The organism is Bacillus sp. REN3 (assembly GCF_017912555.1).
Classification (GTDB): domain Bacteria; phylum Bacillota; class Bacilli; order Bacillales; family Cytobacillaceae; genus Mesobacillus.
Map to the genome: position 1 here is coordinate 202,162 of NZ_JAERSD010000001.1, position 57,671 is coordinate 259,832.

51 protein-coding genes (1 of these 51 running past the window's edge) are annotated in these 57,671 nt (G+C 45.8%); 50 read left to right on the top strand and 1 reads right to left on the bottom strand.

The features are described 5' to 3' along the window. Positions 1 to 496: 496 nt before the first annotated feature. From JJQ88_RS01015 to JJQ88_RS01190, 37 genes are all read left to right on the top strand, one after another. Positions 497 to 1,450, top strand: a complete 954-nt coding sequence (locus tag JJQ88_RS01015) for a polysaccharide deacetylase family protein (RefSeq protein ID WP_210363868.1) — start codon at positions 497 to 499, stop codon at positions 1,448 to 1,450. Between the two features lie 93 nt (positions 1,451 to 1,543). Then, on the top strand, positions 1,544 to 2,776 hold the full coding sequence (locus JJQ88_RS01020) for a M16 family metallopeptidase (protein WP_210363869.1): 1,233 nt from the start codon (positions 1,544 to 1,546) through the stop codon (positions 2,774 to 2,776). A 596-nt stretch (positions 2,777 to 3,372) separates the two neighbouring features. Continuing rightward, positions 3,373 to 3,618, top strand: coding sequence for a YlmC/YmxH family sporulation protein (locus tag JJQ88_RS01025; RefSeq protein ID WP_210363870.1), 246 nt, complete (start codon positions 3,373 to 3,375; stop codon positions 3,616 to 3,618). Between the two features lie 133 nt (positions 3,619 to 3,751). After that, positions 3,752 to 4,654 carry a dipicolinic acid synthetase subunit A gene (gene dpaA, locus JJQ88_RS01030; protein WP_210363969.1) on the top strand — a complete coding sequence of 301 codons (903 nt, stop codon included), beginning with the start codon at positions 3,752 to 3,754 and terminating at the stop codon, positions 4,652 to 4,654. Then, positions 4,651 to 5,247, top strand: coding sequence for a dipicolinate synthase subunit B (locus JJQ88_RS01035; RefSeq protein ID WP_210363871.1), 597 nt, complete (start codon positions 4,651 to 4,653; stop codon positions 5,245 to 5,247). The genes dpaA and JJQ88_RS01035 overlap by 4 nt, the downstream gene beginning before the upstream one ends. Before the next feature lie 180 nt (positions 5,248 to 5,427). Next, positions 5,428 to 6,477 carry an aspartate-semialdehyde dehydrogenase gene (asd, locus tag JJQ88_RS01040; protein WP_210363872.1) on the top strand — a complete coding sequence of 350 codons (1,050 nt, stop codon included), beginning with the start codon at positions 5,428 to 5,430 and terminating at the stop codon, positions 6,475 to 6,477. A 78-nt stretch (positions 6,478 to 6,555) separates the two neighbouring features. Beyond that, positions 6,556 to 7,800, top strand: coding sequence for an aspartate kinase (gene dapG / locus JJQ88_RS01045; protein WP_210363873.1), 1,245 nt, complete (start codon positions 6,556 to 6,558; stop codon positions 7,798 to 7,800). Between the two features lie 75 nt (positions 7,801 to 7,875). Then, positions 7,876 to 8,742, top strand: coding sequence for a 4-hydroxy-tetrahydrodipicolinate synthase (dapA, locus tag JJQ88_RS01050; protein WP_210363874.1), 867 nt, complete (start codon positions 7,876 to 7,878; stop codon positions 8,740 to 8,742). Positions 8,743 to 8,892: 150 nt separating this feature from the next. Next, positions 8,893 to 10,563: a ribonuclease J gene (locus JJQ88_RS01055; RefSeq protein ID WP_210363875.1), complete on the top strand. Its 1,671-nt coding sequence runs from the start codon at positions 8,893 to 8,895 to the stop codon at positions 10,561 to 10,563. 307 nt (positions 10,564 to 10,870) lie between these two features. Beyond that, positions 10,871 to 11,626, top strand: a complete 756-nt coding sequence (locus tag JJQ88_RS01060; RefSeq protein ID WP_481748265.1) for a ClpP family protease — start codon at positions 10,871 to 10,873, stop codon at positions 11,624 to 11,626. Further along, positions 11,623 to 11,844, top strand: a complete 222-nt coding sequence (locus tag JJQ88_RS01065) for a YlzJ-like family protein (RefSeq protein WP_210363876.1) — start codon at positions 11,623 to 11,625, stop codon at positions 11,842 to 11,844. The genes JJQ88_RS01060 and JJQ88_RS01065 overlap by 4 nt, the downstream gene beginning before the upstream one ends. A 146-nt stretch (positions 11,845 to 11,990) precedes the next feature. Further along, complete coding sequence (locus tag JJQ88_RS01070; protein WP_210363877.1) at positions 11,991 to 14,312, top strand: FtsK/SpoIIIE family DNA translocase; 2,322 nt, start codon at positions 11,991 to 11,993, stop codon at positions 14,310 to 14,312. 294 nt (positions 14,313 to 14,606) lie between these two features. Then, the gene (locus tag JJQ88_RS01075; RefSeq protein ID WP_210363878.1) at positions 14,607 to 15,332 is read left to right on the top strand and encodes a GntR family transcriptional regulator; all 726 of its coding nucleotides are present in this window, start codon (positions 14,607 to 14,609) and stop codon (positions 15,330 to 15,332) included. A 113-nt stretch (positions 15,333 to 15,445) separates the two neighbouring features. After that, a complete protein-coding gene (locus JJQ88_RS01080; protein ID WP_210363971.1) occupies positions 15,446 to 16,513 on the top strand; it encodes a BMP family ABC transporter substrate-binding protein in 1,068 nt (355 codons plus the stop codon). 178 nt (positions 16,514 to 16,691) lie between these two features. After that, complete coding sequence (locus JJQ88_RS01085; protein ID WP_210363879.1) at positions 16,692 to 18,215, top strand: ABC transporter ATP-binding protein; 1,524 nt, start codon at positions 16,692 to 16,694, stop codon at positions 18,213 to 18,215. Further along, complete coding sequence (locus JJQ88_RS01090; protein ID WP_210363880.1) at positions 18,212 to 19,300, top strand: ABC transporter permease; 1,089 nt, start codon at positions 18,212 to 18,214, stop codon at positions 19,298 to 19,300. The genes JJQ88_RS01085 and JJQ88_RS01090 overlap by 4 nt, the downstream gene beginning before the upstream one ends. A 1-nt stretch (position 19,301) precedes the next feature. Continuing rightward, a complete protein-coding gene (locus JJQ88_RS01095; RefSeq protein ID WP_210363881.1) occupies positions 19,302 to 20,255 on the top strand; it encodes an ABC transporter permease in 954 nt (317 codons plus the stop codon). Positions 20,256 to 20,769: 514 nt separating this feature from the next. Beyond that, entirely contained in the window at positions 20,770 to 21,858 is a 1,089-nt protein-coding gene (locus tag JJQ88_RS01100) for a GGDEF domain-containing protein (RefSeq protein WP_210363882.1), read from the top strand. Between the two features lie 219 nt (positions 21,859 to 22,077). Continuing rightward, positions 22,078 to 23,355: an EF-P 5-aminopentanol modification-associated protein YfmF gene (yfmF, locus tag JJQ88_RS01105; protein WP_210363883.1), complete on the top strand. Its 1,278-nt coding sequence runs from the start codon at positions 22,078 to 22,080 to the stop codon at positions 23,353 to 23,355. Further along, a complete protein-coding gene (gene yfmH, locus JJQ88_RS01110) occupies positions 23,355 to 24,647 on the top strand; it encodes an EF-P 5-aminopentanol modification-associated protein YfmH (protein WP_210363884.1) in 1,293 nt (430 codons plus the stop codon). Before yfmF ends, yfmH begins: the two co-directional genes overlap by 1 nt. 60 nt (positions 24,648 to 24,707) lie before the next feature. Beyond that, positions 24,708 to 25,430, top strand: coding sequence for an elongation factor P 5-aminopentanone reductase (gene ymfI / locus JJQ88_RS01115; RefSeq protein ID WP_210363885.1), 723 nt, complete (start codon positions 24,708 to 24,710; stop codon positions 25,428 to 25,430). A gap of 102 nt (positions 25,431 to 25,532) precedes the next feature. Beyond that, positions 25,533 to 25,790, top strand: a complete 258-nt coding sequence (locus tag JJQ88_RS01120) for a DUF3243 domain-containing protein (protein WP_210363886.1) — start codon at positions 25,533 to 25,535, stop codon at positions 25,788 to 25,790. 310 nt (positions 25,791 to 26,100) lie between these two features. Beyond that, positions 26,101 to 26,892 carry a DUF3388 domain-containing protein gene (locus tag JJQ88_RS01125; RefSeq protein ID WP_210363887.1) on the top strand — a complete coding sequence of 264 codons (792 nt, stop codon included), beginning with the start codon at positions 26,101 to 26,103 and terminating at the stop codon, positions 26,890 to 26,892. Between the two features lie 20 nt (positions 26,893 to 26,912). Further along, on the top strand, positions 26,913 to 27,797 hold the full coding sequence (locus JJQ88_RS01130; RefSeq protein ID WP_210363888.1) for a helix-turn-helix domain-containing protein: 885 nt from the start codon (positions 26,913 to 26,915) through the stop codon (positions 27,795 to 27,797). Positions 27,798 to 27,947: 150 nt separating this feature from the next. Further along, positions 27,948 to 28,526: a CDP-diacylglycerol--glycerol-3-phosphate 3-phosphatidyltransferase gene (gene pgsA / locus JJQ88_RS01135; protein ID WP_210363889.1), complete on the top strand. Its 579-nt coding sequence runs from the start codon at positions 27,948 to 27,950 to the stop codon at positions 28,524 to 28,526. Between the two features lie 24 nt (positions 28,527 to 28,550). Beyond that, positions 28,551 to 29,801, top strand: a complete 1,251-nt coding sequence (locus tag JJQ88_RS01140) for a competence/damage-inducible protein A (protein WP_210363890.1) — start codon at positions 28,551 to 28,553, stop codon at positions 29,799 to 29,801. 336 nt (positions 29,802 to 30,137) lie between these two features. Continuing rightward, the gene (gene recA, locus JJQ88_RS01145; RefSeq protein WP_210363891.1) at positions 30,138 to 31,175 is read left to right on the top strand and encodes a recombinase RecA; all 1,038 of its coding nucleotides are present in this window, start codon (positions 30,138 to 30,140) and stop codon (positions 31,173 to 31,175) included. A gap of 326 nt (positions 31,176 to 31,501) precedes the next feature. Next, complete coding sequence (gene rny / locus JJQ88_RS01150) at positions 31,502 to 33,064, top strand: ribonuclease Y (protein WP_210363892.1); 1,563 nt, start codon at positions 31,502 to 31,504, stop codon at positions 33,062 to 33,064. 88 nt (positions 33,065 to 33,152) lie between these two features. Next, positions 33,153 to 33,950: a TIGR00282 family metallophosphoesterase gene (locus tag JJQ88_RS01155; RefSeq protein ID WP_210363893.1), complete on the top strand. Its 798-nt coding sequence runs from the start codon at positions 33,153 to 33,155 to the stop codon at positions 33,948 to 33,950. A 143-nt stretch (positions 33,951 to 34,093) separates the two neighbouring features. After that, a complete protein-coding gene (gene spoVS / locus JJQ88_RS01160; RefSeq protein ID WP_010193268.1) occupies positions 34,094 to 34,354 on the top strand; it encodes a stage V sporulation protein SpoVS in 261 nt (86 codons plus the stop codon). A gap of 132 nt (positions 34,355 to 34,486) precedes the next feature. Further along, positions 34,487 to 35,413: a dipeptidase gene (locus JJQ88_RS01165; protein WP_210363894.1), complete on the top strand. Its 927-nt coding sequence runs from the start codon at positions 34,487 to 34,489 to the stop codon at positions 35,411 to 35,413. Positions 35,414 to 35,714: 301 nt separating this feature from the next. Continuing rightward, a complete protein-coding gene (locus JJQ88_RS01170) occupies positions 35,715 to 37,448 on the top strand; it encodes a 2-oxoacid:acceptor oxidoreductase subunit alpha (protein WP_210363895.1) in 1,734 nt (577 codons plus the stop codon). 1 nt (position 37,449) lies between these two features. Beyond that, positions 37,450 to 38,316: a 2-oxoacid:ferredoxin oxidoreductase subunit beta gene (locus JJQ88_RS01175; RefSeq protein ID WP_210363896.1), complete on the top strand. Its 867-nt coding sequence runs from the start codon at positions 37,450 to 37,452 to the stop codon at positions 38,314 to 38,316. Positions 38,317 to 38,361: 45 nt separating this feature from the next. Continuing rightward, on the top strand, positions 38,362 to 38,487 hold the full coding sequence (locus tag JJQ88_RS21395) for a hypothetical protein (RefSeq protein ID WP_282597643.1): 126 nt from the start codon (positions 38,362 to 38,364) through the stop codon (positions 38,485 to 38,487). A 141-nt stretch (positions 38,488 to 38,628) separates the two neighbouring features. Continuing rightward, positions 38,629 to 40,173: a tRNA (N6-isopentenyl adenosine(37)-C2)-methylthiotransferase MiaB gene (gene miaB / locus JJQ88_RS01180; RefSeq protein ID WP_210363897.1), complete on the top strand. Its 1,545-nt coding sequence runs from the start codon at positions 38,629 to 38,631 to the stop codon at positions 40,171 to 40,173. 1 nt (position 40,174) lies between these two features. Continuing rightward, positions 40,175 to 40,612, top strand: a complete 438-nt coding sequence (locus JJQ88_RS01185; protein ID WP_210363898.1) for a YlbF/YmcA family competence regulator — start codon at positions 40,175 to 40,177, stop codon at positions 40,610 to 40,612. A 212-nt stretch (positions 40,613 to 40,824) separates the two neighbouring features. Continuing rightward, positions 40,825 to 41,370 carry an outer spore coat protein CotE gene (locus JJQ88_RS01190; protein WP_210363899.1) on the top strand — a complete coding sequence of 182 codons (546 nt, stop codon included), beginning with the start codon at positions 40,825 to 40,827 and terminating at the stop codon, positions 41,368 to 41,370. Between the two features lie 92 nt (positions 41,371 to 41,462). Here JJQ88_RS01190 and JJQ88_RS01195 read toward each other — a convergent pair whose 3' ends face one another. Then, positions 41,463 to 42,374 carry a 4Fe-4S dicluster domain-containing protein gene (locus tag JJQ88_RS01195; RefSeq protein WP_210363900.1) on the bottom strand — a complete coding sequence of 304 codons (912 nt, stop codon included), beginning with the start codon at positions 42,372 to 42,374 and terminating at the stop codon, positions 41,463 to 41,465. Positions 42,375 to 42,686: 312 nt separating this feature from the next. Here JJQ88_RS01195 and JJQ88_RS01200 point away from each other — a divergent pair, with 312 nt between their 5' ends. The 13 genes from JJQ88_RS01200 to mutL form a co-directional block, all read left to right on the top strand. Continuing rightward, the gene (locus tag JJQ88_RS01200) at positions 42,687 to 43,307 is read left to right on the top strand and encodes a TorD/DmsD family molecular chaperone (RefSeq protein ID WP_210363901.1); all 621 of its coding nucleotides are present in this window, start codon (positions 42,687 to 42,689) and stop codon (positions 43,305 to 43,307) included. Between the two features lie 107 nt (positions 43,308 to 43,414). Further along, positions 43,415 to 45,610, top strand: coding sequence for a molybdopterin-containing oxidoreductase family protein (locus JJQ88_RS01205; protein ID WP_210363902.1), 2,196 nt, complete (start codon positions 43,415 to 43,417; stop codon positions 45,608 to 45,610). Further along, a complete protein-coding gene (locus tag JJQ88_RS01210; protein ID WP_210363903.1) occupies positions 45,610 to 46,146 on the top strand; it encodes a 4Fe-4S dicluster domain-containing protein in 537 nt (178 codons plus the stop codon). Before JJQ88_RS01205 ends, JJQ88_RS01210 begins: the two co-directional genes overlap by 1 nt. A 5-nt stretch (positions 46,147 to 46,151) precedes the next feature. Next, positions 46,152 to 47,048, top strand: coding sequence for an NrfD/PsrC family molybdoenzyme membrane anchor subunit (gene nrfD / locus JJQ88_RS01215; RefSeq protein ID WP_210363904.1), 897 nt, complete (start codon positions 46,152 to 46,154; stop codon positions 47,046 to 47,048). 523 nt (positions 47,049 to 47,571) lie between these two features. Further along, a complete protein-coding gene (locus tag JJQ88_RS01220) occupies positions 47,572 to 47,715 on the top strand; it encodes a hypothetical protein (protein ID WP_210363905.1) in 144 nt (47 codons plus the stop codon). 19 nt (positions 47,716 to 47,734) lie between these two features. Then, positions 47,735 to 48,067 carry a hypothetical protein gene (locus tag JJQ88_RS01225; protein WP_210363906.1) on the top strand — a complete coding sequence of 111 codons (333 nt, stop codon included), beginning with the start codon at positions 47,735 to 47,737 and terminating at the stop codon, positions 48,065 to 48,067. A gap of 549 nt (positions 48,068 to 48,616) precedes the next feature. Continuing rightward, the gene (locus JJQ88_RS01230; RefSeq protein ID WP_210363907.1) at positions 48,617 to 49,660 is read left to right on the top strand and encodes a sensor histidine kinase; all 1,044 of its coding nucleotides are present in this window, start codon (positions 48,617 to 48,619) and stop codon (positions 49,658 to 49,660) included. Continuing rightward, complete coding sequence (locus JJQ88_RS01235) at positions 49,638 to 50,264, top strand: response regulator transcription factor (protein WP_210363908.1); 627 nt, start codon at positions 49,638 to 49,640, stop codon at positions 50,262 to 50,264. Before JJQ88_RS01230 ends, JJQ88_RS01235 begins: the two co-directional genes overlap by 23 nt. Before the next feature lie 320 nt (positions 50,265 to 50,584). Next, on the top strand, positions 50,585 to 51,526 hold the full coding sequence (locus JJQ88_RS01240) for an ABC transporter ATP-binding protein (RefSeq protein WP_210363909.1): 942 nt from the start codon (positions 50,585 to 50,587) through the stop codon (positions 51,524 to 51,526). Positions 51,527 to 51,540: 14 nt separating this feature from the next. Then, positions 51,541 to 52,740, top strand: coding sequence for an ABC transporter permease (locus JJQ88_RS01245; RefSeq protein WP_210363910.1), 1,200 nt, complete (start codon positions 51,541 to 51,543; stop codon positions 52,738 to 52,740). After that, entirely contained in the window at positions 52,733 to 53,863 is a 1,131-nt protein-coding gene (locus JJQ88_RS01250; protein WP_210363911.1) for an ABC transporter permease, read from the top strand. Before JJQ88_RS01245 ends, JJQ88_RS01250 begins: the two co-directional genes overlap by 8 nt. Before the next feature lie 124 nt (positions 53,864 to 53,987). Further along, entirely contained in the window at positions 53,988 to 56,657 is a 2,670-nt protein-coding gene (gene mutS / locus JJQ88_RS01255; protein ID WP_210363912.1) for a DNA mismatch repair protein MutS, read from the top strand. An 18-nt stretch (positions 56,658 to 56,675) separates the two neighbouring features. Next, on the top strand, positions 56,676 to 57,671 hold the 5' portion of the coding sequence (gene mutL / locus JJQ88_RS01260) for a DNA mismatch repair endonuclease MutL (RefSeq protein ID WP_210363913.1). 960 nt of this gene lie beyond the right edge of the window; 996 of the gene's 1,956 nt are visible here — the first part of the coding sequence; its start codon is at positions 56,676 to 56,678; its stop codon lies off the right edge, out of view.

Sequence of the window (57,671 nt, forward strand, 5' to 3'; positions counted from 1 at the left end):
TGGGACGCAAGAGAGAGATGCGACCCAAATGGGGCATCAGGTTGAGCTAAAATGGGACGCAAGAGAGAGATGCGACCCAAATGGAGCATCAAGTTGAACTGAAATGGGACGCAAGAGAGGGATGCGACCCAAATGGGGCATCAGGTTGAGCTAAAATGGGACGCAAGAGAGAGATGCGACCCATTTGGAGGATCAAGTTGAGTTGAAATGGGATGCAAGAGAGGGATGCGCCCCATTTTGAGCATGGCGGAAGCGCTTTGGTGAGCCCCGACTAGCGCTGGGCGACTAAGACCGCCGAGTCCTGCGGCAACGTCGGCACTAGGACTTCCTATCCGTCGAAGTGCCTGGAGCGCAAATCAACGGGTTGTTTTACAAGCAAAAGAAAAGGGGCGGCCCCAAAATTTATATTTTTGGGACAGCCTCTTTTTAATGTCTCCACGCTCGTTCTACCTTGTCCCTCCCCTTCATATCTATTAATAAAGGGGAGGCATGTGAAATGAAAAAAACGGTGTTGATTGCTGCATTGCTTTTTGGTGCTTGGGTATCGCTCAATAATCCATATTCCAACATATATATTTCATCTCTAAAAAACGGGATTATTCCCGCAGCGGGGCATGAAAGTGCATTATTGAGGGAAATAGAAACAAAAGCGGCGGAATATGAGTCCGAGCCGACGGATGCCCGTATGGATCCTGTATGGAAAGCCATACCGGGGTACAATGGTCTTAAGGTAGATATCGGCCAGTCATATAAAAAAATGAGGAAATCAGGTGAATTCAATCCAGATAAACTGGTCTATAAACAAGTCCAGCCTAAAGTCCATCTAAAGGATCTCCCGCCTTCTGCTGTCTATAAAGGAAATCCGCAAAAGCCGATGGTCAGCTTCATCATCAATGTCGCCTGGGGGAATGAATATCTTTCCGGCATGCTGGCAACCTTGAAAGAACACAATGTTTCCGCGAGTTTCTTCCTGGAGGGCAGATGGGCAAAAAACAATCCAGACCTAGCGAAGATGATAGCCGAAGCTGGTCATGAAATCGGAAATCATTCTTTTAGCCATCCGAATATGAAACTGCTTTCGCCGCCAAAAATCAATGAAGAAATCAAAAAGACGAATGAAGTCATTGAGGCTGTGACTGGGAAGCGTGCCAGCTGGTTTGCCCCGCCAAGCGGCTCCTATAAAGATGAAGTCGTCAAGATTGCAGCCGCCCATGATCTAGGAACGGTCATGTGGAGTGTCGATACAATTGACTGGCAGAAGCCGACTCCGGCAATTTTGCTCAACAGGGTGATGGGGAAAGTCCATAACGGCGCCCTGATCCTGATGCATCCAACAAAATCTACAGCTGATTCACTAAACCAGCTGATCATTCAGCTTAAAGAAAAAGATTTGCAGATTGGTACGGTGTCCGAGATGCTGAGTGAAAATCGTGTAATGGCAAAACAGTGAAACCCTTGCTTTGTATTTGGTAAAAGTAATATAAATGGACTATACTTATAAAATGCAGGATTTTTAGCAGCGGTTTTTAGAGGAGGAATATCATTGATAAAGAAATATACCTGCCAAAATGGAGTAAGAATCGTACTTGAACAAATTCCCACAGTCCGTTCTGTTGCGATCGGCGTATGGATCGGTACAGGTTCAAGAAATGAAACACCCGAAAACAACGGAATTTCACACTTCCTTGAACATATGTTTTTCAAAGGAACCAAGACGAGATCCGCAAGGGAAATCGCAGAGTCGTTTGATAGCATTGGCGGGCAGGTAAACGCCTTCACTTCAAAGGAGTATACTTGCTATTACGCCAAGGTACTGGACAATCATGCGCAATATGCACTTGAAGTGCTTGCAGATATGTTCTTCAACTCGACTTTCGATAAAGAAGAGCTGGATAAAGAGAGGAATGTCGTGAACGAAGAAATCAAAATGTATGAGGATACGCCAGATGATATTGTGCACGACTTGCTAAGCAAGGCCATTTACAACAACCACCCGCTTGGCTATCCGATCCTCGGGACAGAAGAAACATTGCAAACGTTCACTGGCGAAAAGCTGGAGCAATATATGTATGAGACATACACTCCGGAAAATGTCGTCATTTCCATCGCTGGAAATGTTCCTGAAACCTTTATCAGCAATGTCGAAGAATTTTTCGGTTCCTATGAAGCAAGCAAAGATCCGCTTGACCAGAAGATGCCTGGATTCCATTCGAGCAGGATTGCCCGCAAGAAGGAAACAGAGCAGGCGCACCTTTGCCTGGGTTACAAGGGACTTCAAATTGGGCACAAAGATGTTTACAGCCTGATTGTCCTGAACAATGTCCTGGGTGGCAGCATGAGCAGCCGGTTGTTCCAGGATGTACGTGAACAGCGCGGATTGGCTTATTCCGTGTTCTCCTACCATTCTGCTTATCTGGACAGCGGGACGGTGACTATCTATGGGGGAACGGGCTCCAAACAGCTTGATGTACTGTATGAGACCATCCAGGATACCCTTTCCAAATTGCGTGCGGAAGGAATTACTGAAAAGGAATTGAACAATAGCAAAGAACAATTGAAAGGCAGCCTGATGCTCAGCCTGGAAAGCACGAACAGCCGAATGAGCCGGAATGGGAAAAATGAGCTTCTTCTCAATAGGCATCGATCGCTGGATGAAATAGTCGAGCAAATCGACCGGGTTACAAAAGAAAGCGTCAATAACATGGCGAACGATATTTTTACCGACACTTTTTCTGTCGCCTTGATCAGCCCTGATGGCAATTTGCCAAAAATGTAACAATAGCGGCCACTCGGGGGTGGCCACTTGAAACCTGCAGAAGTTATTTCAGTAGCCCTGAAATTCAAATGCCGTTTTCATTCCATAGTATTTGGAATGAAAACGGCTTTTTTCTTGTTTCTGATTCTCTTTTCATCTTCTCCCATCAGCTTCACTATTCATTTTAGAATGGCGTTAAATATGGCATGGCGCCGTGTAATTTTAGACTCAAGGATTTGGCGATAGCATACCCGTGTCTGTGGCTCAAATCGCTTTTAGTTGCCTCAATCCCATAGCGCTCCCTACTTCTCCCTTTGCTAGGCTTGATGCTATTGATTAAGTAACACTGGGTTGATTGGAGCCGAAGGTGCGAGAATCCGGCGGAATCAGCATGGCAGCGGATACCCAGCGGGCGCTTTTGCGCTGAGGAGGCTCATCGCACGCCACGCGGAAAGCGAGCATCCTTGAGCGGTGATCAACCGGCACATTTAATAACTGTCCATTATGGCTTTTTTCAGCGCCATTTCAAGGTAACCCGCTTTTTTCTTGCGGCCATTCTATTTCCCTAGTCGTCATTATACATATAGTAGTAGGACAAAGATGCGAAGGAGGTCAACATGAAATTAAGCGAGCTTGGCGGAAAGGAAATTGTCGATGTCAACAGGGCTGAAAGATTAGGGATACTCGGCCAGACTGATTTGGAAATCAATGAACAGACAGGGCAAATCGAAGCTTTGATCATCCCCTCATTGAAATGGTTTGGCTTTCGCAAACAAGGAGGGGAAGTAAGGGTGCCATGGAAACATATTAAGAAAATCGGTGCAGATATGATTATTCTCGATTTTCCTGATGAAGAAGATTGAAGGCAGGCTGAAAAGCCTGCTTTTTGTTTTTTGGGAAAACTCACCTATCCTTGTGGGGACTCATATGATGTTGAAGTAGGTCTAGAACAAAAAATTATATTCCAGGTGAATGGAAAAGAAGGTGATTGTTCTCATGCTGACAGGGATGCAGATCGCAGTGATTGGCGGTGATGCAAGACAGCTGGAGATTATTCGCAAGCTGACAGAGCTTGATGCAAAACTTTCTTTAATTGGTTTTGAGCAGTTGGATCATGCTTTTACCGGCGCTTCAAAAGAAAAGATAGATGAAATGGATTTTACAATCCAGGACGCATTGATTCTCCCAGTCCCGGGAACCAGCTTGGAAGGACAAATCGAAACGATTTTTTCGAATGAAAAGGTAGTGCTCATTAAAGAAATGCTCGAAAAAACTCCTGAGCACTGTACAGTGTATTCAGGGATCAGCAATTCTTACTTGAATGGCATAACCAAACAGGCAAACCGCAGGCTCGTGCAGCTTTTTGAACGGGACGATGTTGCCATTTATAATTCAATCCCCACTGTAGAAGGCACGATCATGATGGCGATCCAGCATACAGACTTTACAATACATGGATCAAGGATTGCCGTTCTTGGACTGGGAAGAGTAGGGATGAGCGTGGCACGGATTTTCCATGCACTTGGCGCCAAGGTAAAGGTTGGGGCACGAAAAAGCGAGCATCTTGCAAGGATCACTGAAATGGCACTTGTCCCCTTCTATCTCAGCGATTTAGAAAAGGAAGTTGCTGATATCGATATATGCATCAACACCATTCCAAATCTGATTGTCAATGCTTCGGTGATTTCGAGAATGCCTCCCCATACTTTGATCATCGACCTTGCCTCCAAGCCAGGGGGAACGGATTTCCGCTATGCTGAAAAACGAGGCATCAAGGCGTTGCTCGCACCCGGGTTGCCGGGAATTGTGGCCCCGAAGACGGCAGGTAAAATACTGGCAAACGTTCTTTCCCAATTGCTGGCGGACGACTTCAATAACCGAAAGGAGAAAGAAGCATGAATTTGAAAGGAAAGAAAATCGGCTTCGGATTGACTGGCTCCCACTGCACATATGATGCGGTTTTTCCAGAAATCGAAAAATTGGTCAATGAGGGAGCTGAAGTACTCCCGGTCGTTACCTTTACTGTTAAGAATACAGAAACACGTTTTGGGAAGGGGGAAGATTGGGTACAGCGGATTGAAGAGCTGACAGGGAACAAAGTGATTGATTCGATTGTAAAAGCAGAACCGCTGGGACCAAAGATCCCGCTTGATTGCATGGTTATCGCTCCATTGACTGGTAATTCGATGAGCAAGTTTGCTAATGCGATGACGGACTCTCCGGTACTGATGGCTGCAAAAGCAACATTGCGAAACCAAAGACCAGTGGTTCTTGGCATATCGACGAATGATGCTTTAGGCCTGAATGGCGTAAACCTGATGAGATTGATGGTAACAAAGAATATTTATTTTGTTCCATTCGGTCAGGACGATCCTGAAAAGAAACCGAATTCAATGGTTGCAAGGATGGCGATGCTGCCAGATACAGTCATCTCTGCTATCAATGGGATCCAGATCCAGCCAGTTCTGGTGGAACGCTACCAAGACAGCTGAAAGCAATAACGCTTTTCTCCTGCAGAGAGGAAAAATGTTTCTTTCCTTAACGGATGATTGTGATAAAATATAGGATAATATACAAGGCGGTTATTAAAAGAACCGCCATTTTATACTTATATAACCGGACCGGCATAGCCGGATATGAAAATGATAATGTATCAGGAAGGGGAAACAGCAATGTCAGAGAGAAAAGGTTACCGAGTAGCAGTTGTAGGTGCAACAGGAGCAGTCGGGCAACAAATGCTCCAAACTTTGGAAAGCAGGGATTTTCCTGTTTCTGAACTAGTATTGCTTTCTTCATCAAGGTCAGCGGGTTCGAAGGTCGTTTTTAGAGGGAAGGAAGTAACGGTCCAGGAAGCGAAGCCCGAAAGCTTCGAAAAGGTGGATATCGCGCTTTTCAGCGCGGGCGGCAGTGTATCCAGGGAACTGGCTCCTGAAGCAGTTAAACGCGGTGCAATCGTCGTGGACAACACAAGTGCGTTCAGGATGGATGAGAACACCCCGCTTGTCGTGCCGGAAGTGAATGAAGCGGATTTGCACAAGCATAATGGCATCATTGCCAATCCGAATTGTTCGACCATCCAGATGGTCGTTGCCCTTGAGCCGCTCCGCCGGAAATATGGCCTTGGGAAGATCATTGTATCAACCTACCAGGCTGTATCAGGGGCTGGAGCGGCTGCTGTGCAGGAAATGGAGGAACAGACGCAGGCTATCCTGAAGGGGGAAACACATGAACCAAAGATCCTGCCAGTCAAATCAGCGTCAAAGCATTATCAGATTGCGTTCAATGCCATACCTCAGATTGATCAATTCTCTGACAATGGCTTCACTTTCGAAGAAATGAAGATGATAAACGAAACGAAGAAAATCATGCACATGCCAGATCTCCAGGTTGCTGCTACTTGCGTGCGGCTTCCTGTCGGAACAGGACACTCCGAATCCGTCTATTTCGAGATTGAGGAAGGAGGCGTCTCAGCTGCTGATGTGAAATCCCTGTTAGCTGAGTCTCCAGGAATTGTCCTTCAGGATGATCCCGATTCTCAGGTATACCCAATGCCTGCATTCTGTGTCGGAAAGAAAGATGTGTTTGTCGGCAGGATCAGGAAAGATCTTGATCATGACAAAGGCTTCCATATGTGGGTCGTTTCTGATAATCTGCTTAAAGGAGCAGCCTGGAATTCGGTGCAAATCGCAGAAAGCCTTGTGAAATTGGGTCTTGTAAAATAATATACTATGGAAAAGCTTTAAAAGTGCCAGGCTTAAATGCCTCGGTTCTCCTAATTGACGAAATTCTGGGGTGTTACAATGAAGATTATCGTTCAAAAATTCGGTGGTACTTCGGTGCGGGATGAAAATAGCCGGAGTTACGCTGTCAAACATATCAAAAAGGCGATTGAAGAAGGATACAAAGCTGTTGTGGTTGTATCCGCCATGGGAAGGAAAGGAGATCCGTACGCTACAGACACACTCCTTGGACTTGTAGGCGGTAATAGCAGTTTAATCAGCAGACGTGAACATGATTTGCTGCTTTCCTGCGGGGAAACCATTTCGAGTGTCGTATTTTCAAATTTGCTGCTCGGAAATGGAATAAAGGCTGCTGCACTTACAGGTGCCCAGGCCGGATTCAGGACGAACAGTGAGCACACAAGCGCAAGAATCCTTGATATGAAGTGTGAGAGATTGCTTCGTGAACTGGAGGAAGTAGACGTTGTCGTTGTCGCGGGTTTTCAGGGGGCAGCGAAAAATGGGGATGTCACAACAATCGGCAGGGGCGGCAGTGACACATCAGCTGCTGCTCTAGGGGCAGCCTTGAATGCTGAGTGGATTGATATTTTCACGGACGTGGAAGGAATCATGACCGCTGACCCAAGGATTGCAGAAAATGCGCGCCCGCTTTCAGTTGTTACGTACACAGAGGTTTGCAATTTGGCATACCAGGGGGCAAAGGTCATCCATCCACGTGCCGTAGAGATTGCCATGCAGGCAAAAGTCCCGATCAGAATCAGATCGACTTATACAGACAGCCCCGGTACGCTTGTAACATCGGTCAACCGCGAAAGCAAAGGCACAGATATAAAGGAACGTCCGGTAACAGGCATTGCCCATGTCTCGAATGTAAGCCAGATCAAGGTATTTGCAAAGAAAGACCAATACAATCTGCAGGCGGAAGTTTTCAAAGCGATGGCTAATGAAAATATCAGCGTCGATTTCATCAATATCTCGCCGAATGGTGTTGTCTATACGGTTTCCGATGAGATGACGAGCCGTGCCGAAAAGGTACTTGAAGGGCTTGGACATACACCGCAGATTGAGCGAAATTGCGCGAAGGTTTCAGTTGTCGGAGCTGGCATGGCAGGCGTGCCTGGCGTCACTTCAAAAATCGTGACAGCGTTATCCGAAAAAGGGATCAGGATCTTGCAGTCGGCTGACAGCCATACAACCATCTGGGTGCTTGTAAAGCAGGAAGACCTCGGCAAGGCAGTCAACGCCCTTCACGATGCTTTCCAGCTTGAAGAAATCAAAGCTGAATTCGAGCGCCGCGATATTTAATTGAAGCTCTTTTTACCCGGTTCGGGGTAGCCCGCCGGGCAATGGAGCCAGGAAGATAGAAAAGGAGTGAACGAAGTGGTTACGTTCGGAAGAATTTCTACAGCAATGGTAACGCCTTTCGACAAAAAAGGGCACATCGATTTTGCCAAGACGACGCAGATGGTGAACCATTTGATTGAAAATGGGACGGAATCCCTGGTCGTTGCGGGAACGACGGGCGAATCTCCTACTCTGACAAAAGAAGAAAAAATAGCTTTATTCCAGCATGTCGTAAAGGCTGCCGATAAGAGAGTCCCGGTTATTGCAGGGACTGGCAGCAATAACACATATGCTACGATTGAATTGACAAAAAAAGCAGAGCAGCTTGGGGTTGACGCAGTGATGGTTGTTGCCCCTTATTACAATAAACCTAGCCAGGAAGGGCTGTATCAGCATTTCAAAGCGGCTGCTGAAGCCACATCCCTTCCTGTGATGGTGTATAACATCCCGGGAAGGTCCGCTGTCAATATCCAACCGGAGACGGTCATCCGCCTTTCTGGAATCTCTAATATCGTTGCTGTCAAGGAAGCCAGCGGCGATTTGAATGCAATGACAAAGATTATTGCGAATACACCTGATGACTTTCTTCTATATAGCGGAGATGACAGTCTGACCCTTCCTGTGCTTTCCATAGGAGGGGCTGGCATTGTCTCAGTCGCCTCACATGTGATTGGAAATGAAATGCAGGCGATGGTCGAAGCTTTCCTGAATGGAAGGCAGGCAGAAGCCGCGAAGCTTCATCAGCGTCTGCTGCCGATCATGCAGGGCATGTTTGCAGCTCCAAGCCCTGCACCGGTAAAGACGGCATTGCAATTTAAAGGACTGGATGTCGGCTCTGTAAGGCTGCCGCTTGTCCCCTTGACCGAACAGGAGAGGAACGCAGTAGCTGATTTGTTCAAATAACGATTCAAACGGCCAGCCCCAGGGCGGCCGTTTTTTTGTGATATCCTGCGAACATCAACGACAATAAAGTTGGAATGATTTTCTAACATCAAGTATAATGATTACAACTGGTCAAGGACGGCCCATTTCAGCATAGGAGGAAGCAGGAACTTGAATACGAAAAAGAATGAGAATATTAAAGTCATTACACTTGGCGGTGTAGGTGAAATCGGCAAGAACATGTATATCACCGAAGTGGACGGCGACATTTTTGTAGTTGACGCGGGGTTGATGTTCCCGGAGGATGAAATGCTCGGAATCGATATAGTGATACCTGATATCACATATTTAACGGAGAACAGTGAGCGGGTAAAGGGGATTTTCCTGACCCACGGACATGAGGACCATATGGGAGCCTTGTCATATGTGCTCCGAAAAGTGAAGGTTCCCGTATATGGCACTAAATTGACGCTCGCACTGGCAAAAGAAAAGATGAAGGAGCAGGAGTTTTCCGGCACTGCCGATTTTAAAGAAATCCATTCTGATACGGTATTGGACTTCGACCACGCGAAGGTTTCTTTTTTCAAGACGAACCACAGCATACCGGACTCAGTCGGTGTTTGTATCCACACTTCTGAAGGAGCGATTGTCCATACCGGCGACTTTAAATTCGACCAGGCAGCCACTTCCCTATACAAACCCGAAATCGGGAAGATGGCCGCTATCGGCGAAAAAGGGGTTCTATGCCTGCTGTCAGACAGTTCTGAAGCGGAGAAGCCCGGCTATACAGCTTCAGAAGCGACAGTAGTACAGGAGCTGTCGAATTTATTCTACAATGCAAGGGGACGGATCGTTGCCGCCTGCTTCGCATCGGATATCAACCGTATCCAGCACATGATTGACAGTGCCGCGAGTAATGGCAGGAAAGTTGCCATTGTAGGCAAAAGCCTGAAAAGAGTCTACGATATCGCGCTTAGGCTCGGGTATTTGGATGTGGCCGATGACTTGATGATTCCGGTTGCCGAAATCAAGAATCATCCTGACGAGGAAGTTGTCATCTTGGTGACGGGGAACCAGGGAGAACCAATCGAAGCATTGCAAAAAATGGCTAAGCAATCCCATCCGCAGGTGAATATCCACGAAGGTGATACAGTCCTTATTGCTGCTTCTCCTTTAAGAGGAAGCGAGATTTTGATCTACAGGACGATTGATATGCTTTACCGTGCCGGGGCGACTGTGGTGGCAGGCAAGAAAAATGTCCAGGTGTCCAGCCATGGAAGCCAGGAAGAATTGAAATTCATGATCAATCTGATGAATCCAAAGTATTTCATCCCGGTACATGGGGAATTCAAAATGTTGAACGCACATAAGAAAGTGGCGCTGTCATGCGGCATACCTGAAGAAAACATCCATATTCCGGAACGGGGGGATGTGATTGAAATTGGCAAAGACAATATACGTACAACAGAACGTGTCCCTGCGGGCAATACCCTTATTGATGGAAGCGGTGTTGGCGATGTGGGCAATATTGTTCTCCGTGACCGCAGGCTCCTGTCACAGGATGGAGTTCTGATTGTTGTTGTCACTCTCAATAAACCAGAGAGGAAAATTGCCGCTGGTCCTGAAATCATTTCCAGAGGATTTGTCTACGTCAGGGAATCAGAAAAACTGATGGCTGATTCATCGACTCTTGTCAGGGAAATTGTCGAAAAAAGCATTTCAAAAGATTCGTTCGATTGGGCGAGCCTGAAACAGGAAATCAGGGATTCTTTGAACCATTATTTGTTTGAAAAAACCAAACGGAGACCAATGATCATGCCAATCATCATGGAAATTAAATAACGCCATAGATGCTTTGGTGTATTCCGGTGTCTTAGATTGTTGGCAAAAGGTGAGCGGAATGATTCATTCCGCTCCCTTTTTATATATTATTGATTTTTTCCGGAATACTGTATTCCTAAAAGGGCTTCCGAGTCGGAAACCATAGCTATACTTCGCTCGATCGATGTTGATGCCCGCGATCGATTTTGTGTACATACTGGGGCTGCGTGGCATTCCACAGTCTTTTCTGCAGTCCGCTTTTTCATTCCGAATGAAATGGTTGAGGATGCTTATACTAACATTATCATGCCGAAGGGAGAAAGAATGGATGGATGAAGAAATGATTCAATTCGATGAGGAAAACAACGAAGACCAGGAGAGCCAAAAAGAAGAAGATAAACCTTCCGGTCTGATTGAAAAAATCCAGCAGCTTGGCCAGACGAATATACCCCAGCTTTCACAGGATTCAAAAATCCATTGCCTGACGATTGTCGGGCAAATAGAGGGCCATATGCAGCTGCCGCCCCATAATAAAACAACAAAATATGAACATTTGATTCCGCAAATTGCAGCGATTGAACAAAATCCGAAAATTGAGGGGCTTCTTGTCATCCTGAACACTGTAGGGGGGGATGTGGAAGCAGGACTGGCGATTTCAGAAATGCTGGCATCCCTTTCGAAACCGACTGTTTCGCTTGTGCTTGGTGGTGGGCATTCGATTGGGGTTCCAATCGCTGTTTCTTGTGATTATTCGTTCATAGCCGAAACAGCGACGATGACGATCCATCCAATCAGGCTGACAGGGCTTGTCATTGGTGTTCCGCAGACATTTGAATATATGGATAAGATGCAGGAACGGGTTGTGAATTTTGTTACGAAGCATTCCAATATACCGGAAGATACTTTCAAGGAGTTAATGTTTGCGAAAGGGAACCTGACAAGGGATATCGGCACGAATGTTGTCGGGAAGGATGCAGTGGAAAAAGGGCTGATCCATGAAGTAGGCGGCATCGGCCAGGCGATGAAGAAGCTGAATGAATTGATCGATTTAAGGAAGGAAAAAGAAGAGGTGATTGTACAATGATCCTTTATACAATGATGCCCCAGGATTTGATTTTTCCTGTCAACGAGGAAGAGACAGCGAAGGAAGTCATGTTATCATATAAAGGGATTCCCATTATCGCAGAATGGGAGGGGAGCCATGATTATCGAGTGATCCGCGTACTTAGCTCCGACCTTAAGGATTATATGGAGCCATCATGCCAGCCGGGCTCGAAAATTTCCCTTCTATCGTCACATTGATTGTCCCAGTTGCGCTGGCAAATATGATATAATATGGATACACACAGCATTGGCAGCCTTTTAGGCTGCTTTCTTTCTTAATGGCGTTTCAAGATCATGATGGATGATTATGCTGTTAGTGAAGCTTTTATATACAAGGTGATAAAATGGCAAAAAAGAAAAGACGGCAATCAAGAAAGAAAAAAACGTTAAAGGCAACAGTCCAATATGAACTGGCTGGACTTGTATTAATGGCACTGGCGATCATCGCAATGGCGGGCCTGGGTGCTGCCGGACAAGCGATTGTGATGTTCTTCCGTTTTTTTACTGGTGAGTGGTATATGCTCAGCCTTGTGGCACTTGTGGCTTTCAGTATTTTTATCATGTGGAAGCGCAGGCTGCCGTTCTTCTTTCATACGAAATTGATCGGTACATATTTGATTTTCCTGGCGATCTTGCTGTTAAGCCACGTGACCTTATTTGAACTTTTATCAAACGGCGGAAAGTTCGAAAACCCTAGCGTCATAGAAAATACCTTTGAGCTCTATGTCATGGAAGCAAAAGGGGAAACCAGCACGGCGGACCTTGGGGGCGGGATGATCGGCGCTATCATGTTCGCGCTATTTTATTATTTGTTTGATGCAGCCGGCTCCCAGCTTGCCGCAACTGTGCTGATCATCTTCGGGATCGTTCTCATTACCGGGAAAACATTCGGAGAAGCTGCAGGCAAGATCCTGCCTCCAATCGGAAATTTTTTTAAAGAGCAATGGAATTCGTTTTTGGACGATTTAAAACAGTGGAAAGCCGATCGGCAGCAAAGGGCGGCCAAGAAAATAGAACAGCAGTCATCCCGACAAGGCAAAACGCCTGACCACCCCGAAGAAGAAGGGAAGGCAGCAGCACCTGACGCAGAGGCAACCCCTGAACCGATCATTTCCAGCTTCGCTGAACGTGCCTATGCAAATGGCAGCGAAGCGGCACAACCCGAAAAGCCGGAGCAGCAAGCAGAGGAAAATGGAGATCTTGGAGAGGACATGCAGCAGCCGATGACTTTTACCGAGGTCGAAAACACTTCATATGAACTGCCTCCAATCAGCCTCCTTAAGGTTCCGGACAAGGCGGACCAGAGTGGTGAATATCAACTGATCCATGCCAATGCAGCAAAGCTTGAACGGACTTTCCAAAGTTTCGGGGTGAAGGCAAGGGTGACCCAGGTGCACCTAGGCCCAGCTGTCACGAAATACGAAGTCCATCCGGATGTAGGGGTAAAGGTAAGCAGGATTGTCAGCCTAAGCGATGATCTTGCGCTTGCTTTGGCGGCAAAGGATATCCGCATCGAGGCACCGATTCCCGGGAAATCGGCAATTGGCATCGAGGTCCCAAATTCCGAAGTCGCAGTGGTTTCCTTGAGGGAGGTCATTGAATCCAAGCAGCATAACAAACCCGGGTCCAAGCTGCAAATCGGACTTGGCCGGGACATTACCGGGGAAGCAGTGCTGGCAGAATTGAACAAAATGCCGCACTTACTTGTAGCAGGGGCGACTGGCAGCGGAAAAAGTGTCTGCATCAATGGAATCATTACAAGTATCCTGATGCGGGCGAAGCCTCATGAAGTGAAAATGATGATGATTGATCCAAAGATGGTCGAGCTGAATGTCTACAATGGCGTCCCTCACCTGCTGGCACCAGTGGTGACAGATGCGAAGAAGGCTTCGCAGGCACTAAAGAAAGTCGTCAATGAAATGGAACGGCGTTATGAGCTCTTCAGCCATACTGGCACAAGGAATATAGAAGGCTACAATGAATATATCAAAAAGTGCAACATGGAGGAGGAGGCGAACCAGCCTTTGCTTCCTTTCATCGTCGTCATCGTGGATGAGCTGGCAGATCTGATGATGGTCGCTTCTTCCGATGTGGAGGATTCGATCACTCGCCTGGCACAAATGGCCCGCGCAGCCGGAATCCATTTGATCATCGCTACCCAGCGCCCGTCTGTCGACGTCATAACTGGCGTCATCAAAGCGAATATCCCTTCACGGATCGCCTTTGCGGTATCGTCAATGACTGATTCCAGGACAATCCTCGATATGGGCGGCGCAGAAAAGCTGCTGGGCAGAGGAGATATGCTCTTCCTTCCAGTTGGCGCATCAAAGCCTGTCCGGGTGCAGGGAGCATTTTTATCCGATGAGGAAGTCGAGGAAGTCGTCAATTATGTCATTGGCCAGCAAAAGGCGCAATATCAAGAGGAAATGATTCCAGAAGACGTCCCAGAAAATACATCCGAGGTTGAAGATGAATTATACAACGAGGCAGTCGACCTTGTTGTCGATATGCAGACAGCTTCAGTGTCGATGCTCCAGAGGCGGTTCAGGATTGGATACTCGAGAGCAGCCAGGCTCATCGATGAAATGGAACTCCGTGGTGTCGTGGGCCCTTATGAAGGCAGCAAGCCAAGAACTGTACTCGTTGCCAAATCAGAAGAAGCCTGAAGAATGGCAAACCTAAAAGCCGGACTGATTCAGTCCGGCTTTTTAGCATGGTTCCATCTACTTATATTTGTAATAATGCCACACTATTAAAAACGCTTTCAACTCCTTATTATACCAGAAATATAGTCGTATGGTATCAGCTAATATGACAAATTTAATATCACCAGCTTTTTTCGACAAAATGTTGAAACACTATTTATTTATCTAAAAAAAAGTGTTATAGTATTTTCGATTAGTAGGAATGCTATACATCAGATGTCTGATGTCTTGAGAAAAAAGGTTGGAGGAAGCCTCATGTCGATCAAATCAGATAACCGGCACCTGTATTTACAAGTAATTGATCACCTGAAGAAGGATATTCAAAAGGGTGTGTACAAAGAGAAAGAAAAGCTCCCTTCTGAATTCGACCTTGCAAAGCAGCTTGGCGTCAGCCGGGCTACTCTCCGTGAAGCGCTGCGTATTCTTGAAGAAGAAAACGTCATTATCCGCAGGCACGGGGTAGGGACCTTTGTAAATCCCAAGCCTTTGTTTTCTTCCGGGATCGAACAGCTCAACAGCGTGACGGCAATGATTGAACAGGCAGGGATGAGTCCTGGGACCATCTTTTTAAACTCAACGACAACCGGCCCGACTGAAGAGGACATCCGTCGCTTCTCATGTTCTGTCGATGATGAAATCACGCTGATTGAAAGGGTAAGGACTGCAAATGGGGAACCGGTTGTCTATTGTCTGGACAAGATTCCTGATAAAATTTTATCAGTTGATTTCTCCCATGAGGATGAGTCATTGCTCCATCTCCTTGAGGTGAAATCGAACCGTAGAATTACATATGCAGTTGCCCAGATCGAGCCTATCGGCTATCACGACAAGATTTCTCCGATTCTGGAATGTGAACCTGAAACTGCACTGCTTGTTCTCAAGCAGATGCATTTCGATGAAGCGGACGTTCCCGTCCTGTATTCGGTAAACTACTTCAAAGCAGATAAGTTCAGTTTTCATGTCCTTAGAAAAAGAGTTTGATTTTTTAAGGAAATGAAAACGCTAACTGAATGGCTTATCAGAACATTCCTGCAAATCGAACAAACAAAACCTAGGGGGTCAAAACCTTGAAGAAGCGCAAATTTGGTTTGGTAATGTCAATGCTTTTGGCAGCAGGCACGTTGTTGGCTGGTTGCGGCGGTGATAGTGAAGGGTCTGACAAGGAAAAGAAATCGGACCTTAAAGTTGGCATGGTAACCGACGCTGGTACAATTGATGACAAATCATTCAACCAAGGTACTTGGGAGGGAATCCTGAAAGCTGAAGAGGAGTTTGGCGTAAAGACAAAATACCTTAAGCCAGCTGGAACAACCGAAGCTGAATACCTGAAAGAAATCGGCAACTTATACGATGCGGAATATAAGTTTATCATTACACCTGGCTTCAAATTCGAAACAGCAGTGTACCAGGCACAGGACCGATATGAAGATGCGAAGTTCGTCATCCTTGACGGAAATCCTCATAAAGGAGACTTCAAACCGGTTGTTAAAGATAACACAGTCGCTGTTTTCTTCGCGGAGCATGAATCAGGCTTCCTTGCAGGCATTGCAGCGGCGCTTGAATTGAAAGAAGGCGAAGCTGGTTTCATCGGCGGAATGGAAATCCCTGCTGTACAGAAGTTCAACTGGGGCTTCCAGCAAGGACTAAAATACGCAAATGAAAACCTTGGCACAAATTTAACAATCAAAGGCGACAACGTTATTTACCAGGGCTCGTTCGACAATGCTGCAGCTGGTGGACAGATCGCTGCCCAAATGTATGACCGTGGAGTGGACGTAATCTTCACAGCAGCAGGCGGTGTTGGTGTTGGAGCAATCAACGAAGCGAAGACACGCGCGAAATCCGGTGAAAAAGTATGGATCGTCGGAGTTGACGTTGACCAATTTGAAGATGGAAAGTACGACGGTGACAAATCCGTCATCCTGACTTCCGCAATGAAGAAGCTTGATCAGGTTTCCTTGGATATGGTCAAAGCTGAATTGGATGGCAAGTTCCCTGGCGGAGAAACGTTGACTTTCGATGCAAAGAACGATGGTGTCGGCCTTCCTGACAAAAACCCTAACCTGAGTGATGAAACTGTGAACAAGGTTAAGGAAGTATACGAAAAGATCAAATCTGATGAAGTGAAGGTCTCTGCTGAACAAGGAGATTTGTTTAAGTAATCTGAGGGCAAAGGAGACGGTTTTTCCGTCTCTTTTGTCTATCAAACGTCAATGAGAAAATTCGGACTATATAGATAAGTAAGACCGTCGATACAGTCTTGTTCTTTCCTGCAGTGCTGTTCCATTTTAGGGGACTCCCTATGAGGGAATCGAGTCTAATACAAAGGTGAGTGCTACTATGAGTTATGTTGTAGAAATGTTGAATATCCGGAAAGAATTCCCGGGTATCGTAGCCAATGATAATATTTCCTTGTCATTAAAAAAGGGAGAGATACATGCGCTACTGGGGGAAAATGGTGCAGGGAAATCTACCTTGATGGGCGTATTGTTCGGCATGTATCAGCCGGAAAGAGGAACGATCAAAGTCAAAGGGGAGGAAGTGCGGATAACAAATCCGAATGTCGCGAACCGCCTTGGCATCGGGATGGTGCATCAGCACTTTAAGCTTGTTGAAAACTTCACTGTTACCGAGAATATCATATTGGGCAGCGAGCCGTTAAAAGGCATCGTGCTGGATACAGAAAAAGCTGCCAAACGGATTGAGGAACTATCAAAGCATTATGGCTTGAATGTTGACCCTTATGCGAAAATCGAAGATATTTCTGTAGGCATGCAGCAAAGGGTCGAAATTTTGAAGATGCTTTACCGTGAAGCGGATGTCCTTATTTTGGATGAACCAACAGCGGTACTGACTCCTATGGAAATCGATGAATTGATGAAGATCATGCGCAATTTGATCAAGGAAGGAAAATCCATCATAATCATTACCCATAAACTGAAGGAAATTAAAGCTGTCGCTGACCGCTGTACAGTCATACGCCGCGGGAAGTCGATTGGCACGGTCAATGTAGCGGACGCCAGCGAAGCCAGCTTGGCCGAAATGATGGTTGGCCGGCATGTTTCATTCAAAGTGAATAAGAAAGAAAGTACTCCTGGAGACGTAGTACTTAAAATAGATTCCTTGTCTGTCAAGAATAACAGGAAAGTATTGGGGCTCAAAGATTTTTCACTTGAGGTCAAAGCAGGAGAAATCGTAGGGATTGCCGGTGTCGACGGAAACGGGCAGACTGAGCTGGTGGAAGCGATCACAGGCTTGCGGAAAGCTGAATCCGGCAAGATCCTGATTAACGGAGAGGAAATCACAAACTCTCCAATTCGCCAGCGGATCGAGAGTGGTATTGGGCATATTCCGGAAGACAGGCAAAAACGCGGACTTGTTTTGGATTACACTTTGGAATCGAATATGGTCCTGGAGATATACAATAAGCAGCCATTCTCAAAATATGGGCTTCTCAACTTCCCGGCAATAAAGAAATACGCTAAAAATATCATTGAAAATTTTGATGTGCGTTCTGGTGAAGGCGCGGCCTCCATCGTCCGAACCATGTCCGGGGGCAACCAGCAGAAAGCCATCATCGGCCGGGAAATCGAACTGGATCCAAAGCTTCTGATTGCAGTTCAGCCTACCCGCGGCCTTGACGTAGGATCGATAGAGTATATCCATAAAAGACTGATAGAACACCGGGATAAAGGAAACGCAGTGTTGCTTGTTTCCCTTGAACTTGATGAAGTATTGCAGCTCTCTGACCGTATTGCCATCGTCAATAATGGGGAGTTGATAGGCGTTGTAAAAGCTTCTGAAACAGATGAAAACGAAGTAGGTCTAATGATGGCAGGCGTGGCTAAGGAGAGAAGCATATGAGAAACACCATCGTATCACTCATTTCTATTTTACTCGGTTTAATTGCCGGCGGAATCCTCATGTTGGCGATCGGCAGCAATCCAATTGAAGGTTATTCCTATCTCATTCAGGGAGCCCTGAAAAACCTTGAGAGAATCGGGAATACATTAGCGACAGCTACACCATTGATCTTTACCGGACTTTCAGTCGCATTCGCGTTCAGGACTGGATTATTCAATATCGGAGCATCCGGACAGATGCTGATTGGCGGACTTTGTGCCTCTGCCATCGGCTTGACTTATGATTTTTCCAGACCGGTGCTTCTTTTCGTCATGGTGATGGCCGGCCTGGTAGGCGGAGCTTTATGGGCATACATCCCTGGTATCCTGAAGGCAAAGTTCAATGTACATGAAGTCGTTTCAACAATCATGATGAACTGGATAGCCTATTGGACAGTGTATTATATCGTACCAGGTTATTTCAAGGGAGAGTTCCTTGAAACAGAATCCAGGAAGCTTGCTGAATCTGCAACGTTAAGGACTCCTTTCCTTACGGAGATGTTTGATGGTTCCTATATTAATCTAGGTATCTTCCTGGCAGTCATCGCGACGATCATTGTCGGTTTCATCATCAACAAAACAACATTGGGATTCGAACTGAAAGCAGTGGGCTTCAACAGGTATGCTGCTGAATACGCCGGAATGAAAGTGAACCGGAATATCATCCTGTCCATGCTGATTTCTGGCGCACTTGCCGGAGTCGGCGGTGTAGTCCTATACACAGGAAATGCTTCAAGCATCCAGATTGGTATCTTGCCTTTCCAAGGATATGACGGAATTGCCGTTGCGCTGCTTGGTGCAAACTCACCAATCGGAGTCTTTTTTGCTGCTGTCCTCTTCGGGATTCTCTACTCTGGTACAGGATTCATGAACGCGATGACAGAAATCCCTCCTGAACTGGCAAACACAATCATTGCGATTATCATTTATTTCGCAGCTACAAGTGTATTGATCGAGCGTTTGCTGAAAAAATTCGGAAAGAATGACTCGAATGGGAAAAATGCCAATGCCGATGTGCCAGTAGTCGAGAAGGGAGATTCGAAATAAGATGTGGACAATCATACAGCAAATATTTCCTTATGCGATTATTTTTACAATCCCTCTTCTCATTACAGCCTTAGGCGGTCTGTTCAGTGAAAGAAGCGGTATTGTCAATATTGGACTCGAAGGCTTAATGGTCATCGGGGCATTTTCAGGGGCATTGACCATCCATTACCTTGGTGATGTGATTGATAACAATACGGTTGTGCTGTGGCTGGGGATTTTGGCTGCGGTACTTGCGGGAATCCTGTTCTCCCTCCTGCATGCTTTCGCAAGCATCAATTTAAGCGCGAACCAGATTATCAGCGGTACAGCGATCAACTTGATTGCGACAGCGCTTACCGTGTTCCTGGCCAGGAATATCACTGGAAGCGGGAACATCAGGATAACAAGCGGTTTTTCGCCATCCAATGTGCCTGTCCTGTCTGATATTCCAATCATCGGAGACCTGTTTTTCACGAAAACCTATCCTACGACATGGTTTGTGTTGCTGATCCTTGTCGTAAGTTCCTTCATTCTTTATAAGACTCGCTTTGGCCTTCGCCTTAGGTCCTGTGGTGAGTTTCCGCAGGCTGCAGAAGCTGCAGGCGTCAATGTCACAAGAGTGCGCTATAGCGGTGTATTGATTTCCGGGGCATTCGCCGGCATGGGCGGTGCGTTGATCATTGTCACCTATGCGGGTGAGTTCACTGGAACAGTTTCCGGCCTTGGTTTCCTTGCGCTGGCATCATTGATATTCGGGCAATGGAAGCCATTCGGTGTATTGGCAGCAACCTTCTTCTTCGGATTTGCCAGTACGATTGCCAACGTCTCACAGGTCATTCCGGAATTGGCTGTATTCCCGCCAATCATCCTGAAGATTTTCCCATATGTTGTGACGCTGATGGCACTCGTCATTTTCTCGAAATCTTCCCAGGCGCCGAAGGCAGCAGGGGAAACCTTCGATTCTGGAAAACGATGATCATTTTGAGGTACCTACTTCCGGGTACCTCATTTTTTATGCAGCAAGAAGCTTCAACGCAGACGGCATTCGTTAAATGAAACGAGAGAAATTTTCTCCTCAACGAAAATTAATCGGGCCATTTCTATCCCCGCCTGGCGGGCTCCCGGATGACGAGCTTTTTGTTCATTTTATCGTAAATTCCCACAAATGAAATCTGGGTAATTGTCTGGGGATTTGCGCCTCAAAGGAAATAACGGCGTTCAATTCTGCGACTGTGCCCTGACACCAGCCAAAAGGCAAACCTGCATCTCATTTAACCGGACAGGCGATCAAGCAAGCAAAGCTATGTTTAGTGCCGTTTTAATTTTGATCAAAGGCATTGGTGGGGGGCTATGATAGTGGATTGAAATTAGCAGGAGAAACATTTCTGGCAGGAACGAATATTTTTGGAATATATTTAGTAAAAAAGTACTAAGTGTGATAAAATTAAGGAAAAGATGGTTAAAAATAACAGTTAAAAGAGGCTGTACACATGAAGTTATCTTTGTATTTGGATGATAGGGAAACAGAAAAAATCTTTTCATACCTGCGCTGGATTTTCCTGTTGATCGGTGTGGTTATCTTTTATTTTCCTCCTCTAGCGGACAGGCTGCAATTCACTAAAGAAAGCTTTCCTCTTCTGTTGACAATGGGGTTTCTTTATATGGCAGCAGCACAAGTTGCGCTGGCAAGACTATCGCCTGGAAACAAATATTTTGGCGTTATGACTAAAGCAGGCATTGTGTTTGATTATGTTGCGCTCATATGGTTTTTGGTACTTACAGAAGGAGTGTTGTCCCCTCTGTTCCCGATTTCCTATTTATTGGTCATGCATGCAACGATTTACTGGAGGACAAAAGGTGCGCTGCTTTCTTCAGCTTGCATGACAATCGGTTATGCACTCATTTATCTTTTACAAGGAAATTTTGATTTTTACACATCCTTTATTTTTACTATCAATTTGTTCTTCATTTGGGTTGTCGGTGTTTTTGGCTCCCTGATTGTCATTCGCGAAAGGAAGCATTTCAGGCAAAAGGAAATATTCCAGGAATTGATGTTCATTGATTATCTGACAGGCCTATATAACCACAGGCATTTTCAGGAACAATTGCGGCTGCTTGCTTCCTCTGGACAGGGCTTCAGCCTTGTGATGGGGGATATCGACCATTTCAAGCAGGTGAATGACCGATTTGGCCACATTACCGGAGATGCAATCCTCAAGAAAATCGGAGCAATTTTTCATGAACTGGCAAAAAAGTATGATGCACAGGCATTCCGGTATGGAGGAGAAGAATTCGCTTTTCTCCTGCCAACAACAGATGAACTGGAACAAATTCGCTTTTTCGACGATTTATACGCCAGCCTTGCTGCCGAAGAGTTCCACGAAGAATGTCGGAGCATAACGATGAGTTTTGGAATCGTGTCATCACATGGTGAAGGGTTTCCGGATAAACTCCTCGGGCAGGCCGACCAATTGCTGTATGGAGCTAAAGCCGCCGGCAAAGACCAGACACATTTTGATACAGGATTCATCTTTCGTTCTCCCTTAGCGCAGGGGGAAGTCGCATCTGCGAGGCAATAAAGCTTCCCATGAAGGGAAGCTTTTGCTGCATATCGACTTTTATGGAGCTCCCACTTGAAGGATGGCAAATCCCAAAGGTATAGTAAAGGTATATTTATTGGAATATTAAATAGAACAGGTACATTGTATACATAGAAGAATGTTTAGTTTGCATGATAACTGTAAATAGGATGGTGGCAATGTATTGCTGATTGCTTCGATAAATAAAGGAGGATTTCTATGGCTCTTATCTCAGAAACGATCAAGGAAATGAAAGGGTATAAGCTCCATATCGTTAAAACAGGAAAATTCAAGACAAATACAATCGTCTGGAGGATGAAGGCACCCCTTTTACAGGAAGATGTCACAAAGAGGGCTTTGCTTCCACATGTTCTTCAAAGCAGCTCGAAGGCTTACCCGACGACCTCCAGGCTCCGTTCCTATCTTGATGAACTCTACGGTGCCAACCTTTATGTGGATGTCGCGAAAAAAGGGGAATACCATATCATCAGCTTTTCACTGGAAATAGCGAATGAAAAGTTCTTGATCGATCCGGAGCCATTGCTTAAAAAAGCCATGGAACTGATGGCTGAGGTATTGATGCATCCCCTTGCAGAAAATGATGCATTCGATAAAGATACAGTGGAGAAAGAAAAGCGGACGCTGAAACAACGGATCCAGGCTGTATATGATGATAAGATGAGGTATTCGAATTTCAGGCTTGTGCAGGAAATGTGCAAAGGGGAACCTTATGCACTCCATGTTAATGGTGAAATAGAAGACATCCCGGCCATTACAGAACAGAGCCTTTTTTCATATTACAAACAGGCTTTTCACGAAGATGAACTTGATCTCTATGTCATTGGCGATGTCGAGGAAGGGGAAGTCGAGGAAATCGCAGGAAAGCTGTTCCAATTCGAACCGCGTATACCAAAGAAGGCTGAGCAAGCGTCGACTGTCGAGAATGCTGAAGAAATTGTCAAGGAACAAGACGATGTCAAACAAGGAAAGCTGAATATCGGATATCGGACAAATATACTCTATGGAGACAAGGAGTATTATGCGCTACAGCTATTCAATGGCATTTTCGGCGGTTTTTCCCATTCGAAACTGTTTCTGAATGTTAGGGAAAAAGCTAGTCTTGCCTATTATGTCGCCAGCAGGCTGGAAAGCCACAAAGGCTTGATGATGGTCATGTCGGGGATTGAATTCAAGAACTACGATTTAGCCGTAAAAATAATCGGGGAGCAACTTCAGGCAATGCAGTCCGGTGGATTCACCGATCAGGAAATAAGCCAGACGAAAGCTGTCATCGAAAATCAGATGCTCGAAACACTTGATACAGCGAGAGGAATGGTCGAAGTACTATATCACAATGTAGTCGCTGAACAGCCTGTGAACCTTGCTGACTGGCTTGAGGGTATGCGTCACACAACGAAAGAGGATATCGTGGAGGCAGCTAAGAAGGTGAAAATGGACACCATTTATTTCCTGACTGGATTGGAGGCGGATAAATAATGGAAAAAATCATTTTTGAACAGCTTCAAGAAGAGCTTTATTACGAAAAAATGGAGAACGGACTCGTTGTCTATATCCTGCCGAAAAAAGGCTTCAATAAAACATACGCAACATTCACAACAAAGTATGGTTCGATTGATAACCATTTTCTTCCGCCAGGAAGGGAAGAGTTCGTCAGGGTCCCTGATGGAATCGCTCATTTTCTTGAGCACAAATTATTTGAAAAGGAAGATGGAGATGTCTTCCAGCAATTCAGCAAACAGGGGGCATCGGCAAATGCCTTTACATCATTCACGAGGACGGCGTACCTTTTTTCAAGTACATCGAACGTTGAGAAGAATTTGGAAACCCTGATCGACTTTGTGCAGGACCCCTATTTTACGGAAAAAACCGTAGAAAAGGAAAAGGGAATCATCGGCCAGGAAATCACGATGTATGATGATAATCCCGATTGGAGACTCTATTTCGGATTGATCCAGAATATGTATAAGAACCACCCTGTCAGCATTGACATTGCCGGGACAATTGAGTCGATCTCGCATATCACGAAAGATATGCTTTATGAATGTTATAACACGTTCTACCATCCGAGCAATATGCTGCTTTTTGTTGTCGGACCAGTCCAGCCGGAACAAATCATGGCCCAGGTCAGGGAGAACCAGGCTCGGAAGCAGTATAAGAATAAGCCTGAAATCAAACGGCGTTTTGAGGACGAACCGGCAGCGGTTGCTGAAAAGAAACAAATCCTCAACATGAATGTACAGACGTCTAAATGCCTTGTAGGTTTAAAAGCTCCCAGGACTGATCAGGCTGGAAGTGAAATGCTTAAAAACGAGCTTGCTGTCAATGTCATGCTCGATATCCTGTTTGGCAAAAGCTCCGATAACTATACAAGTCTCTACAATGACGGACTTGTCGATGACACCTTTTCATACGATTATACACAGGAACAGGGCTTTGGCTTCGCGATGGTTGGCGGCGACACTTCGGACCCGGAGTTGCTTACAGATAAGCTTAAGGGGATGCTGCTCGAAGCAAAGAATGGTTCTGGCCTGACTAAAGCCAGCCTTGAACGGACGAAAAAGAAAAAAATCGGCGCATTCCTGCGGGCAGTGAACTCACCTGAATATATCGCTAACCAGTTCACTCGCTACGCTTTCAATGAAATGGATTTATTCGATGTCGTACCGACCCTCGAGGCCTTGACACTTGATGATATCAAAAATGTGGCTGGCAATCTCATTGACGAAGAACGGCTGACAGTTTGCCAGGTCATTCCGAAGAATAGATGATGTTTGATTGCGCCGGCCACTCCGGCGCATTTTGCATGGACAAGATGGAGAGGAGTAAAAATGAAGAAATTCGTACTTGTAACCGGCGCAAGCGGAGGCATCGGACAGGCGATTGCCTTGAAACTTGCCGAATCGGGTTATTCGCTGTATTTGCATTACAACAAGAACAAGAAGGGAATCAGCGAGCTTTTGGGGAAGTTGCAGCGATTCGAAGGTGAGTACCTTCCGATCAAAGCGGACTTATCTTCAAGGACGGGTTATTTGGAGCTCGCATCCAGTGTTTTTTCCCTTGACGCAATCATTCATAACGCTGGCAATTCCACCTATGGAATGCTGGAGGAACTTGAACAGACAGAAGCGGAAGAGCTGATCCAGCTTCATGTGACCTCTCCGCTCATGCTGACAAAAAAGCTGATGCCAAAACTGGTAGCCAAAAAAAACGGCTGTATCATAATGGTTTCATCCATCTGGGGCCAAACAGGCGCTGCATGCGAGGTGGCTTACTCGATGGTGAAGGGGGCGCAAATATCGTTTGCGAAAGCATTGAGCAAGGAGCTGGCTCCTTCAGGAATCAGGGTGAACGCGGTGGCGCCAGGAGCCATTCACACACCAATGATGGCAGGATTCCCCCCGGATGAACTGGCAGCCATATCAGAGCAAATCCCTTCAGGTAGGCTAGGCACACCTGAGGAAGTTGCGGAAAGCATTGAGTTCCTTTTATCGGAAAGGGCGTCCTATATTACAGGCCAAGTATTGTCAATCAATGGTGGATGGTACACGTAACGCGGGGCTTGGCCTTTTTTCAAAAGCTCGATTTTGATGCATAATAATCACGCCTCCTATGCAAAATAACCTTGTACCATTTTTGATAAGGAGGTAATAAAAATGTCTGTACTGGATAATTGGAATCAATGGAAGGATTTTCTTGGAGATCGTCTTCAGGAAGCCCAGAACCAGGGAATGAACAAAGAAGTTGTCGGAGATCTTGCTTACCAGATAGGGGACTATCTTGCCAAGAATGTAGACCCTAAAAACGAGCAGGAAAGAGTCTTGACAGACTTATGGTCAGTTGCCAGCCCAGAAGAGCAGCAGGCAATTGCCAACATTATGGTTAAGCTTGTTCAAAACAACGGGACGAGATAATCGAAAAAAAGAGAGAAGAGGGGATGGGTTTGATTCCTCTCTTTTTTTGTGCTGTTCGCCCTTGCTCTCAATCAAGTGATTCCGTTGCAAAAAGCTTTGTTGGAAAACGGCAATTGCCGCGGTTGGGATCCCTTTCAAAAATTGGCTATCGCCCATTCAGCATAAAAAACCCAGGTTGTTGCCAATTTCTTATTGAACGCCATCCGTTGCCTTGTTTTTCCTTTCATCTTCACCCAAAATCATATATTATAGAAGCTAGAGATTTCATGTCAAAAACTGTCGCACCTTATAAAGCATAGGGGGAGAAAGAATGGTGAAAAAAGAATGGTACCTGGAATATCAACTGAAAATCAACCGTCCAGGCCTGCTTGGTGATATTTCTTCTTTGCTTGGGATGCTGTCCATAAACATCGTGACAATCAACGGAGTCGATGAGGGAAGGCGCGGCCTGTTGATCCTTGCCAAGGATGATGACCAAATCGTTCGTCTAGAGTCGATATTAAACACAATGGATACAATAAAAGTAATTAAAATAAGGGAACCAAAGCTCCGCGACCGTTTAGCCGTCCGTCACGGCCGCTATATCAACCGTGACGCCGATGATAAAAAAACTTTCCGGTTCGTAAGAGATGAACTTGGACTCCTGGTGGATTTTATGGCAGAATTATTTAAGCAGGAAGGGCACAAACTGATTGGGATCCGCGGAATGCCGAGGGTCGGAAAGACAGAATCGGTCGTCGCTGGTAGTGTATGTGCCAATAAGAAATGGCTGTTTGTCTCTTCGACACTGCTTAAACAGACTATCAGGAACCAATTGATCGAAGATGAATACAGCGCAGATAACCTGTTCATCATTGACGGGATTGTTTCAACAAGAAGGGCGAATGAGCGCCATTGGCAGCTTGTAAGGGAAATCATGCGTTTACCGGCAGTCAAGGTTGTCGAGCACCCTGATATTTTTGTCCAAAATACAGAATATACAATGAATGATTTTGATTATATAATTGAGCTTCGAAACGAACCAGGAGAAGAAATCGTGTATGATGTGGTCCAGAGAAATAACATGTTTACCGATTCGGATTTTGGAGGATTCGATTTTTAAAAGTATTGGAAGGTGTTATCGTGACTGAGTTAGGAAATGTTTTAAAAGAAGCGCGTGAATCAAAAGGCCTCAGCCTGGACGAGCTGCAGTCCATCACGAAAATACAAAAGCGGTACCTGCTTGGCATTGAGCAGGGGGACTATTCCATGATGCCCGGAAAATTCTATGTGAGGGCGTTCATTAAACAGTATGCAGAAGCGGTGGGGCTTGAGCCCGATCAATTGCTGGAACAGTATAAAAACGAAATTCCATCTACATATAATGAAGAATTGCCTGAGCAGCTGTCGAGGGTCAGTTCAAGAAAAAGCCTCTCCCCCGACACATCAAGGATTTTTGATATCCTGCCTAAGATCCTGATTGGGGTATTCATAATCGGTGCAACCGCCCTGGTATGGTTCTTGATTGTCAATAGCGCAGGCGATGAAGGCAAGGAGCAGGTGATGACTGAGAAAGGACCTACCAATTTCGAGGAGTCAGAACAGATTTCAGATGGCAGCGATGGAAAAAAGGGAAAGAAGGAAGATGAAAAGGCAAAGGATGACGAAGACCCTGCCAAAGATGAAGCCGAGGAGGCTCCAAACCAGGAATTGAAGGTTGTCGATAATAGCGGGAGCAATTCAACATACGAATTGAAAAATGCCGAAAAGTTTTCTGTCAAGGTTGTTTCCACAGGAGAAACATGGGTTGGCGTATCCAACGCCAGCGGGAAAACCGTTTTCCAGGGAATCATGAAAAAAGGGACAAATGAAAGCTGGTCACAGGATCTCTCCAATGAAACCGAGGTGACCATTAATATCGGCAAAACGCCTGAGACAGAAATCTATGTGAATGACGAGAAATTGGAGTATGCCATCCCGCCGGAAGAGGATATGACCCAGAAAATCACAATCAAATTTATGAAGTAAGGAATGATTGCCCGTATGGACGATTTTGTTTATACGGGCTAAGTGCATGATAGTCATCTGGGATGGTGGCTATTTTCACTTTTTACATAACTGACGAAAGATGGATGCTAAAATGATGCAGCCACAATTATCACCTTGGAGGAAAAGAATATGAATTTACCAAATAAGATTACGATTTCAAGGATTTTTATGATTCCACTGTTCATGATCGTGATGCTTGTCCCGTTTTCATGGGGAGAAATCAGTCTGTTAGGGACAGAGATGCCCGTAACACATCTGGTTGGCGCCTTGATTTTCATCATTGCTTCAACGACTGACTGGGTGGACGGCCATTATGCCAGAAAACATAATATGGTGACGAACCTTGGCAAATTCCTCGATCCGCTTGCGGATAAGCTTCTCGTTTCAGCTGCTTTGGTCGTGCTTGTTGATCTTAACCTTGCCCCGTCGTGGATCGTGATTGTGATCATCAGCCGGGAGTTTGCCGTCACAGGCCTGCGGCTGGTCCTTGCGGGCGGCGGGGAAGTCGTTGCCGCAAACATGCTCGGGAAAATCAAGACATGGACCCAAATCGTTGCTATTTCAGCGTTGTTGCTCCACAACATCATTTTTGAGTATTTCTCTTTCCCTTTTGATGATATCGCCCTTTGGGTAGCGATGTTCTTCACGATTTGGTCTGGATGGGATTACTTTGACAAGAACAAGCATGTGTTCATAAATTCAAAATGAGTATTGACAACAGGGGGAGAATGGATGAATGCTGAAATTATTGCTGTAGGCTCTGAACTGCTGCTTGGACAGATCGCGAATACAAATGCGAAGTTCTTGTCCAGGCAGCTTGCTGCGCTAGGCATCAATGTGTTTTACCATACAGCAGTTGGGGACAATCCAATCAGGCTGAAACAGGCAATGACAATTGCCGAGAATCGGGCCGACCTGATTATATTCACTGGCGGACTTGGTCCTACCAAGGATGACCTGACAAAGGATACGATCGCCTCCAAGCTCGGGAGGAAACTTTCCTTAGACGAAGATGCGATGCAATCAATCGAACAATATTTCGAACAGACGAATCGGACGATGACAGAGAACAACCGTAGGCAGGCGCTTGTCATCGAGGGTTCCACTGTATTGAAAAATGAACACGGTATGGCACCGGGAATGTTCATCGCGACAGATTCCCACAAGTATATGCTCCTTCCCGGACCTCCTTCTGAAATGGAGCCAATGTTCCTGAAATACGGGCAAGGCGCCATTACAGGGACAATCGTTTCAGGGCAGAAAATCGAATCACGCGTTTTAAGGTTCTTTGGAATTGGGGAGGCAGCCCTGGAAGCGAAGATAGAGGATCTGATCGACAATCAGACGAATCCAACCATCGCTCCATTGGCAGGGGATGGTGAAGTAACGCTGAGGCTGACAGCAAACGCGATTTCAACCCAGACAGCCAAGTCCCTGATCGATGGGGTTGAGAAGGAAATCATGTCCCGTGTAGGATCCTTCTTCTATGGATATGGTGAAACTTCGCTCATCAGGGAACTGTCAAAGCTCCTGGCTGAAGAGGGAATGTCCATTTCTGCTGCAGAAAGCCTGACCGGAGGGATGTTCCAGCAGGAACTCACGGCGATGTCGGGGGCAAGCAGCTTTTTTAAGGGTGGAATTGTCTGCTATTCTAATGAAGCAAAGATGGTTCTGGTACGAGTAAAGAAGGAAACAATTGAACGATTCGGCGCAGTCAGCAGGGAATGTGCGATGGAACTGGCAGTGAACTCTGCGAATCTCCTGGATGCTGACATCGGGATCAGCTTCACAGGAGTTGCAGGCCCAGATAGGCTTGAAGGGCATCCTCCTGGTACAGTGTTCATTGGGATTGCGGTCAAGGGACAGCCAGTCCATGCAGAAAAAGTCATGGTTGCCGGTACAAGGAATGCTGTCAGGACACGGGCCGTCAAGTACGGCTGCCAGCTGCTGCTTGATCGATTATCGGAAACACGGAAGCGATAAGCTCCGTGTTTTTTTCTGGGTTTAGACCTCTGGAACGAATGGAGTATTAGCTGCCAGAGCAGCCCAGAATTCGGCAGGTAGCCGCGCACAACATTTAAAAATTGAAAGATTCATTATGGAAATTCACTTTTTAAGCTGTGGATTTCAATAAAAATGACATGCGCGACATCCAAAAATAAATTTATCAGCAAAATCGTTTCGGAAAATAATCGAATAAATGTTCGATTTTTTGTTGGACAAACACATAGGAAAAAGGTATATTTATAGTAGGTCTTGAAGATGAGATTTGCGGGCCGGCTGCAGCCGGTTCGTTTTATATAAAAGGAGGAAATTTGAGTGAGTGATCGTCAAGCTGCATTAGATATGGCATTGAAACAGATTGAAAAGCAATTCGGTAAAGGCTCAATCATGAAGCTGGGAGAACAGACTGACAGGAAGATTTCCACTTCTTCAAGTGGATCGCTTGCATTGGATGCCGCACTTGGAATAGGCGGATATCCTCGAGGACGGGTCATAGAAATATATGGACCTGAAAGTTCAGGTAAAACGACTGTCGCGCTTCATGCGATTGCTGAAGTACAGGCAAATGGTGGCCAGGCTGCATTTATCGATGCGGAACACGCGCTTGATCCTGTATATGCGCAGAAGCTTGGCGTAAATATCGATGAGCTTCTCCTTTCACAGCCGGATACAGGGGAACAGGCATTGGAAATCGCTGAAGCGCTTGTCCGGAGCGGTGCGGTTGATATCATTGTCATCGACTCTGTCGCTGCACTTGTACCGAAGGCGGAAATCGAAGGGGAAATGGGCGATTCACACGTCGGCCTTCAGGCTCGTTTGATGTCACAGGCACTTCGTAAGCTTTCCGGAGCGATTAACAAATCAAAGACAATCGCTATTTTCATTAACCAGATTCGTGAAAAAGTCGGCGTGATGTTCGGAAACCCTGAGACAACTCCTGGCGGCCGCGCATTGAAATTCTATTCAAGCGTACGCCTTGAAGTCAGGCGTGCGGAAACTTTGAAGCAAGGCAATGACATGGTAGGGAACAAGACGAAGATCAAGGTCGTCAAGAACAAAGTAGCGCCACCATTCCGTACCGCTGAAGTGGATATTATGTATGGAGAAGGAATATCCAAGGAAGGCGAAATCATTGACATGGGTTCGGACCTGGATATCATCCAAAAGAGTGGATCCTGGTATTCCTACAATGAAGAACGCCTTGGACAGGGAAGGGAGAATGCAAAGATCTTCCTGAAAGAAAATCCGTCAATCCGCCTTGAAATCCAGAAGAAAATCCGTGACCACTATGGGCTGGATTCGGACTTCACTGCTCCAGAAGAAGAGGACCAGGAAGCACTCGATCTGGATTGAATTTACTGCGAATATTTCTGAACGAAGCCTCCTGCAAACAGGAGGCTTTGTTTTGGCTTCCTCATAAATGGAAGATCATCCAGCAATAGGATTCTCAACTTTTGTATAAAATGAACAAATAATGGATAAAAAGCATTGCACTCCTAATCGGACAAACCCTTGACAATAAAATTTCGCAGCTTTACAATTAAAAATGTATATTTTACATTTTCATGGTATTAAAAACGTTTAAAAGCATTAGAGCTGTATGTTGATGCTTGAAACAATGTACATGCCGACACTTTAAAAAACGTAACACAAGTTCATAGCAAGAGGAGGTGAAAATGATGGATCCTATTATTTTGATCATCTCCATTTTGCTTGGCCTATTCGTCGGTGCAGTTGTTGGCTATTTTTATCGTAAATCCGTAGCGGAAGCAAAAATTGCAGGAGCCAGAAACGCTGCTGAGCAGATCATAGAAGATGCGAAGCGGGAGGCAGAGGCTTTGAAAAAGGAAGCCCTGCTGGAGGCTAAGGATGAAAATCACAAACTGCGTACGGAAGCGGAACGTGAGATTCGTGAACGAAGAAATGAACTGCAAAAACAAGAAAATCGTTTATTGCAAAAAGAGGAGAATCTTGATCGTAAAGATGAATCGTTGAATAAGCGAGAAAATCTTTTAGAGAAAAAAGATGACGCTCTTTCCAAAAGACAACAGCATATTGAAGAGATGGAAAGCAAAGTGGACGAGATGGTACGAAAACAGAAGGCTGAACTTGAACGCATCTCGGGCTTGACGCGTGAAGAGGCTAAATCCATCATTTTGGAGCGGACTGAGCAAGAACTTGCTCACGACATTGCATTAATGATTAAAGAAAACGAAAACAGGGCGAAAGAGGAATCCGATAAAAAAGCGAAGGAAGTACTGTCACTTGCCATTCAAAGGTGTGCAGCTGACCATGTTGCCGAAACAACTGTTTCAGTCGTAAACTTGCCGAATGATGAAATGAAGGGCAGGATCATCGGACGTGAAGGACGGAATATCCGTACCCTGGAGACGTTGACAGGAATTGACCTCATTATTGATGATACTCCGGAAGCAGTCATCCTTTCCGGTTTTGATCCAATCAGGCGTGAAACAGCCCGTTTAGCTCTTGAAAAGCTTGTTCAAGACGGACGCATTCATCCGGCCCGAATTGAGGAAATGGTCGAGAAGGCCCGCCGTGAAGTTGATGAACACATCCGCGAGGTAGGGGAACAAACTACCTTTGAAGTGGGTGTGCACGGTCTGCATCCTGACTTGATCAAAATTCTTGGCCGTTTGAAGTATCGCACCAGCTACGGACAGAATGTCCTGAAACACTCTATGGAAGTAGCACAGTTGTCTGGATTGCTGGCAGCGGAGCTTGGAGAAGACGAAACTTTGGCCCGCCGTGCAGGATTACTGCATGACATTGGAAAAGCGATTGACCATGAAGTGGAAGGAAGCCACGTCGAGATTGGCGTTGAGCTGGCCACCAAATACAAGGAGCATCCTGTTGTCATTAACAGCATTGCTTCTCACCATGGTGACACTGAACCAACTTCAATCATTGCCGTGCTCGTGGCAGCTGCTGATGCATTATCCGCTGCAAGGCCAGGAGCCCGCAGCGAAGCGCTTGAGAATTATATCAGACGCCTTGAGAGATTGGAGGAAATCTCCGAATCCTATGAGGGTGTTGAAAAGTCGTTTGCCATCCAGGCAGGCAGGGAAATCAGGATCATGGTCAGGCCGGACCAGATCGATGACCTTCAGGCACATCGCCTTGCACGTGATATCAGGAAAAAGATCGAGGAAGAACTTGACTATCCTGGGCATATCAAGGTCACGGTCATCCGTGAGACAAGAGCAGTGGAATACGCAAAATAAAGCGGTGCTTAGCACCGCTTTTTATTTTGGCGTCCTGATGATACAATTTTTCATATATAAATCTAATTCAGACAGGAAAGTGAAAAAAATGAGACTTTTGTTTATTGGCGACGTTGTAGGATCTCCAGGCCGCAATATGGTATCGGAATATTTGCCGAAACTAAAAGAGAAATACCGTCCGACTGTAACCATCATCAACGGAGAAAATTCTGCGAGCGGGAAAGGCATAACCGAAAAAATTTACAGGCAATTTCTTGAACAGGGTGCACAGGCGGTCACGCTGGGAAATCACGCCTGGGATAATCGAGAAATTTTCCAATTCATTGATGAGGCAAAGTATTTAGTCAGACCAGCAAACTTTCCTGAAGATGTCCCAGGAAAGGGAATCGTTTACCTGAAGTTGAACCAGGAAGAACTGGCTGTCATCAATCTGCAGGGCCGCACCTTCCTGGCGCCTACGGATTGCCCTTTCAGGAAGGCTGACGAATTGATCGCCGAAGCATCAAGGAGGACTCCTTTGATTTTTGTGGATTTCCATGCAGAAGCTACCAGTGAAAAACAGGCAATGGGCTGGTATCTTGACGGCAGGGTTTCTGCTGTCATCGGGACACATACCCACGTCCAGACAGCTGATCGGAGAATCCTGCCAAATGGGACTGCGTATTTATCCGATGTTGGGATGACAGGCCCGTATGATGGCATTCTTGGCGTCGAGAAGGATGCGGTCATAAAAAGATTCCAGACGAGCCTGCCTGTAAGGTTCGAAGTTGTGAAGGATGGGCGCACCCAGCTATCGGCGGCGGTGGTCGATTTGGACAAGAAGACAGGTAAGGCACAGAAGATCCAGACTGTGCTCATCAATGATGACCACCCTTTTTACGATTAGCATGCAGCCGGCATAGATTGTGCTTTTTCATGCTCCCCGGTCATATAGAGGCTTTCTCCTGAATATAGTAGCAGTGGAACAAACTAACCTGGATGTCCGTGCAAGGGGTCCAGGAACGGGACAAATATAAGGAGGAGCCAGGAATGGAAATATTAAAAGTTTCAGCAAAATCTAATCCTAATTCTGTAGCTGGTGCGCTTGCTGGAGTACTGCGGGAAAGAGGGGGAGCAGAAATCCAGGCGATTGGAGCGGGTGCATTGAATCAGGCCGTAAAGGCAGTAGCGATTGCAAGAGGATTCGTAGCACCCAGCGGAGTCGATCTCATTTGCATCCCGGCATTTACTGACATCCTGATTGATGGAGAAGAAAGAACTGCAATCAAGCTGATTGTGGAACCGAGATAATTGGGCCGCTTTGCCTTAAAAGATATGCTGAAGAACAAGTCATGAGTGACGTATCGATTTTGCCTGTTTGCTGCCGCAAGCAGGCTTTCTTGTTCCTTACGGCAAAAAGGAGGAAATAAAGGAGGGAATGGTTTGAAGGTATTTGATGGTCATTGCGATGTACTTTATAAAATGTTCATGGATCCATCGCTTGAGTTTTCCAAGTCCACGGGACTCCATGTTACACATGAGTCGCTTAAGGCCTCGTGCACAAAAGTCCAGTTGTTCGCGATTTATGTCCCGGAATCAGTGCATCCAGATTTAAAGTTCCAGGCTGCCCTGCATATGGTGGATTTATTTTATGAAAGAATCCTGACATCCACAGGAGTGAAACAAATCATTTCCAGCGAGGATATCCATCAGCTTGAAGTGGATGAAATAGGAGCCCTGCTGACACTAGAAGGCTGTGACGCAATCGGTCAGGATTTAATGAAGCTAAGGACGTTGTTGAGGCTCGGGGTACGTTCGGTTGGATTGACCTGGAACTATGGCAATCATGTAGCAGATGGAGCTCTTGAAAAGCGGGGGGCTGGGTTGTCTCGGTTTGGGAATCAGGTCGTAGGGATGCTGAATGAGGAGCAGGTTCCTTGTGATCTGTCGCATCTTTCGGAACGGGGGTTCTGGGATGTGATCGAAACCAGCAAATTTGCTTTTGCTTCCCATTCCAACTGCGACGCTATTTGTCCGCATCCAAGAAATTTGAAGGACGAACAAATCAAGGCATTGATCATGAGGGATAGTGTGATCGGAATAACCTTTGTTCCGGAATTTTTGACAGGGGAGCAGCAGGCGCGGATTGATGATGTTATCAGGCATGTTGAACATGTCTGCTCCCTTGGAGGGGAAAACCATCTCGGTTTTGGTTCAGACTTTGATGGAATCGACTGCACCGTATCCGGGCTGGACGGGAACCGCCAATACCATAATCTTATTGAAGCATTGCAAAAACATTATTCTGATATACAAGTCAGGAAGTTTTTATTCGGCAATATGGCAGGCAGGCTCCCATGGAAAAAATGAAAGGATGTATGTGTTTGTAAAGGATTTTGCTGGTTCGGACAGCGAACCTGTCCATCGGTTTGCCGTTCATATTTTTATTAATAAAAAACATTCATATTTTAGTCAATATTTAATCGTAAAGGGTTGCTTTTTTTATGACATAGGTCTAGAATTGTAAGCGTTTAGTACCATCCACTTGCTAGCTTCCCGGGTCTGCAGAAGATTCTCAGAGCCAAAGTCTAGTGAATTACTTGGAAAAGTGCTACACTTAATAACGAAGCGTTTTTACATATTTTTTTACGTATCTAAAGGGGTGTAAGAGATGATCAATCAACTTTCATGGAAAGTTGGCGGACAGCAGGGAGAAGGAATTGAATCTACCGGAGAAATATTCTCCATAGCATTGAACCGTCTGGGCTACTACTTGTATGGATACCGCCACTTTTCATCACGTATCAAAGGTGGGCACACAAACAACAAGATTCGGGTTAGCACAACACAGGTTCGATCGATTTCTGATGACTTGGATATCCTTGTAGCTTTCGACCAGGAAACAATCGATGTCAATTACAAGGAATTGCATGCGAATGGAGTGATCATTGCCGATGCTAAGTTCGACCCTAAGAAACCGGAAGATACTGAAGCAGCAATGTATGCGGTTCCATTCACGGAAATGGCTACGGAATTAGGTACATCTCTTATGAAAAACATGGTTGCGATTGGTGCGACCAGCGCGGTATTGGATTTGGACATCGAAGTTTTTAAAGAAGTCGTCCAGGAAATTTTCGGGCGCAAAGGACAGCAAGTCGTCGAGAAGAATATGGAAGCCATTAAAACTGGCTACGAATATACAAAAGAGCAATTAGGCGATACATTGACCATGCAGCTGGAAAAAGCTGATGGCAAAAAACGCCTTTTCATGATCGGAAACGATGCAATCGCGCTTGGAGCATTGGCTGCAGGCTGCCGGTTCATGGCTGCCTATCCGATCACCCCGGCTTCAGAAATCATGGAATATTTGATTAAGAAGCTTCCAGCACTGGGAGGGACTGTCATTCAGACAGAGGATGAGATCGCGGCAGCGACGATGACAATCGGCGCCAACTATGGCGGTGTCCGTGCAATGACAGCATCTGCAGGACCAGGGCTTTCCTTGAAGATGGAAGCGATTGGCCTTTCAGGCATCACTGAAACTCCGCTTGTCATTGTTGATACACAGCGTGGCGGCCCGTCTACAGGCCTTCCAACGAAACAGGAACAGTCAGACCTGATGGCGATGATCTATGGAACACACGGGGAAATCCCAAAAATCGTCATGGCTCCAAGCACCGTGCAGGAAGCCTTCTACGATATAACAGAAGCGTTCAACCTTGCGGAAGAATACCAATGCCCTGTCATCCTCCTTACAGACCTGCAGCTTTCATTAGGGAAGCAGACAGTCGAACCGCTTGAGTTTGACAAGGTGGAAATCCGCCGCGGAAAATTGGTGGCGGAAGAACTTCCGGAAATCGAGAACAAGGGATACTTCAAGCGCTATGAAGTAACCGAGGATGGAGTTTCGCCGCGCGTCATCCCAGGAATGAAAAATGGTATCCACCATGTCACCGGGGTTGAGCATGATGAAACGGGTAAGCCTTCTGAATCATCTGCGAACCGTATTGCCCAAATGGACAAGCGTTTCCGGAAGATCAGCAACATCAAGTTCAAAACGCCTATCCATAAGAATGCTCCGCATGAGGAAGCGGATTTGCTGATTGTAGGATTCAACTCTACAAGAGGTGCCATTGAAGAAGCAATGGGAAGACTTGAAAAGGATGGCCTGAAAGTGAATCATGCGCATGTCCGCCTAATCCATCCATTCCCTGCTGATGAAATGATGGAGCTTGTGAAATCTGCTAAGAAGATTGCGGTCATTGAAAACAATGCGACAGGACAACTGGCTAACATTATGAAGATGAACGTCGGCCATGCTGAGAAGATCACAAAGATCCTCAAGTACGACGGAAATCCATTCTTGCCGCAGGAAATCCACACAAAATGCAAGGAGTTGTTCTAGGATGGCGACTTTTAAAGATTTTCGAAACAGTGTAAAACCTAACTGGTGCCCAGGCTGCGGCGACTTCTCTGTCCAGGCGGCTATCCAGCGCGCAGCTGCGAATGTGGGACTTGAACCAGAAGGCATGGCAGTTATTTCCGGTATCGGCTGCTCCGGCCGTATCTCAGGATATATCAATTCATACGGGTTCCATGGAATCCACGGTCGCGCCCTTCCAATCGCACAGGGTGTCAAGATGGCTAACCGCGACTTGACAGTCATCGCTTCAGGCGGTGATGGCGACGGCTTTGCCATCGGCATGGGGCATACTATCCATGCAATCAGACGGAATATTGACATCACTTACGTTGTCATGGACAATCAGATTTACGGGTTGACGAAGGGTCAGACTTCCCCTCGTTCGGCTGCAGGATTCAAGACGAAATCTACTCCGATGGGATCGATCGAACAGGCGATTTCACCAATGGAAATGGCATTGACAGCAGGCGCTACCTTCGTTGCGCAAAGCTTTTCAACAGATCTCAAAGATTTGACAGCACTGATTGAAGCCGGTATTAACCATAAAGGTTTCTCATTGATCAACGTATTCAGCCCATGTGTCACTTACAATAAAGTGAACACATATGACTGGTTCAAGGAAAATCTGACTAAATTGAGCGACATCGAAGAGTACGATCCTTCGAACCGTGAAGCTGCAATGCAGACTTTGATGAAGCACAACGGACTTGTAACGGGATTGATCTATCAGAATACAGAACGCAAGTCTTACCAGGAACTGGTCAATGGTTTTTCAGAAACACCACTGTCTAAAGCAGACCTTAAGCTTGACCAGGAGCACTTCGATAAGCTTGTTGCTGAATTTATGTAAAAAAAGAGACAAAATGACCCCAATCTTCATGGATTGGGGTTTTTAATGCCTAAAAATGTGAGTGGAATCACAACAGGGCAGACAAGAATTCTGTACAATAAAAACTTGGACAGGCTTTTTGGCAAGACAGTGCTGGATATTCCAGTGCCTGCTATTGTCTTCGATGAATGAAGGGTTTATACTATTATAATGTGTATATTTCTATATTCTTGGATTGCCTAAGCAATTAGGAGACCAGATGCTTTTCTGATAACAAATCAGGTTTCGCGCAAGTTTGAGCGCGAATGCTTTTCCGATGAAAGGGGAAATACAATGAACGAAAAACAACGCCTAGAAAGTCAGCAAGTGCAGCCTGCTAATTCTTCGGACAAAAAATCCAGCAAGGATTACAGCAAGTACTTTGAAAAAGTTTATACAGCACCTTCCTTGAAGGAAGCAAAAAAACGCGGGAAGGAAGAAGTCACTTATCATAAAGATTTCTCGATCCCTGAACAATTCCATGGAATGGGACAGGGGAGGAAATTTTATATCCGCACATATGGCTGCCAGATGAATGAACATGATACAGAAGTTATGGCAGGAATCTTCCTTGGCCTTGGATACGAACCGACAGAAAGTGCGGAAGATGCGAATGTGATCCTTTTGAATACCTGTGCGATCAGGGAAAATGCAGAGAACAAGGTTTTTGGTGAGCTAGGACATCTTAAGCACTTGAAAAGAGAAAAGCCGGATTTGCTTTTAGGTGTTTGCGGATGCATGTCCCAGGAGGAGTCAGTTGTCAATAAAATCCTGAAGACCTACAGCCATGTTGATATGATCTTTGGTACCCACAATATCCACCGTCTTCCAAACATCCTCCATGAAGCATATATGTCCAAGGAAATGGTTGTCGAAGTGTGGTCGAAGGAAGGGGATGTCATCGAAAACCTTCCAAAAGTACGCCAGGGCAATATCAAAGCATGGGTAAATATCATGTACGGATGCGACAAATTCTGTACGTACTGCATTGTTCCGTATACACGCGGTAAGGAGAGGAGCCGCCGCCCTGAAGACATCATCCAGGAAGTCCGCCAGCTTGCTGCCCAGGGATATCAGGAAATTACCCTGCTTGGACAGAATGTGAACGCTTACGGAAAGGATTTCTCAGACATGAAGTATGGGCTAGGCAATTTGATGGATGAAATCAGGAGAATCAATATCCCGAGGATCCGGTTTACAACTAGCCATCCCCGGGATTTCGATGATCATTTGATCGAAGTCCTCGCCAAAGGCGGGAACTTGATGGACCATATTCACCTTCCTGTTCAATCAGGATCAACAGAAGTGTTGAAGATCATGGCACGCAAATATACTCGTGAGCAATACCTGGAGCTTGTACGCAAGATCAAGGCGGCCATCCCAAATGTGACATTGACTACGGATATCATCGTCGGGTATCCCAATGAAACCGAGGAGCAATTTGAAGAAACTTTATCCTTAGTCAGGGAAGTAGGCTATGAATCAGCGTATACTTTCATTTACTCTCCGCGGGAAGGAACACCTGCAGCAAAAATGCAGGATAACGTTCCAATGGAAGTGAAGAAAGAACGTCTTCAGCGACTGAATGCGCTGGTCAATGAACAGTCCGCAGAGTCAATGAAAAAATACAAGGGCAGGGTCGTTGAAGTGCTCGTCGAAGGCGAAAGCAAAAATAATCCTGAAGTCCTCGCAGGTTACACAAGCAAGATGAAACTTGTCAATTTTGTCGGACCAAAATCAGCAATCGGCAAAATTGTGAAAGTGCAAATAACCGATGCGAAAACATGGTCATTGAACGGGGAAATGGTAGAAGAAATCGAACCAGTTGAGGTGAAATAAGTTGGCCAAATTTAATAAAGATGATATTATCGAGCGTGCAAAAGAGATTGCGTTAATGATCGCGGAAACAGAAGAAGTTGACTTTTTCAAGCGTGCCGAGGCTCAAATCCATGAAAACGAAAAAGTAAAGACACTTATTTCGTCTATAAAGGGCTTGCAGAAGCAAGCTGTCAATTTCCAGCATTATGGGAAGGCTGAAGCGCTGAAGAAAACAGAGGAGAAAATCGCATCACTTGAGCAGCAGCTTGATGAAATTCCTGTCGTACAGGAATTCAAGCAATCCCAGCTTGAAGTGAATGAACTATTGCAAATCATCGCATCCACCATTTCCAATACCGTGACCGATCAAGTCATTGCCTCGACTGGCGGTGATGTGCTTCGCGGGGAAACAGGTGCAGCAGTCAAAAACAGTCAAAGCTGCCACACGCACGAGCATTGAGATGGTCAATAAATAATGGCACCCGCAACATGCGGATGCCGTTTTTTTATGGCCAGAAACCTTTCTTTTTCAGCCATCCGGGAACATTCATAGCGATTGGGCATACAATGAACTATGCCTAAGTTTTTAGCAGAGTCTCCAAAATTAATCGCACACTAGTCTAATATCACGCATAGGATGAATTGAAAAAGATTGAGGAGGTTTCGCTCGCAATGGGAGATTACAGACAGATTATCACGAAAGCCGTCGTAGCGAAAGGACGGAAGTTCACGCAGTCCAATCATACGATCAGCCCAGCGCATCATCCGAGCAGCATTTTAGGCGCTTGGGCCATTAACCATAAGTACAAAGCAAAAAAGGTCGGGAAAACAGTTGAAGTATGTGGATCGTATGATCTCAACATCTGGCACTCCTTTGATGATAATACAAGAACAGAAGTAGTGACAGAGAAAGTGAATTATACCGATGTCATCAAGTTGAAATATCGCGACAATGATTGCATGGATGACAACGATGTCCTGGTCGATGTACTCCAGCAGCCTAATTGCATCGAGGCTGTCGTTTCACCGAACGGAAACAAAATCATCGTCAATGTGGAGAGGGAGTTCCAGACTGAAGTCATCGGGGAAACAAAAGTCTGGGTAGCCATCAACCCTGACGGAGTCGAAGGCGATGATGATGAGTGGGCAAACGATCTTGATGACGAAGAATTCGAGGATCTTAACCCTGAGTTCCTTTTAGGAACAGAGGAAGAATAACACCCAACTAGGAAGCTTTCACTTCCTAGTTTTTTTTATCCTTTTTCAGCCTTAGAACGCGAAAGGCTACCCCGAACCAGTCAAGCGCCATATTAAAGGAAGAAGTCATTCACCCTCCGGCTGCTGCATATATGGCATACTTTTTCTACATTCCATGAGTGGAATGTGTTCCCGCAAATGTCGCAGTTTGACGTGAAAACTTGTAAATGGTCTGTTGCCGCCTGATGAAGATGTTTTTTAATCAATATGCCATTGCTTTGGCAAATATCCCGGCAAAGGTTGCAGCCAGAACACTTTTGGGCGTCAACTTGCAATGATTTGTCTTCAAGCTTGAACACATCGGCTGGACACAGCGAAAAACAAGCTTCGCAAAGCGAACAGCCTTCTTTATCGAAAACAATGTCAAAGAATGACCAATCCGGATAAAGATTCGACAATCGAAAGTTATCTTCATTAAAGCGCCATTTTGCAGGTGTGATGGAAGAAAGCATGGTTTTCTTGCTGTCTGAAGTCAATTTGCTGAAAAAATCCCTTCTTGACATCTTTAGCTGTCCATCTGATACCTTTGTTAATTCGCAGACACTCTCCAATGATTCCATGCCCATCTTCAATAAACATTCATTTGCCTTCCAAATGACAGGATCAAGCTTGTCATTACCACTTGCTGAACAAAGATAACGGATTCCTTTTTTATGGAAATACAATAGTTCGGCTACAGTTGGCAATGGAGAATCCTCTTCAAGCAAAAGGTTTTTTTGGACGACATTCCTTGACGGCGACTGCCCCTTGATTGCCTGTTCAGGACAAACAGTTATGCAGATTCCGCAAGATGTGCATTGATCGGGACTGATGTCGACATTTTCCTTATCAATCTTGATCGCATGTTCGGGACAAGCATCCAGGCAAAGGTTACATCTGCTGAAAGGACTGATGTTTCTAAGGCAAGATTCAGAGATTTCAAGTTCATATCCAAGGCTTTCAAGCCAATTCGTCAATAGCGACATGCCGGTCACCTCAATGGTACATTCATTTTCTTTTATTTTACGATGAATAGATTGTAAAAGTGTTGAGTTCGCTTGTTTTTCATAGATATGTAAAGGAATGTTCACAGGAAATTCGGCAAGAACTTCCTAAACCAGCATCCTTATAGGATTACAGTGTTGGCAACTTGCTAATATGCTCTAGAGTGCAAGGGTTTTTGGGTGAAATCCTTTACTCGAATTCTGTCGATTCTCCACAGAATGTATATTGTTTCACATATTTCATTGGCATATAGTGAAAGTGTGAAGCAGGGAGAGAAAAGGTGGTGTGAAGACGTGAATGCAAGGACTGAAGACAGGAAAAAGACTGCCGGGATTTTCCGGATTATGGCTGAATTTTATAAACCTCCTTCAGAGGAATTCTGGATTGGATTAAAGGAAGAGCAATTATTTGGAAGCCTGCGCCAGGCTGCAATGGACGCATATGGATCCACAGCCTTAATGTCCGCTTTGAAAATGCCTGAAAGCTATGAACAATTGGTAGACATCTATTCCGCGACGCTGTCCAACACAAAAGAAGGGGCAGCGTTGCCTGTTGAATCGATTTATAAGATTTGGACTCAAGATGAAGGCTGTACTCTTCCTTTTGCGAAAAGCAAAGGGTACTTACAGGGAGATCCTGCCTTCCATATTAGATTCATTTTGGAAAAGTTCCAAATTGAGATCCCTCCGGAGTACGCAGGAACTCCAGATCATCTCTCAATTTTGCTGGAACTTTTCAGCTATTTCATCGAACATGCCCAAGAGGAATTTACTCGCGGGTTCCTAGCCGATCACTTCGATTGGTTGCCAGATTTTAAAGAAAAAGTCCGCAAGACTGGAGTCCATCCATTCTATTATCAGGCGACCGGGCTTCTGATGGAATTGCTGGAACTCCAGCGGCAGACTTACCGCTAACCCAGGAGCCGGAAAGGTGGTGATGCTTTTAGTGGATGCACTAAGGGCATATACATGGACGAGCAGAAAGCTTCAACCGGAAGACAGAAAAAAGGAGGTCTTGTGAAATGCTAGATACAAAACTATCACGGCGTGGCTTCATTAAAGCATCTGCAGCGACAGCTGCGCTGGCATCCGCTGGGACAGTGGGCTTCAATCAATGGAGCAGCGAATATGTTAAAGCTGGCGGAAACACAGATATAAAGGAAATAGCCAGTACATGCAACGCCTGTTCAAGTAAGTGCGGGATGATTGGACATGTAAAGAATGGCCGTTTATGGAAGCTTACTGGCCACCCGGACCATCCCTATTCAAAAGGAAAGCTATGTGCGAGAGGACACGGTTACGCGACAGTGGTCTATTCTCCAGACAGGCTGACAGAGCCATTGAAACGAACAGCAGATGGAAAATTCAAGCCGATTTCATGGGAACAGGCTTATAAGGAAATTGCTGAAAAATTGGACAAAATCATCAAGGAACACGGCCCTCAGGCAGTTGCCTTGACGGAAGACCCAAGAGCGACAGGCAAGTTTTATTCCCCACGGTTCATCAATGCCCTTGGATCATCCAACTATTATACGCATCACGTCGTCTGCTCGAACTCCCGGGATGCAGGTTTCCTGCATACTGTAGGCGTGACTTCCACCAGCGCAGACATAAGCAATGCGAAATATATCATGTTCATCGGCAGAAGCTACGGGGATGGAATCCGGCCGGGCTCAGTCCTGTCCCTGGCTGCGGCAAAGGACAATGGAGCGAAAATAGTCATTGTCGATCCTCGCTTGAACAATACCGGGAACCTTGCGACCGAGTGGCTTGCAATCCGGCCCGGAACGGACCTGGCACTTATTCTGGCCATGTCACATGTCCTGATAAAAGAAAACCTGCATGATATTGAATTCATCAAGAAATATACAATCGGATTTGATGAATATGCAAAGGAACTTAAGAAATATACTCCTCAATGGGCTGAAGGCATTACCGGCATCCCTGCGGACGCCATCACTCGAATCGCGATTGACATGGGAAAAGCGAAACCAAAGGCTTTGATCGAGCAATCATGGCGCGGAGCGTTTGGCTGCAACTATGAAAATAGCACGGAAACCGGAAGGGCAGTAGCACTGTTCAACGCCTTGCTGGGCAACTACCAGCAGAAGGGAGGCAGCATTTTCGGAGGGAAGCCTAAATTGGGCAAACTGGATGAAAAGAAGTATCCTAATCCTCCTGAACCAGAGTCACCAAAGGCAGGTTCTGAAAGCTTCCCGCTTGCCTATAAGGAGCATGGAGTCGCCACGATCGTTGCCAAGGAAGCGCTCGAAGGGAAAATGAAGGCAGCTATCTATTATCATTCGAACGCAGCGCTTGGATACGGCAATCCAAAGGTCATGAAAGAAGCACTTTCCAAAATGGACCTTGTCGTTGCCATTGATGTTCAGATGTCAGAGACTGCCCAGCTTGCACACTATGTGCTGCCGGATGTGACCTATATTGAACGCGATGAAGTCATTGAAGGCTTATCAGGTAAAGTTCCTGGCATTGCCCTTCGCCAGAGGATGGTAGAAAAAGTCCATCCGAAGACAAAGCCAATCGATCAAATCTATACAGAATTAGCCGAGGCTTGCGGTGTCAGCCAGTACTTCAACTTTACGCTCGATGAACTGAATGAAGCGATGCTTGCCCCAACCGGCATCAGCTACAAGGAATTAAGGGAAAAAGGAACAATCATGTTTCCTGAAGAAGAGATTGTCATCGGTGAAATGCCTGAATTGAAAACTCCTTCAAAAAAGATTGAGTTTTTCAGTGAGACTTACAAAGAAGCAGGCTTCAAGCCTATAGTCGAGTGGGTAGAGCCAAAAGTTAGCCCTGCTGACGACTCTTTCCGGCTGATCACCGGAAAACAGGCAATCCACAGCCATACACAGACAGCAAATATCCCTATTCTGATGCAGATTACAAAGGACTATGACCTAGAAAGAATCTGGATCAATCCTAAGCGCGCAAAAGCACTCGGCATCAAAGACGGCGATATGGTCGAAGTGAAATCCAGTGAGGCAACGAGTAAGGTTCGTGTGAAAGTAACGGAGAAAATCCATCCGGAAGCTATCTTTGTCCCAAGCCATTACGGTATTACATCAAAAGATTTAAAAACAGGAGTAGGCATTGGTTTTGGCTATATGGAACACGTTCCATTCGATTTTGAAAAGTGGAGTGGAGCTGGAAATATCCAGGAGGTAATTGTCAAGGTGAGGAAGGTGAGAGGCTGATGGCACGCTATGGAATGTTGATCGATACCAGAAAATGTGTGGGCTGTTATGCATGCCGGGTTAGCTGCCAAATGCAAAATGAGCTTCCGGTCGAAGAGTCATTCATCAAGTTTTATGAAAAAGAGACAGGTACGTTCCCGAATGTCAGGAATGAAGTCATCCCCGTTCAATGTCAGCATTGTGAGGATGCTCCATGTGAAAGTGTATGTCCGACGAAAGCAACGTACACAACAGAAGAGGGAATTGTCCTCGTAGACGCAGATAAATGCATTGGCTGTAAATACTGTATGGTTGCATGCCCGTATAATGCCAGGACGCAGGAACACAGTACAGGGGTAGTGGAAAAATGCCGCTTCTGTGCAGAATTGGTGGCTGAAGGCAAACAGCCTGCATGTGTCAGCACCTGTATCAGCAATGCCAGGATCTTTGGCGATCTCGACGATCCGAACAGCGAAGTATCAAAGGCAATTGTCAGGCTCAATGCCAAACCATTAAGGCCTGACCTGGGTAAATCAAAAATCTACTACGTGAGGTGAGTATGATGGTTTGGGGAAATATAATTGCCGCGTATTTGTTTTTAGCAGGACTCAGCGCGGGGGCATTCCTTACATCCTCCTATGTATCCAGAAAATATCCGGATGCTGTAACGGTAAGGGTCATCGGAAGGCTGATCAGCCCTGTATTGATGGGAATCGGGCTCCTGCTGCTGATTGTTGATGCGGAAGCAGGTTTGAAAAACCCTTTGCGCTTCATCTATCTGTTTACGAATCTTAGTTCTGTCATGACGATCGGTACGTATTTCATCAGTTTCTTCATGTTGGCAGCTGTCTTCATTGCCCTGATGGAATTGCTGAAAAAGGACGTCAATAAGCTGGTTGAGTACGCAGGCATTGTTTTTGCCATCGCGACAGCGATCTATACAGGATTCCTGATTGGTGTCGTCGGGTCGGTACCGTTATGGAACACTGCGATTTTGCCAATCCTGTTCGTCGTATCGGCTATATCCACTGGTATCGCCGGAACAATGCTCGTTTCAGCACTCATTGATAGAAGTGTCGTGCACAAGGTTTTGTCAGTGAAGAAAATCCACCTGGCATTGCTTGTTGCAGAAGTATTCCTGATTTTCACGATGTTCCTGATTACTTCTTCATCGAATGAAGCGGCCGCAGAATCAGTCGCGATGCTTGTTTCCGGTGAATATAGCACGCTTTTCTGGTTCGGCCTGATTGCTATGGGCTTGATCCTTCCAATCATTATCGAGTCACTGGAATTATACAATGAAAAAAAACTTGGGCACAGCAAGGCCGGTCTTGAAGTTGCTGCAGCAGGATCACATGGTATCGCTGGTACACTCGTGACCGAAACGGCAGTCCTTGCCGGTGGATTCATCCTCCGCTACCTGCTGCTTGCGGCAGCAGTGCCAATCGCGTTCTTATAAAATTCGTAAGCCTGGACTGATGCAGTTCAGGCTTTCTTGTTGTCTACCAGGAACTTATAAAATTCTTTAGTTGTGGATAATTACATGCAGTATTCTGAATCCAGCTAGAGCCCTAGCCACTCGAGAAGCTTCAGTCCCGTCGAAGAAAACAAAAGAACGACTTCACTGTCAGGCCGCATGAAGGACACAGATGTCCTTGTGCAGACGTAGCCGCAGTGTACTGCGATCTTATAGCCGGCCAGCGCTTGCAGGGGCTGAACGAAGCACTTGCGCTTTTCGTTCTGCAATAAGAAAGAACTCAGCAAGAAGAAGATAGGACACATTGGTCTCAGGAAAAAGCGAAAGAAAGGGAGTCTTCTTCTGGAAAGGTTAAAAAAATGAAACTATTTTCCTCTTTATTATGACATGGCAAAGTGGTAAAGTGTTTGGTAACAAATTGCCCCGATCCTTGCAAAAATCTAAGTTTGACATAACGAGTTTATGGGAAAATGAGAGTTAACAGTTAATGATAATGAGGGCGATTATGGAAAACAACTTTGAATTTTACATGTTCCGTGAGGAGCTTAGAAAGCTCCATATTGAATATCGACGATGCCATGATATAAAGGTGAAACAGGAAATATCAAAAGATATTGAGCTATTGGAAAACGCGCTGGAAAATTTGTGATTGACGCAGGAGAATTTGTATGGAAAAACTACTGAATGACCAGGAATTTTTTCAATTATGTGAAACTGCCTCGCTGGAAGAAATGGCAGTCAGGTTGACTGAGGGCAATATCAGGGGACTGGAAAACATTGCCCTGAGGTCGATTTCCACCAGGAAAACACTGCCATTGCCAGTCAGGAATGTACTGCTTGCCTATTTTTTCAACACATTTGCCAATGAGGTATATGATCGGAATGATCTTGCAAGGATTTATGATTATTGGACATCCGAAGGGATCCAGACATTGCCGCAGGCAATCGGTAAAACTAGTGAGGATATTACGCAGGTTTTGAAGAAACTGAAAGAATCTTGATCCTGAACATGAGAGCAGGCTGCCATTTGCAGTCTGCTTTTTGGTGTTTTGAAAAATTCCAGGTTAACCGCTTCCATCCGGGCCTTATTTTTGCCGATTGGACAAACGCCAGCCATTGAAATACAGCAGGGCGGCATGTTAGGGCATCCCATTCACTGTGCACTTCAATACAAGGCAGCAGGATAGATTATCAGGACCAGAAGCAGGGCAGGAGAATAGGTTTCCTCCTGGTCCGTCAGGTGAATGCGGAGATATTCCTGGATACGCAGCTGCCGACCATCGAAGTGTAAGAGGGATGCAGGTGCAGTGACGCTTCAGCCGCTAGAAAACAGAAGCTTTTTAGAAAAAAAGAAACAGTTAATTTAGTCTTGATTCTCTCGTTTAAACGCATGGCTTTCCTTAGTATAGCGAAGGCTTGTGACAATTTTGAATACTGGCCGCCAAGTTCACCTATTGTTAATAAACATTCGGACCAAGCCTGAAAAAAGAGTTTAAAATGAGAGTAAGGATGTTGAACTGCCCGTAGGCATAAGTTCTTTGGAGGATACTATGAGGATACAAAAGGAATACCTGCAGAAAGTTGTCGATCTCTTGCCTGAGGGGATCATCATCATGGATAAGGAACGGATGATCCATTATCTGAATGGACAGGCTGCCGCCATGACAGGGTGGAAGCTAGGCGAATCGGTCCCATACTGTACGTATTGCCAGCAACGTGAAGTTGGAGATGATGAAAATCGATGCATTTTAACGGCTGAAGAGCCAATCCCCTTCTTCCATTCTCATATGGCTGTTTACGAAGGGCTTGAAGAGTTTGAAATGTCATTGAAAAAGCTGGATTGGGAGGAGCAGGAGTTTTTTATGCTTCAGATACGGAGGCCTGTCCAGAATGAAAACAGTGAAAGGGCGAGGTTCCATGAATTGCTTGTCCAGGAAACAATGCTCGCGCAGGAAGCGGAGAGGAAAAGGATAGCAAGGGAATTGCATGATCATATCGGGCAAAGTGTCTACAGTATTTTTCTTGGACTCGAAGTAATCAAGCAGAATATAAATGATGAAACACATCAAACGCATGTCGCGAATATGATCAATGTCATGGAAAAGACTTTAACTGACATTAAGCACCTGACCAAAAGCCTCAGACCGGAAATCGTGTACCATCTTGGATTGGAAAAATCGCTCCTCGAGGCTGCAAAGGATTGGATGAAGCTGTACCAGATCGATATCATCCTTGAAATGGACATCGATGAACAAGATGAATTCGATCCCGAGAAGGAACTCCATCTTTTCCGGGTCATCCAGGAGAGTGTAAGCAATGCGGTTAGGCACGGAAAGGCAACCCGGATTTCAATCAATCTAAAATCCTATCACGGCTATCTTTTCTTTTATATAAATGATAATGGATGTGGATTCAAGCCTGAAGGCTGCAAATTTAAAGGTCTTGGGCTTAAGCACATGTATGAAAGATGCAAAATGCTCCAAGGGGACATCAGGTGGATGAGCAAACAAGGCGGCCCTACACGTGTTGAAGGATTTGTATCGTTACTTAAGAATGAGGGAGAGGCTGAGAATGAACTTAATGATTGTCGATGACCATGAAATCGTCCGGGATGGATTAGCCATGCTCTTGCAGCAATCATTCTGTATTGATGCGAAAATCTGTGCGTCAGATGGCTACGAGGCATTGAAGGCTGCTGAAAATTTCCCGGCCGACCTGGTATTGCTGGACTTGTCGATGCCAGGGGGACTTGATGGACTGACTACCCTTGAACGGCTAAGAAAGCTGCTTCCCGAATCGAAAATCGTGATTTTTTCCATGCATGATGATGTTGGGTACCAGAAGAAAGCATATGAGGCGGGGGCAGATGGATATCTGATCAAACAATTAAGAAAAGATGATCTCATTCAATCACTGGACCATATCCTGGCAAACCATAAGGTCTTTGATTCGATTGTTTTGGAAGAGGGTTCCCATGCAGATGCTTATTATCAAATTGACTTGCCGATAACCAAAAGGGAGAAGGAAGTATTCATCTTGACCGTAATGGGCTATTCGCAGAAAGATATAGCCGACAGGCTTGATATTTCGGTGAAGACAGTCGAGAATCACCGGCAAAAAATCGGGGAAAAACTTGAGACCCATAAGCGGTATGATTGGGTCGAGATGGCACGGAAATACAACGTTTTCCAGCTGTGAAGGAAGCAGGACATGTCCTGCTTCTTTTTTTTCATTAAATGAGAGTCTGGAAAAGGAACTGGTTCATGTGGGTCAGAAAAAATACCAGGATAGGCAGCTTATAAATGTTTAATGCGAAACGATGCGGACGAATACGATAAAAGAGTGAAAAATCTGCAAATCATGGGGATTGTGTGTTGCCGATAAGTTCAATCTGCTAACAGATAATCTGGAATTTCAATAAAGACAAATTATAAATACACATTTTTCCAAATTATCATCCCAACCAAGATGTTTTTTGAGATAATGGAAGAAGTATAGACAGAAAGCAGGTGTGATGGATGGAAGTATTGGCGGTACATCAGCTGTCTAAGAGGTTCAAAGATTTTGATGTGATAAAAAACATTTCTTTTTCAGTCCATAAAGGGGAATCATACGGCCTTTTGGGACCGAATGGAGCCGGGAAGACAACAACGATCCAGATGGTTTCCGGGCTTTATCCGCCTACATCAGGAAGCATTGAGGTAGCAGGCATCGATATGGTCAAACAGCCGAAAAAAGCGCAGGGCCTGATTGGCATCGTGCCCCAGGATATCGCGTTGTATCCAACGATAAGCGCTCGAGAGAACCTTATTTTCTGGGGAAGGATGTATGGGCTCAGGGGCAAGGACCTGCACAGGAGAGTCGAGAAGGTACTCGAAATCATTGGGCTGGGCGACAGGGGAACAGATAGGGTCCAGACCTTTTCGGGGGGAATGAAACGGCGAGTGAATATTGCAGCGGCAATCCTCCATAACCCTGAATTATTGATCATGGATGAACCTACTGTAGGGATTGACCCACAATCAAGAACGCATATCCTTGATACCGTAAAACGCCTCAACCAGGAAGGAATGACGGTCATCTATACGAGCCACTATATGGAAGAGGTCCAGTACCTATGCACAAGGATTGGAATCATGGACCGCGGTGAGTTCATCGCATCCGGAACGATTTCCGAACTACGGGAGACGATTGGCGACCGATCAAGGATCGTCATGAAGTTTTCAGGCAATAAACCGGTTGAAAAACTAGAAGGTCTACTGGCCCATACGTTCTCTAAAAAGGATTTCCAGGTGAAAGGCGGCGAGCTTGCTGTTTTCGACAGGGAGCCCCAAAACGTGTTGACTGAATTGATCCAGACTGTCACTGGAGCAGGGTATGGAATCTCATCATTAGAAATAGTCGAGCCGAATTTGGAGAGCGTTTTTTTGCATCTTACAGGACGCAGTCTAAGGGATTAAGGAGGGTGGGACGGATGGGATTTTGGTGGCTGGCAGTAAAGGATGCGAAAATCATTGGCCGTGACCGTAAGGCATTGCTGACACTTGTATTCATGCCAATCTTACTGATCGGGATTCTTGGCGCTGCGTTTGGAAACTTGATGGGAGAAGAAGAAACTGCGATAGAAAGATTCAAAGTAGGGATCGTGAATCATGACGAGGGTAAGCTGGGGACTATTCTTGAAGATGAAGTGATCAACAAGGGCCTGACCGATTTGGTATCCGCGATATCAATGGACAGAAAACAAATGGATGAACAATTGAAAGAACAAAAGATTTCAATCGGACTGATCCTCCCGGCCGGTTTTACCGAGTCCGTCCTTTCAGGCGAGGGATCGGAAGTTGAAATCATTTCGATTCCTTCTGCTGCTGTTCAAACGGCCATTATCGAAAATGTCATCATGGAATTTTCTCAATCAGCAGCTGTGGATGCAGCCGGGACGGCTGTCGCTGCTGAGGCTGCTGCGATGGAAGAGAGACAAACGCTTGATGCCAGGGGCCCAGTAAAAGTGCCTAGTTCTTTTAAGGCAGTGAAGGAAATAGCCATTCAAGAGAAACATGAGCCAGTTAGCTCCTTTCAATATTATGCTGCCGGAATGGGTGTCATGTTCCTGATGATGACAGCGGTCACCGGTGTCAGTGCGATGATTGAGGAAAAGGAACACGATGTGTATGGTCGTTTACTCGTTTCAAGTCTGGCTGGACGGGATTACCTGCTTGGTAAATTTATTGGCATTCTTTTTACCTCATCCATCCAATTTTTCATCATCATCCTGGGTACACACCTTCTATTCAGCGTGGAGTGGGGCGAGTCAGCCGCAGGTGTAATCTTTGTCGGACTCGCTTATGTTTTCAGTGTCTCAGGACTTGGAGTACTCCTCGGCATACTCGTCAATACTGAGAAAGCTTTTTCAGCTGCAGCCATGCTTGGAACACAGATCATGGCTGCGGTCGGAGGCAGCATGGTTCCACTGTATATGTTCCCTGATTGGGTCAATGAGGTGGTGAAGATTTTCCCGAATGCCCTGACGTTGCAAACGTTTCTCGAATTGATGTCAGGTGCTGGCCTTCCGGAGGTAGCAAATGAAGCAATCATTCTTGTTTCTATTGGAACAGTTTCGCTCCTGGCTGCCTGGTTTGCTTTCTCTTTGAAAAGGAGGTCCTGGTATGCGTAAAATCATGGCAGTCGCATGGCTTCATTTGAAATCCTTTATTGTTTCGCCAGCTGCAATCATCATGATGTTTGTCATGCCGATTCTGTTCAGCGTCATTTTTGGAGGAATGGGTTCAGGGAATTCATCAGACAGGAAACCTCTAGTTCTCATCGTCTCTCCAGGAGATGAAAGCGAGGATGAAATCGTCAAACTTCTAATTGGCAATGATCAATATCAATGGCGGGTTGCTGCTAAAAAAGAAGCGAGGGAACTTGTAAGCAGCCAAAAGGCGATCGCAGCAGTTATGATTGCAAACGAGCATGATTTGGATCGTCTGGAAACAGGTCCTTTGTTTGAAGTCATTGTTCAAAGAAAGACACAGGAATATGAAGCGTTACGGAGATACCTGGAAGGTGCCGGTAAAACCGTCGGAAAGTCAGCTCAATTTGCAACCGGTCTGGATTCGCCTGACATCGATGCAATTTTGCAAAAGATCAATGGCCAAGAATCCGTTTCCATCAGCAAGGAAATCATCCAAAAAGATGAAGAAAACACGCAGGCTGTCAGTTTGCTGGCAATCGGGTTTACGATCATGTTCATGATGTTTGGGATTTCCGGGGCAGCATCTGCCATTCTTGATGAGAGAACAAACGGTACATGGCAGCGCCTGTTAGCTTCTCCTGCATCTAAGAGAGAAGTGATGGCAGGTTATCTTCTGTCCTATTTTCTGATGGGGTGGATACAGCTGGGTGTCCTGATGGCCGCCATGAAGCTGATATACGGAGCAGGCTGGGGAAATCTTTTCTACTTTATTCCCTTTGCCACAATTGTCATCCTCACGATTGTAGGGTTTAGTTTAATGCTCGCAAGCCTTGTCAAGACGAGGCAGCAGGCGAGTGCCCTGGGGACGGTCCTGATTGTCAGTACATGCATGCTCGGGGGTGTATACTGGCCGCTTGACATTGTCCCTGACTTCATGAAACTCATTGCAAAAGCAGTTCCTCAAAGCTGGATGATTACCGGATTCAATGAAATCATCAGTGGCAGCCTGTATATGCCAGCTATTTTAAGCTCGGTTTTTGTATTGGCAGTTTTCAGTGTCTTTTTCTTCGTGATTGGCCTGAAAAAGGTTAAATATTATTAGAAGGATGCCAGCCTGAAAAAAGGCTGGCATTCTTTTTAAGGGGATTCTATCGAAAAATCATTTTTCTAGAGTTATAATAGATATTTAGAGTGAGTGAACGATCTAAGGAATTTTGGAGGTTAATATGGCTGTATATACCCCGATGATTAAACAATACTTGCAAATAAAGGCAGATTACCAGGATGCCTTTTTATTTTTTCGTCTCGGAGATTTTTACGAAATGTTTTTTGATGATGCTTTGAAAGCGTCGAAGGAGCTTGAAATAACATTGACGAGCAGGGATGGAGGAAGCGACGGAAGGATCCCGATGTGCGGGGTGCCTTACCATTCCGCTCCAAATTATATCGAACAACTGATCAGCAAAGGATACAAAGTCGCGATTTGTGAACAGACAGAGGACCCGAAAATGGCTAAGGGTGTCGTGAAGCGGGAAGTCGTCCAGCTGATTACACCCGGCACGGTGATGGAGGGCCGCGGACTTGCGGACAAAGAGAATAATTTCATCGCAGCCGTGACTGTTTTTCCTGGTGATACATATGGCTTTGCATGCACTGACCTGTCGACTGGCGAAAGCAGGACGACGCTCCTGACAGGCAACCTGGAAGAGCTTGTCAATGAACTGTCGCTTTCTGGAGCGAAGGAAGTCGTCATTGAAAGCACGCTATGCCCCGACATCCAGAAGAAACTGAAAGAACGCTCTATTTTGACATTATCGATTGAAGATAACACAGAAGTGGACGATCGCTTCTCCAGATTGCTGTCAGGTCTTGAAGACGACCAGTTGAAGAAAACTGCCTCAAGGCTGTTGAATTATTTGTACCGGACGCAAAAACGGAGCCTTGACCATTTGCAAAAGGTTGCGGTATACAAAGTCCAGCAATTCATGAAAATCGATTATTTCTCAAAACGGAACCTTGAAATGACGGAAACGATCCGTTCGACAGCCAAGAAGGGGTCGCTTTTATGGCTGCTGGATGAAACGATGACTGCCATGGGCGGTAGGATGCTGAAGCAATGGATCAACAGGCCGCTGATCGACAAGGAGGAAATTAGCCGCAGACAGGATATGGTCGAGCTGTTTGCAGGGCAATTTTTCGAACGCCAGGAATTGAGGGAAAAACTGAAGGAAGTATATGATCTGGAGCGCCTTGCTGGCAGGGTCGCGTTTGGCAATTTGAATCCCAGGGATTTGATGCAGCTAAAACGTTCCCTTTTGCAAGTCCCTGCATTGAGGCAAATCCTTCTCGGCCTTGAGCACAATCAAGCCAAGAGGATGGCTGAGCGGCTCGATCCTTGTGAGGAAGCGGCTGACCTCCTTGAGCAGGCGATTGTCGACAATCCTCCTATTTCTGTAAAGGAAGGGAATATTATCAGAGATGGCTATGACCAGCAGCTTGACCAGTATCGGGACGCGAGCAGGAATGGTAAGACCTGGATCGCGATGCTTGAACGGGAGGAACGGGAGAGGACCGGAATTAAGTCGTTAAAAATAGGCTATAACCGAGTCTTTGGCTACTATATCGAAGTGACGAAGGCGAACCTTCACCTTTTGCAGGAAGGCAGGTATGAGCGCAAGCAGACACTGTCGAATGCCGAACGTTACATCACTCCCGATTTGAAGGAAAAGGAAGAGCTGATCCTTGCGGCTGATGAAAAGAGCATGGAACTCGAATACCAGCTTTTTGTCGGAATCAGGGAGACAATCAAGGAGTACATCCCAAGATTGCAGGGGCTAGCAAAAGCGCTGAGCGAGCTGGATGTCCTGCTCGGATTTGCCGAGCTTAGCGAACAGCGGCATTATGTAAAACCTGTTTTCTCGGCAGATAGGAAAGTGGTTTTGAAGGATGGACGCCACCCTGTTGTCGAAAAGGTAATGGATGCGCAGGAGTATGTACCGAATGACTGCTTTATGGATAGCAAAAGGGAAGTCCTGCTGATTACCGGGCCGAATATGTCTGGTAAGAGTACGTATATGCGTCAAATAGCCTTGACAGCCATCATGGCGCAAATGGGCTGCTTTGTCCCTGCAAAAGAGGCAGTCCTGCCGATTTTCGATCAGGTGTTCACAAGAATCGGCGCAGCGGATGACCTGGTTTCAGGGCAGAGTACCTTCATGGTCGAAATGCTTGAAGCAAAGAATGCAATCATGAACGCCACGGAAAACAGCCTTATTTTATTCGATGAAATAGGCCGCGGAACCTCAACTTACGATGGCATGGCGCTCGCACAGGCGATGATTGAATATATCCATAATAAAATAGCGGCGAAAACCTTGTTTTCAACCCATTATCATGAGCTGACATCACTGGAGGCAGACCTGGAAAAGCTTAAGAATGTCCATGTCAGTGCCGTCGAACAGAATGGAAAAGTCGTCTTCCTCCATAAGATCAAGGAAGGCGCAGCCGATAAGAGCTATGGCATCCATGTCGCCCAGCTTGCGGAATTGCCGCCAGACCTGATTGAACGGGCTGCCGAAATCCTGCAAATTCTCGAACAGACAGATGAAAATGGCTCGGCCCAATTCCATAGCCGCCAAGGTGCGGCAGAAACAACAGGCGTTTCGGGAGTGCCAGCGGGACAGGTCCATGAGGATAATCGTCTGCATGCTGCCGAAACAGCTGCCACTGCACAGCTGTCATTCTTTGAAGAGGACCCGGCTCCTAAAAAGGCTGGCGCGGCAAGCAGAAAAGAAAAACAGGTACTTGACCAGTTAAGCGGGATGGAGATTTTGGATATGACGCCTTTACAGGCCATGAATGTCCTTTATGAACTGCAGAAAAAGCTTAGACAATAGGGAACCGGAGGTGGGTACATGGGAAAAATCATTCAGCTTGATGATGCCTTATCGAATAAAATCGCAGCCGGGGAAGTAGTCGAACGGCCAGCCTCCGTCGTCAAGGAATTGCTCGAAAACTCAATCGATGCGGGGAGCACTGTGATCGAAATAGATCTTGAGGAAGCGGGACTGGCAAAGATCAGGATTACGGATAACGGTGATGGTCTGGAAGAAGATGATGTGCTTGCCGCCTTTGAGCGCCATGCAACAAGCAAAATCAAGAATGAGACCGATTTATTCCGTATCCGTACTTTAGGCTTCAGGGGGGAGGCGCTCCCAAGTATTGCGTCCGTATCACGGCTTGAAATGAAGACTTCGACTGGCCAGGAAGGGAACAGGATCAAGATTGAAGGCGGGAAGGTAGAGTCACTGGAAAAAGCGGATGCCCGTAAAGGAACCGATATTACAATTACTGATTTATTTTTCAATACACCTGCACGCCTCAAATATATGAAAACCATCCACACAGAGCTTGGCAACATCACTGATATTGTCAATCGGCTTGCGCTTGCGAATCCCGATATCTCATTCAGGCTTGTACACAATGACAGGAAGCTGCTGCACACGGCCGGCAATGGGGATGTCAGGCAAGTGCTTGCGGCGATCTATGGTCTGAACATGGCCAAGTCGATGGTGCCAATAGCAGGAGAGTCGCTTGATTATAAAATCAACGGATATATTTCCCTTCCGGAAGTCACGCGCGCGTCAAGAAATTATATTTCAACGATGATAAATGGCCGGTTCATCAAAAACTACGCCCTCGTGAAAGCGATTCTCGAAGGCTACCATACGCTGTTGCCAATTGGACGCTATCCTGTTGTTCTGCTTAGCATTGAGATGGACCCACTATTGATCGACGTCAATGTCCATCCATCAAAAATGGAAGTCAGGCTGAGCAAGGAACAGGAATTGAATAGTCTCGTGTCGGCTGTAATCAAAGATGCCTTCAAAAAGAAGGAATTGATACCAGCT

Coding starts and splice junctions, on each gene's coding strand:
- JJQ88_RS01015 (WP_210363868.1), top strand. CDS start 497: ATGAAAAAAACGGTGTTGATTGCTGCATTGCTTTTTGGTGCTTGGGTA.
- JJQ88_RS01025 (WP_210363870.1), top strand. CDS start 3,373: ATGAAATTAAGCGAGCTTGGCGGAAAGGAAATTGTCGATGTCAACAGG.
- dpaA (WP_210363969.1), top strand. CDS start 3,752: ATGCTGACAGGGATGCAGATCGCAGTGATTGGCGGTGATGCAAGACAG.
- JJQ88_RS01035 (WP_210363871.1), top strand. CDS start 4,651: ATGAATTTGAAAGGAAAGAAAATCGGCTTCGGATTGACTGGCTCCCAC.
- asd (WP_210363872.1), top strand. CDS start 5,428: ATGTCAGAGAGAAAAGGTTACCGAGTAGCAGTTGTAGGTGCAACAGGA.
- dapG (WP_210363873.1), top strand. CDS start 6,556: ATGAAGATTATCGTTCAAAAATTCGGTGGTACTTCGGTGCGGGATGAA.
- JJQ88_RS01060 (WP_481748265.1), top strand. CDS start 10,871: ATGGATGAAGAAATGATTCAATTCGATGAGGAAAACAACGAAGACCAG.
- JJQ88_RS01065 (WP_210363876.1), top strand. CDS start 11,623: ATGATCCTTTATACAATGATGCCCCAGGATTTGATTTTTCCTGTCAAC.
- JJQ88_RS01070 (WP_210363877.1), top strand. CDS start 11,991: ATGGCAAAAAAGAAAAGACGGCAATCAAGAAAGAAAAAAACGTTAAAG.
- JJQ88_RS01075 (WP_210363878.1), top strand. CDS start 14,607: ATGTCGATCAAATCAGATAACCGGCACCTGTATTTACAAGTAATTGAT.
- JJQ88_RS01080 (WP_210363971.1), top strand. CDS start 15,446: ATGTCAATGCTTTTGGCAGCAGGCACGTTGTTGGCTGGTTGCGGCGGT.
- JJQ88_RS01085 (WP_210363879.1), top strand. CDS start 16,692: ATGAGTTATGTTGTAGAAATGTTGAATATCCGGAAAGAATTCCCGGGT.
- JJQ88_RS01090 (WP_210363880.1), top strand. CDS start 18,212: ATGAGAAACACCATCGTATCACTCATTTCTATTTTACTCGGTTTAATT.
- JJQ88_RS01095 (WP_210363881.1), top strand. CDS start 19,302: ATGTGGACAATCATACAGCAAATATTTCCTTATGCGATTATTTTTACA.
- JJQ88_RS01100 (WP_210363882.1), top strand. CDS start 20,770: ATGAAGTTATCTTTGTATTTGGATGATAGGGAAACAGAAAAAATCTTT.
- yfmF (WP_210363883.1), top strand. CDS start 22,078: ATGGCTCTTATCTCAGAAACGATCAAGGAAATGAAAGGGTATAAGCTC.
- yfmH (WP_210363884.1), top strand. CDS start 23,355: ATGGAAAAAATCATTTTTGAACAGCTTCAAGAAGAGCTTTATTACGAA.
- ymfI (WP_210363885.1), top strand. CDS start 24,708: ATGAAGAAATTCGTACTTGTAACCGGCGCAAGCGGAGGCATCGGACAG.
- JJQ88_RS01120 (WP_210363886.1), top strand. CDS start 25,533: ATGTCTGTACTGGATAATTGGAATCAATGGAAGGATTTTCTTGGAGAT.
- JJQ88_RS01125 (WP_210363887.1), top strand. CDS start 26,101: ATGGTGAAAAAAGAATGGTACCTGGAATATCAACTGAAAATCAACCGT.
- pgsA (WP_210363889.1), top strand. CDS start 27,948: ATGAATTTACCAAATAAGATTACGATTTCAAGGATTTTTATGATTCCA.
- JJQ88_RS01140 (WP_210363890.1), top strand. CDS start 28,551: ATGAATGCTGAAATTATTGCTGTAGGCTCTGAACTGCTGCTTGGACAG.
- rny (WP_210363892.1), top strand. CDS start 31,502: ATGGATCCTATTATTTTGATCATCTCCATTTTGCTTGGCCTATTCGTC.
- JJQ88_RS01155 (WP_210363893.1), top strand. CDS start 33,153: ATGAGACTTTTGTTTATTGGCGACGTTGTAGGATCTCCAGGCCGCAAT.
- spoVS (WP_010193268.1), top strand. CDS start 34,094: ATGGAAATATTAAAAGTTTCAGCAAAATCTAATCCTAATTCTGTAGCT.
- JJQ88_RS01170 (WP_210363895.1), top strand. CDS start 35,715: ATGATCAATCAACTTTCATGGAAAGTTGGCGGACAGCAGGGAGAAGGA.
- JJQ88_RS01175 (WP_210363896.1), top strand. CDS start 37,450: ATGGCGACTTTTAAAGATTTTCGAAACAGTGTAAAACCTAACTGGTGC.
- JJQ88_RS21395 (WP_282597643.1), top strand. CDS start 38,362: ATGCCTAAAAATGTGAGTGGAATCACAACAGGGCAGACAAGAATTCTG.
- miaB (WP_210363897.1), top strand. CDS start 38,629: ATGAACGAAAAACAACGCCTAGAAAGTCAGCAAGTGCAGCCTGCTAAT.
- JJQ88_RS01190 (WP_210363899.1), top strand. CDS start 40,825: ATGGGAGATTACAGACAGATTATCACGAAAGCCGTCGTAGCGAAAGGA.
- JJQ88_RS01195 (WP_210363900.1), bottom strand. CDS start 42,374: ATGTCGCTATTGACGAATTGGCTTGAAAGCCTTGGATATGAACTTGAA.
- JJQ88_RS01205 (WP_210363902.1), top strand. CDS start 43,415: ATGCTAGATACAAAACTATCACGGCGTGGCTTCATTAAAGCATCTGCA.
- JJQ88_RS01210 (WP_210363903.1), top strand. CDS start 45,610: ATGGCACGCTATGGAATGTTGATCGATACCAGAAAATGTGTGGGCTGT.
- nrfD (WP_210363904.1), top strand. CDS start 46,152: ATGGTTTGGGGAAATATAATTGCCGCGTATTTGTTTTTAGCAGGACTC.
- JJQ88_RS01220 (WP_210363905.1), top strand. CDS start 47,572: ATGGAAAACAACTTTGAATTTTACATGTTCCGTGAGGAGCTTAGAAAG.
- JJQ88_RS01225 (WP_210363906.1), top strand. CDS start 47,735: ATGGAAAAACTACTGAATGACCAGGAATTTTTTCAATTATGTGAAACT.
- JJQ88_RS01230 (WP_210363907.1), top strand. CDS start 48,617: ATGAGGATACAAAAGGAATACCTGCAGAAAGTTGTCGATCTCTTGCCT.
- JJQ88_RS01235 (WP_210363908.1), top strand. CDS start 49,638: ATGAACTTAATGATTGTCGATGACCATGAAATCGTCCGGGATGGATTA.
- JJQ88_RS01240 (WP_210363909.1), top strand. CDS start 50,585: ATGGAAGTATTGGCGGTACATCAGCTGTCTAAGAGGTTCAAAGATTTT.
- JJQ88_RS01245 (WP_210363910.1), top strand. CDS start 51,541: ATGGGATTTTGGTGGCTGGCAGTAAAGGATGCGAAAATCATTGGCCGT.
- JJQ88_RS01250 (WP_210363911.1), top strand. CDS start 52,733: ATGCGTAAAATCATGGCAGTCGCATGGCTTCATTTGAAATCCTTTATT.
- mutS (WP_210363912.1), top strand. CDS start 53,988: ATGGCTGTATATACCCCGATGATTAAACAATACTTGCAAATAAAGGCA.